This window comes from Chryseobacterium sp. BIGb0232 (assembly GCF_024810195.1).
Classification (GTDB): Bacteria; Bacteroidota; Bacteroidia; order Flavobacteriales; family Weeksellaceae; genus Chryseobacterium; species Chryseobacterium pennae.
Genome location: NZ_JANUEH010000004.1, coordinates 230686 through 288356, shown reverse-complemented (window position 1 = coordinate 288356; position 57671 = coordinate 230686). Strand labels below are relative to the sequence as shown.

Below are 57671 nucleotides of genomic sequence, written 5' to 3'. Positions count from 1 at the left end.
CCTCAGGGATCTAAAATATATGTAAAAGTTAACGGTCTTGCAGTAGGTACCTACGGAGGAGTTGTTCAGCTGGGAGTAAAAACAGGAGCAGAATCAGCAATAAACGGAGTTTCCAGAATTCCTGAGAAATTAGCTCCAAAAGTAATTTCAAGATCTTGTACCACAAGAGGTAACATTAAGCCATTGGTAATCTCAATAGCAGATCTTAAAAGTAAAGAAGATCTAATTGGTTGTTTAGTTGAGCTGAATAATGTAGAATTTGATGCTAAAGCTTTATGTTCAAACTTTGCCCCTAATGGTCAGACAGTAGATAAAGTAATCGGTCAGAATTGGGACAACGTAGCCAAAGTTTACAAAAATACTGCCGTTGTAAGAAACAGTGGGTATTCTTCTTTTGCAAATCAATATATTCCTGCTGGAAAAGGAAATTTCAAAGGAATCTTCAGTAAATTTCAATCAGGTTCTAATACGACTTACCAATTCTATATCAATAAAGTAAGTGACCTTGATATGGAAGGAGGACCATTAGGCCCGGATGGGAAAGATAAGCACTTCCCACGTCAGGATGATATTCAGGAAAATCCTTGTAGATTCAGCAATGCAAATCTTACGGCTAAAACGGTGGCAGACATCAAGCAGCTTGCAGGTGGATTAGCTCCAAACGGATTGGTACAGATTACAGGTAATTTCTATGTGAAAGCTCAGGTTACTGCTAATGATGAAGCAGGAAACTTATTCAAATATCTATACGTAGAAGATGCAACAGGAGGAATTAAGATCAATATCAATAAAACGGATCTATTCCAGGATGCTAGATTTAAAGTAGGTAAAGATCTGTTCATTAAATTAAATGGGCTATACATCAGAAACGTAGCTGGTGAACTGCAGTTAGGTTCTAATGATGCAACTCCTGCTATCGGATACAGAATGAAAGAAGAAGATGTATACAAATATTTATACGATTCCAATGAACCTGCAAGAGCGGTTGTTGCTTCTGAAAGATCAATTTCTCAGTTAACGACTGCAGATGTAGGAAGATGGATCAAAATTAAAGATCTTGAATTCATTAACGGAGATCTGGGAAAAACATACGCTGATGGTACTGCTCTTTCTAACAGAACTTTAGAAGATTGCTCAGGAAAGACAATTACTTTAAGAACCAGCGGAAGAGGTATCTTTGCAGGAAAGGCTGCAAGTACAATTGAAGTTGCAGGTGGTAAAGGAGATGTATATGCTATTTTAAGTGTATTCAACGGGACTTACCAATTGTGGTTTACTAAGCTTCCTGATCTTCAGTTAACAAATCCTAGATGTGACGGAAGTATTTATACTCCACTTCCGGTTCTTTATAAGGATGATTTCGCTTCCGGTGGATTCAGTACAGACTGGACAACTGTAAACAAAGAAGGACCAAATCAATTCTGGGGAACTTCTAACCAAGGAAACGGAACAAACTACTATGCAATGATGAACGGTAATGCAGGAGGTGCAGGTAATAATTTTGTTAACGAAGACTGGTTGATCTCTAAAGCAGTTAGCTTAGTTGGAAAATCTAAAGCAGTAGTAACCTTTACTACAGACGTAAGATATGCAGGAAACGCAATACAGGTATTTGCTACAGATAACTATACAGGAGATGTAACAACTACAAACTGGACAACACTTCCGGCAATTCTGGATACCAATACCAATGCATTCGGAGATTGGATAAGTTCAGGAAATGTAGACTTAAGTGCTTTCTTAGGTAAAAATGTAAGAATCGCATTCAAATATACTTCTACAACATCTGCTGCTTCAACATGGGAAGTAGATGATTTCAAAATCAAAGGACAATAATTATTGTTTTTATAAATTGAAAACCGGCTCGGAAGAGCCGGTTTTTTTATGTTATGGTGAAAGGCGTCCCTATTGTTTTCCTGATTTCTTACATGATTAGCAATGAGTATCTCAACAGTATATTCTAATGAAAATATGATGTACAAAACTATAGGAAAGGTCATTGTAAGGGAGAATTTACGCTAGGAGGAGATGCCCTTGTTTCTTATAGCTCTACTGATATTAGGAATGGGCATATAATGCCACGTCGATTTGAGGTATATGTTTGGGTCAGATATTATATTGAGCAAAAATATGATGCCTATCCTTAAGGCTGGCTTTTGGAAAAAAAATCTTTTTCAATATGATGATATTGAATATGAATTAAGAATGTGTATGTATTGAGTAGATAATAACAAAAAACCACCGCAACAGCAGTGGTTTTATATTATAAGTTGTTTCATTTAAAAGGAAACTTCATTCACTTCTTTTCCTCTTTGAAAATTCATCATTTTCTGGCTGCCTTTATAAGCAACGCTGACCAGGTTAATCTGCTTAGGAAAAGCGCTTAAAAGAATCGTATTTTTAATCTTTAGGGTAGTGATATCAGAAACCCCTCCGGTTTCAAAATACACCCATACAGTTTCTCCGCTTATCTGACTTCCGGTGAAAGTAATTGTTTTGGGAGCACCATTGACAAATACATCAAAATTATTGTTCACATATTTTTTCACTTCTGCTTCAAATCCTGCTGTGTTGGGATTGATTTTAATGGCATCAGAGATATGGCTTGTATTCATTTTTGTGGTAAACTTCAATGTCTTGCTTCCATCAATATAATCCACTTTGGTCATTGAAGAGAAAAAGTCTACATACATAAAACTCATTAACACAAAAAATGTTAAAATTCCTGATATATATAAAAGTTTTTTCATCTTAATTAATAGATTTACAATCATTCTTGCTAGTTATAGTTCACAAATAATATGCCAATTAAAAATTTACATTCACAGAATACTTATCATAAAAAGCTTTAATGTGTGCTACTGCCTCATCAGCAGTGTCTACCACACGATAAAGATCAAGATCATCTTCTGCAATCATTCCTTCTTTTAATAAGGTTGCCTTAAACCAGTCTAATAATCCACCCCAGAATTCAGTCCCCACCAATACGATGGGAAATTTACCGATTTTATTGGTTTGAATCAAAGTCATCGCTTCAGTAAGTTCATCCAATGTTCCGAAACCTCCCGGCATTACTACAAAGCCTTGGGAGTATTTTACAAACATTACTTTTCTCACGAAAAAGTAATCGAAGTTCATAGAATAGGATTTATTGATATAAGGATTGAAATGCTGTTCAAAAGGAAGATCGATATTAAGCCCGATGGATTTTCCTTTAGCATTAAAAGCTCCTTTATTTCCTGCCTCCATGATTCCCGGACCACCACCGGTAATAATTCCGAAACCTAGTTTTGTAATTTTCTCAGCAATTTCCACGGCCATGTCATAGTATTTATTTTCCGGCTTCAGACGTGCTGAACCAAATATAGATACACATGGGCCTATTTTTGCCAGTTTTTCATAGCCATCTACAAATTCTGCCATGATCTTGAAGACCATCCAGCTGTCCTTCGTGATCGTTTCATCCCATGTTTTTTGTCTGAAACTATTGTGAAGCTTTGTCTCGTTGCTATCTAATTCCGGGTTTACTAGACTTTCATCCCTCATTCCATCAATTTCCATTTGCAAAAATTATTTAAAATGTTTTTCAGCCTCTATTACAGATTCTGGTCTTCCAACATCTATAAGAATGCTGTCATGCAGAAAACCATGTATATGCTCAGTCTGCATCAGATCCAGATATTCTTCCATAACGGAGAATTTACCTTTTCTTTTTATTTTTTCAAAGATGACAGGATTGATACAATGAACCCCACTGAAGGCAAGAGCTTTAAACCCTTTATTGAATTCAGCAAGTCTCTGTTCACCTGTTTGTACATTCAGCCAACCTCTTAATACCAAATCATCATTGAAAAGGAGTTTTCTTGAACTTTCACGATCCGAAACCGCTAAAGTAGCAAAATCTTTTATTTTTTTATGATACTCTACCAATTCATTAATATTGATCTCAGTTAAAATATCAGCATTTAAAATTAAAAAATCTTCTCCATGATCAAGAAATCTTCTGGCAAAAATCAAGCCGCCCCCGGTTTCCAACAATTCGTTGGTTTCGTCGGAGATTTCAATGTTACAGCCGAAGTTATCATTTTTATTTAAAAAATCAACAATCTGATCCCCAAAATGATGAATATTAATAACAAAATCTGTTATTCCGAAGCTTTTCAGATAATTGATATTTCTTTCCAAAAGAGGGATACCATTCACCTTAGCCAGAGCTTTAGGATGGTGATCTGTAAACGGCTTAAGCCTGGTGCCTTTTCCGGCAGCGAAAATAAGAGCCTTCATTTTTTATAATTGATAAATGATAATAGATGAATGATAATGTTTCTGTGTGTTAATAAATGAAAGTTAAAATTAAAGGATTAATTGATCATTTATCAATGATCGCTTATCATTTATTGATTTAGTTGTGGTTGTTCATCGTGATGAATGGTTATCACGGTTCCGTTGGGATATTTTTCTTTGATGAATTCAGCGATTTTTATAGCAGAGTATACGGATCTGTGCTGTCCGCCAGTACATCCGAAGTTGATCTGAAGATTTTCAAAACCTCTTGCCAGATAATCATCAATATTAATAGATACGAGAGATTTTATCAGTTCTAAGAACTTAGGCATTTCAGTTTTAGTTTCAAGATACTCCTGAACACCGATATCATTTCCCGTTTGGATTTTATATTCTTCAATTCTTCCGGGATTTAAAATTCCTCTGCAGTCAAAGGCAAAACCGCCTCCGTTTCCTGATTGATCTGTTGGAATTCCTCCTTTCTTGTACGAAAAACTGTGGATGTCTATGTGTAGCATTTTCTTCTTTATTTTATTATTTGGACTAGAACCACTAAGATATTTATAATCTTAATTTTCTTAAAGCTTTAAAGTAGCTTACTGGTTCAAATTTAATATTTCTTTAATCTTCTGTTCTGTTTTACCAGAGGTCAATTGTTCAATGACTTTATTAAGTTCAGGATAATTTTTCATGTCTTCCCAGGAAGCCGCAAATTGTGTGATGTTTTGGATTCCTTTTTCAAGACTTGTCATAAAGTGTTGTTTCCTCTGAATTAAGCCTCTGAAGCCATACGCTCCCAGAACCTGAAGAAATCTCATCATCTGAATTGGTTTAACCGATTCTTTTAGTTGATCTTGAGTTTTTTGATCTTCAAACAGCTGGATGTAAAAATTCAGCATTTCATTTTTAAAGTCTTCAGGGAAATCAGCTTTAGCCTGAAAAAGGAATGAAATAACATCATACATCAAAGGACCTTTCATTGCCGATTGGTAATCGATAAAAGAAACTTCATCTTTTTCATTTACCATGATATTCCTTGCCTGAAAATCCCGGATCATAATGCCTTTGGGTTCCAGGTTTTCCACCAATGCTGATATCTTTTTAAATTCTTTCAGTAAAGTAGATTTATTATATTCCAGTTCCAGAACATCAGCTACAAAATTTTTAAAATAATAAAGATCATGAACAATAGGAAGTTCATCGTAGCTTTCATATTCAAATGTGTTGGAGAAATCAATGATCTCCTGAGTCTGAATCTGTAGTGTAAAAAGTTTTTTCAGAGTTTGCTGTACCAAAGCCTTTACCCGAACTGATAAATGCTCTTCTGTAATGATCTCCGATAAGGTCTGTTTTCCTAAAAACTCCTGTACATACATTTTCCTGTCCTCTGAAATAGCGAGAATAGAAGGAGTGTTAAGGTGAAGTTCAGAAAAAACGCTGGAATAGTACAGAAAACTTTCATTTTCCGGGATATTCTCATTGTAGGTGATAATGTATTGGTCAGTATCGGTTATGGCCAGAAAGTTGACCCTCGCAGAACCGCTTTGAGCTAAGGTGATGAATTCAGTGGATTTTTTACCGAGATGGGTTTCAAAAAATCGATTGGCGTTGTCAGAAGTCATAATAATATGGAAACAAATATACTAATTTAACACGAATAGTGTTAGGCTGGAAGAGGGAAGCTGGAAGAGGGGAGAATTAAGCATGAAAATATATGATGAGGCTTATTTTTGTAAGCTTTATCTGAAAGGTTTCGGGTAATTTTTCTTTGATTTATCACTGGGTAGTTGTTTTAAGCTTCCTATATCCGGTTTTTAATGGTATGTTTTAACTTTCTTGTTTCTCCTTCAGGTTATTACAGCCTAATTTTTATCTTTGTAATATGTTAAAGGACTTTAAGCCGGTGCTAGGAATTCTACTGCGCTTCATCATTATTTATCTGGTATTGCTTGTTGCGTATCAATTTTATCTCAATGCGGGTAAGGATTCCGGTTTGGATCCTTTTTCAGAAATTATTGCCGACCAGGCGAGTGCGGTACAAAATGTTTTAGGTTATCCTTCCCAATTGTACAATGATGTGAAGAATGAGCAGGTCTGGTTTTATGTAAAGAAGCAATATGTAACAAGAATGGTGGAAGGCTGTAATGCTATTTCTGTCATGATCCTCTTTGTATCCTTTGTTTTTGCTTTTTATAAAGGAGCTAAAACATTTGTTTTTGTGCTGACGGGGCTGGTTTTACTTTATATTATCAATCTTTTACGGATTGTAGGATTAAATATTGTGATGGCAGAACACAAAGAATATGGTAAAATGTTCCATGATTTTGTTTTCCCGGCAGCGATTTATGGTAGTGTGGTTTTACTTTGGTTAATCTGGATTAAATTCTTTGCTTTAAAACATGAAAATTCTTAGTTGGCTTCTGGTTATTTCAGGCATCTGTGGCTTGATAGGAGTGAGGGTAATGGAAGATAAAATATTTTATGATCCGTTTCTGGATTACTTCCATGAGGCCAATAAAAATATTGCATTTCCTGCATTTGAATGGGGGAAATTAGTGGGAGGCTATCTTTTTAGATTTGCTCTTAATCTGTTTTTCTCATGCCTGATTATTCAGGGCTTATTTAAAAATAAACAATGGACTATACAGGGTGCTTTGATGATTCTTATCATTTTTCTGATAACCTTTCCTATTTATCTGTATTGTATTCAGAACAGATTTGAAATTGGGTATCTTTTTTCTTTTTATATGAGAAGATTTGTGATTCAGCCCTTAATTATACTGCTGATTGTTCCGGTGTTTTACTATAGAAAACAAATGGATCGTAAATAAAGAAGGCTGAGTAAGCAAATAAGGATAAGTAATACCCTTATATTTTTGCTTTCTCAGCCTTTTTAAATTTTATATATTTTCTAGTCTACAGTGTGTTTATCTACACGGGTTACATTGTCTGCGGTCCATTCCACTCTTTTTACAAAATCTTTTTGGCGAACAGGGCAGTTTGTAATCTGGCATACCGGGCATGAAATAGGCTTACAGTCATCCATGTGAAAATTAAATTCGATGTTTCTTTTGATGTTCTTAGCCAAAAGAATAATGACTTTTTCCATTTCATTGTGAGCATCACGAAGGTCATAATACCAGGGTAGGGTAATATGGGCATCAATATGAAGCGAGGCTCCAAACTGTTGGATTTTCATATTGTGTATATCAATCCATTCTGTATGCCTGTTTGCTTCAAGGATTCTGATTACCTGATGCAGTATTTCCGGATCCTGTTCGTCCATAATACCGCTTAATGATTTCCGGACAATTTTATAGCCTACAAATATGATATAAAGTCCAAATATCAAAGCAACAACAGAATCCAGCCAATAAATTCTGGTAAAGTAAACAATAATTAAACTGGCTACTACTCCAAGGGTTGTGATGGTATCTGATTGCAGGTGTTTTCCGGAAGAAATAAGAACCAATGAATTTTCTTTTTGCCCTTTCTTTATAGAAATATATCCCAGAAGATAGTTGATAACAGCTGTTGCGGCAATGATCCAGATTCCTAAGTCAATTTTGCTCAGGGTTTTTCCTACGATAAGGCTGGATATGCCTTCATAGATGATCATAAGTCCTGCAATGGCAATCAACGCGCCTTCAATACCAGAGGTGACGAATTCAACCTTTCCGTGGCCATAAGGATGGTCTTCATCTTTAGGTTTTGCGGCAAGGTGAAGTGAATATAATCCCATAAATGCACTGATGACATTTACAATACTCTCCATGGCGTCAGAGAATACTGCATCGGAATTGGTAAGCTTCCAGGCAATGATCTTTCCAACGAAGAGGATAACTCCAAAAGTGGCAATGATCTTTTGGAATCCTATTTTTTCTTTGTGGGTATTCTTCGGGGTATTCATACTATGTTTGATAAAAAAAAGAATCTCAATTCTGAGACTCTTTTTTATTTTGTTAGTTTATACTAAGTTGTTTGCTACAAGGTATTCTGCGATTTGTACAGCGTTGGTTGCTGCTCCTTTCCTCAGGTTGTCTGCTACGATCCAAAGGTTGAGCGTTTTCGGCTGTGAGAGATCCCGTCTTATCCTTCCTACGAAGACTTCATCTTTTCCTTCTGAGTATAAAGGCATCGGGTAGTGGTTGTTTTTCACATCATCCATTACGATTACTCCAGGTGTTTCAGATAAGATCTTTCTTACTTCATCCAGCTCAAATTCGTTTTCGAATTCAATGTTTACACTTTCTGAGTGACCTCCCTGAACCGGAACTCTTACGGCTGTTGCAGTTAAATTGAATGTATCATCGCCAAGGATTTTCTTAGGCTCCTTCATCAATTTAATTTCTTCTTTAGTATAATCATCATCAGCAAATACATCACAATGAGGCAATGCATTCTTGAAAATCTGATATGGGTATACTTTTGCAGCAGATTCATCACCGCTGATTTCACCGTTTAACTGATCAACCGCTGCTTTACCTGTTCCTGTTACGGATTGGTAAGTAGAAACAACGACTCTTTTTAAATCATATTTTTTGTTCAAAGGTCCTAAAACCATTACCAACTGAATGGTAGAACAATTTGGATTTGCAATGATCTTGTCTTCTTTAGTCAGTACATCTGCGTTAATTTCAGGAACGACTAATTTTTTATCAGGATCCATTCTCCATGCTGAAGAGTTGTCAATAACTGTTACTCCAGCTTCTGCAAATAAAGGGGCAAACTCAAGAGAAGTAGAACCTCCAGCAGAAAAGATAGCAATATCCGGTTTGGCAGCTATAGCGTCCTTCATGCTTACAATCGTAAATTCCTTCTGTTTATACTTCACCTTTTTACCTACAGATTTTTCGGAAGCTACCGGAATTAATTCTGTTACAGGGAAGTTCCTTTCTTCCAAAACTTTAAGCATAACTTGTCCAACCATTCCTGTTGAACCTACTACAGCTACTTTCATTGATTTAATTAAAAATTTAAGATTAAACTATTTATAAATTATAACGCATATAATTTCTTTGTCTGTTTTAAGCCCCAAAGACTTTTGCCCAAGGGAATGCGAAGGCAAATAAACCTACCGCAATTAATCCCATAATCGTAACGCCAAGGGAAATTGTATCATTAGATTTTACTTTTTTATTAACGATAGTCATTAATACTGCCGCAATAAGCATAGAGAATGGATGTTCAACATATTGGAATCTTAATGCCGCATTTTTCATAACCTCTCCCATATTCAATCCTCCGCTAAAAGTAGTAACCAACATGATGATTCCTATTAGAAACTGAACGTGGAAGAAGATCATTGTGAAAAGAGTGGTTTTCTTTAAAAACTTATTCACTTTCCCGCTGAAACCAAACATGGTAGCCAAAAGAGCGATGATAAATAATGCAACCAAAAGAAGCTCGAGATACCCAAAACCTTTATGGGCACTCAATAAAATCTTGTAAAAATCCATAATCTATTTTTTTGTAGACAAAGATAACAAAAATCCCGGCTCAAAGCCGGGATTCATATTTATAAAATCTAATATTGTGATAATTAGAAGTTGAATGATATTGTTGCAGCCCAAGTTCTTGGAGCTCCGAAGAATACTTTGTTTCCGTAAGCAACACCTTTATAAACTTGTCCAGCCTGCTCATAAGTTACCCCATAATCAGGATCAGTAGGTTTAGCATTTGGATTAATTTTATCAGTTGTCTTAACATAATTTCCTCCCGCATCTGAAATATAACTTAGATCGAATAAGTTATAAACGTTACCACCAACAGTGAAATATTGCTTTTCATCTCTTAAACGAATTTTATAAGAGATACCTACATCAAAAAGATCGAAGTCTTTAAGTTTTAAAATTTCTCCACCAGGTTTAGTAAATGTACCAGCATCCATACTTCCGTATACTTTACCAACATGTCTCCATGTTCCATAGATTCTTAGATCCTGTACTGGAATTGCAGTAAATCCTAACGCAGATGTCATTTGCGGGATACTGTTGAAGTTTGTTCCACCTACTTTGATGCCATCAAGATAAAGTGTAGTTGAGTTTTTATCTGTTCCAGGAACTGCAATAGGGTTGTTATTGTTATCAAATGTAGCTCCATTTGCATTTCCTACATAATGGTAATCTCCCAAAGAGAACATTCCATTAAATTCTAAGAAACTGAAAGGTTTATAGTTTCCTTCAAATTCAACTCCCTGGTGAACTTCAGTAATACCGCTGATTTCTGCATAACCAGGTAAAATTCCTGCAGTACCCATATCGAAGTTCATAGATTTTCTTAACCATCTGTCAGACCACTGAGTTCTATAAAGGTTTACGGATGCGTTAAATTTAGCTGATCTATACCCATATCCTACTTCAAAAGAAGAGATTTTCTCATTAGTCAAGTTAGGATTTAAGAACTGTTGGTTACTTGGATAAACAGAGTTCATAAATGGCTGCTTACTATAGTAACCTAAGTTAGCAAAAACATTGTGGTGTTCGTTAATGTTATAGTTAGCACCCCCTTTAATGTTATATCCGAATAAGTTTTTGAATCCTGTTTTTGTATTGTTGATTTGACCGTTAGCGGCTTTAGAACCATCTAAAACAAAGTTATCAATTCTTTGGAAACCTTGGTTTGAAACAGACCCTTGAGCATAAACAGTTAACTTATCTGTAGAATACTCAACTTGTCCAAATCCACTGTACCAAAGTACTTCACCGTCATTGCTGAAAGAAAGTCTGTCAGACATTGGAGGTTGTGATCCACCAAAAGGATTCCAAGTTAACTTTTTATAATCATAAGTGTTAGTAATGACATTTGGAGTTGCTAGATTTTTATTGGTATTATCCTTATATCCTTTAGCTCCATAAAGATCTGTAGCAACCATATAGTGGTATCCATAGTAGTATCTGTCATCAGTACCTACTGAGAAATTCCAGTTATCATTGATTTTGTGCTGGAAGTTTGCTAAAATACCGTACCAGTTGTGAGCATTAACACTTGATCTTCTTATTAGAGTACTTGTTCCTGATGCTGTAGCAGGCGAGTTTACATCTACTAATGCATTTGCTGCATAGATTTGATCATAGTCAATGTGTCCACCTGATCCAGGAGTTGGATTAATGTATCCACTCGCGAATTTACCATTTACTCTTCCTATGTCAGAAACACCGCCACCACGGCCATTAGACATGTATGCAACGGTACTTAATGTAGATTTGTCGCTAATCTTCCAGTCCCAGTTTAACATAATTACCGGCTTAGCGTAGTAATTTGCTTTGTTAGTTATAGTTTCTTTTTTACCGTCAGCATTTGTACGGTATCCGTAGTCAGAGCTATATTCTCTGAATGGAGTTCCATCTTGGCTAGGGTTGTATTTAAAATAATCTCCTAATGAGTTAGAAGTATATCTTTGGTCATGCCACTGTGGGGCTGAGGTCATCATAAACTGAAAGTTATGCTTTGCGTTAGGTTGAAACCCTAATGCAAAGAAGTAAGCATAAGATTCGTATTCTGTATTCTCAGCATAAGTAGAACCTGCCTGTCTGCTTAATAAGAATGATGAAGACCACCCGTCTTTTGATTTACCAGTATTGTATGCAAAAGAAGTTTTAAGATAATCGTTGTTACCTACACCTAAACGAATAACACCTCCCTGCTTCATATCTGCCGAACGTGTAATGTAGTTAATTGTACCCCCAACTGAAGCAATCGCTAGTTTAGAAGAACCAAGTCCTCTTTGTACCTGGATTCCACTGGTTACATCAGATAAACCTGTCCAGTTAGAAGTGTATACAGTACCAGTTTCCATATCGTTTACTGGCATACCATTTACCATTACGGCAATGTTTCTCGATTCAAATCCACGGATTACTATTCCGGAGTCACCAAATCCACCACCTGCTTTAGTAGCAAAAACGGATGGAGTTGTATTCAAAAGTTCTGGAAGTTCCTGATTTCCCAGTCTCTCCACGATTTGTGCCGCTTTAATGTTAGAAGCCGCAACTGGTGTCTTTCTATCTTTAGCGATATCTGTAACACCTTTAAGAATTACCTCTTCAATGTCTTTAGACTTGGATTTAACCGTGTCCTGAGTTTGTTGAGCGTAATAAACACTAGCAGTAGATAAAGAAATTACTACAGTTAGTATTGATTTGTTGATTAATTTCATAATCGTTAGTAATAATTAGATTTAATTTTCTGCAAAATTCGCAAAATATATTTTAACTATTATTAACTCAATGTTAATTTTTAATCAGTCTTAATAATGTTAATCGGTTGAATGTCAGTAAAATGAGCAAAAAACGACTTTTTGTATGAAAAAAGTCATGTTATTGATTTTTTAATAAAGGTGAGGTGTTTTTGTTAAAAATTCAACGCTATTTCACCGCTTTGAGACTCAAATCTATATTCTCAGCGGAGTGTGTTAAAGCCCCTACAGAGATATATGTTACCCCTGTTGATGCAATTTCTTTAAGCATGTCACGGGTAATTCCACCGGATGCTTCTGACTCAGTTGAGCCATTTATCATTTTCACAGCTTTCTTCATCATTTTAACATCCATGTTATCAAGCATAATTCTGTCAACTTTTGCATTGATGGCTTCCTGAACTTCTTCCAGATTTCTGGTTTCAACTTCAATTTTTAACTTTTTCTTGGTCTTTTTAACATAATCCTTGGCCATTTTTACGGCATTGGTAATGCTTCCGTTGTAATCAATATGATTATCTTTAAGCATAATCATATCATAAAGACCGTATCGGTGATTGGTTCCACCACCAATAGCTACCGCCCATTTTTCACACATCCTGAAATTAGGAGTCGTTTTTCTGGTATCTAAAAGTTTGGTTTTGGTTCCTATCAATCTTGAATCCCAATCATGAGTAAGTGTTGCAATACCACTCATTCTCTGCATGCAGTTAAGAACAAATCTCTCTGTGGAAAGGATAGATCTGGCACTTCCGGTTACAATAAGGGCTATGTCTCCTACTTTACATGGAACTCCATCTTTGATGAAGGTTTCTACTTTAAGATTTTTATCAAAAGTTTTAAAAATGATTTCTGCCAATTCTACTCCTGCAAGGATACAGTCTTGTTTTACAAGTAACTTAGCACTTTGTTGAAGATCTTCAGGAATTGTGGAAAGCGTAGAGTGGTCTCCATCCTGAATGTCTTCTTCAAGGGCATTTTTTATGAATGTTTTTAATGTTTTATCTGTAACGTAGCTTGGTCTTTTCATGATGGTATGCTTTTAGGCTAAATCTTTATTGTAAAATGCTCCTTTGTTTTCTGTCATTTCCATAGATTGGATAATGATGAGGTGAGCAACGGTAGTCAGGTTTCTAAGTTCTGATAACTGTGGAGAAAGAATAGAGTAGTGGTAGATCTCATCAACGGCTGCTGCAATCTCCTGATGCTTTTGTAAAGCCATATTCAGACGTCTGTTACTTCTTACAATTCCTACCAGGTCGCTCATCATTTCCTGAAGCTGCTTTCTCAGGTAGCTAACGATGACCATTTCATCCATGATCTTCATTCCTTCTTCGTTCCATTCCGGAACGGCTTTTAAATCATCAAAGTTGAATAGGTTTTCATTAAGAAGGGATACCGTTTTCATGGCAGCGTTGTGTCCGAAAACTAATCCTTCCAGTAAAGAGTTTGAAGCTAGTCTGTTGGCGCCATGTAATCCGGAATTGGTACATTCTCCCACTGCAAAAAGATTTCTGATAGAAGATTGGCCGTCTCTGTCTACTTCAATGCCTCCCATAAGATAATGACATGCTGGTACAACGGGAATTAATTGGGTGAACGGATCAATGCCTTCGTCTTTACACTTCTTATAAATATTCGGAAAATGTTCTAAAAATTTTTCATGATTCATTTCCTTGCAGTCTAAACCGACAAATTCGTCTCCGGTAATTTTCATTTCGGCGTCAATAGCTCTTGCAACAATATCCCTTGATGCAAGTTCTTCACGTTCATCATATTTATGTATGAATTTTTCGCCTCTTTTGGTTCTTAATTTAGCTCCATCTCCACGAACAGCTTCTGAAATTAAAAACAACATTCCATCCATTTTGCTGTACAAAGCTGTCGGGTGGAACTGATAATACTGCATATTGGAAACCTTTCCTTTGGCGCGGGCTACGAAAGCGATTCCGTCGCCTGTGGCAATAGTGGGGTTGGTTGTATTTTTATAAACATGTCCGGCACCTCCTGTGGCTGCCAATGTGATTTTGGAAGTGATTTTCTTGATAGTTTTGGATTTCTCATCCAGAATATAGGCACCATAGCAATGAATATCTCCTTCATTAAGCTCTTTTCCAGGAACATGGTGCTGGGTAATGATATCAATTACATAGTGGTGATCCAGAATTTCAATATTGGGACTGTTTTTGGCTGTTTCCAATAATGCTCTTTCAATTTCGAAGCCTGTGATATCTTTATGGTGGACGATTCTGTTTTCGGTATGGCCTCCTTCTCTTCCCAGAGCGAATTTTCCATTTTTCATATCAAACTGGGCGCCCCATTCTACAATTTCATTGAATCTTGCAGGAGCTTCCTTTACCACCATTTCCACTACGTCGCGTTTGTTTTCTCCGTCACCGGCACGCATAGTGTCTTCTATATGTTTTTCAAAATTGTCATTCTGAAAGTCGGTAACTACAGCAAGGCCACCCTGTGCATATTTGGTATTGCTTTCGTCTTCATCAGACTTTGTGACAATAATGATTTTGGCATCAGGGAGTTGTTCAGAAACTTTAATGGCATAGGAAAGTCCGGAAATACCGGAACCGATTACTAATACATCCGCTTTTATCATGTGCTTGCTTTAGATACAATCATTTAAATATTAAATAAATTTAAACAATTTTTCGTTTGGTTTTCTTACTTTTTTCATGTGCTGGAAGTAATCTTCTTCAGAACGGTAGCCTAAAGCGAGGGTAACGGTTACTTTTTCTGTTTCGGGATTGATATTCAGAATCTCTTCTATCAGATCCTGTCGGAAGCCTTCCATTGGGCATGAATCTATGTTTTCAATCGCTGCAGCGTACATCAGATTGGCTAATACGATATATGACTGCTTTTCGGCCCAGTTGAAAATTTCATCCTGTGTTTTTTGATTGATATGCTGCTTAATGCTGTTTTTGAATGGATCAAGCTGCTCAAGAGGAGTTTCTCTTACCTCGGAAATATGGTTAAAATATCCCTTGATATAGTTCTCTTCAATTGTTTTCTTTGAAATAATGACAATAAGATGAGAGCATGTAGAGATCTGAGATGGGTTATAAAAAGCAGGAATTAACTTCTGCTTCATTTCTTCACTTTCAACAACAACGATCTTGTATGGCTGAAGCCCAAGAGAGCTTGCAGACAGTTTTCCTGACTCAAGAATGTTGTGTAGTGTTTCCTGAGGAATAATTTGAGTATTAAATTTTTTTACAGAATATCTTCTGCTTAAAGCTTCCAAATAATTCATAGGACAAATTTAAGCATTGAATATGAATAAAGGGGCTTTTAAAAGGAAATATATCCGCTTAATTTAAAGCAAAAAATCACCCTGCATAGCAGAGTGACTCTTTTAATATGAATGATAAATGTGATTAATTTCTGTTTTTAACAATGATCCAGCCTGTAAAGTTGACAAGAGTATTCTTGTTATTATTATGCTCATTCCATGAAACGGAATACCAGTAACTTCCGGTAGGTACTTTTCTTCCGTTGGCTGTACCATTCCATCTGTAGCCATTGGTTTTGTCTGCCTTGAAAACCTGTACACCATACCTGTCATAAATATTGACATCCAGATTGGGCTTCATTGCAAGAGCTGAATAATCAATGGTGTCATTAATGCCGTCCTCATTGGGCGTAATGATATTGACAAGATTAGGAATCGTGACATTGATTATAATAGGTTCGCAGTTATAATTATCCTTTACATATATTTTAGCTATTCCTCTTGTAATATTGGTGAATACATTGGAATCCTGCCAGGTTATATTATCTAATGAATATTGATAAGGAGGCATTCCTCCATTAACGTGAACGGTGACATTTGCTCCGGAAATATCTATGCTGGAGATAACCGGACTTTCGGATGGGATTACTTTTACGGTTTGTGTAGTGATACATTCTCCGGTTTTTAATTTTACCCAATAGATGCCAACACCAACATTTTTAATAGACTGTGTAGTAGCTCCTGTGCTCCATTCGTAGCTTTTGAATCCTGGACCCGCATCCAATGTTGTTTTACTTTCCATACAGATAATTTTGTCATTTAATACTCTTGAAGGGGTCGGAGGATTAACTGTTAGAGTGAGTTTGGCAACTGAAAAACATCCGGTGGTATCAAAAACTTTAACGTAAGCAACTCCATTAGGAGCAATGTATGCACCTGGGTTTGTTATTTCGTTAGTTCCGTTAAGAGCGTCTGTTAATGATGGATAGTATTTTTTTGTAAATGCTGCCGGGTTGGGAACTACACCTGCATTGATAAGATTAAAAGAGGCTGTTAATGGATTGCTTTCTATAAAACATGATTCTATATTAACATCATGAACGGCTACAACCGGATGGGTCTTCAGGGTAATTTTAGCCGTGCTTACACATCCCTGTGCTGTAATTACCCTTACGTAGATAATTCCTGGGGGAGCGGTGTAGGCTGCCGGATTAGGAATCTGATTAGTGCTGGCATTCAGATCATAGATGCTTGGATAAAATTCTTTGGTAACACCGGTCAAGGTGGTAACTGCCGCTGAATTGAGATCAAATATTCCAACTCCGCCATTGTTATTGTTACATTCGGTAAGAGTAGCGTCTGTTGCTGCAAATGGTGTGGGCTCCAGTTGTATGATGCCATCTCCATTATCACAAAGTGTTGATGTAGGATCTTTAACAATTACTTTAATGGTGGTATTGCCTGTATATTGAAAGCTGGTAGGATTGGCAATAGGGGTGGCGGATCCCAGTAGGTAATAGGTGAAGATATAGTTTCCGGGACTGTTTACAAATTGTGTATTGTATGATGTAAGGTCTACGGTTCCGTTTCCTGTTGCAGGATTGGTACAAACAAATGGTTTTATAGTATTGTTTAAAATAGGAACTTTATCTACATAAACCTTTGCATTCTGAATAGAATGTCTGGCACTGGCGCCTCCTGTTGCAGCTGAAAAACCAAAATATCCTTGTGACATCCCTACGGCATTTCCAGAAGGAGCAAATGACTGGTCTGCGATGAGAACACCGTCTATTTTGATTTTAATAATCCAGTTTGTGGGATTGGTAAGGTCTGTTTCCCCGTTTACTTCAACGTGTTTGTAAGTATTGCCTACAAAGGGCTGTGTGGGATTCAGGTCCGGAGAATGAAATGTGCTGCCTGGAGTATTGTTGTATTCTATATTGCTGCCGGCAGTATTGTTTGTACCATATAAAACGTGTACTTTACTCATCTGGCCCTCCGTAGTATTATTAAAAATATCAAAACCTACCATTAGTCCTGATGCATTGGCTGGAATTCCTAGACCTCCTCCTGATACAAAACCTGTTGGAGGATTAGCCAGATACCAGAATGTAAAGCCATCTCCACGTCCGAACTGTGTTGTTCCGTTTCCGTCAATTCTAAAATCAAATTCTACTTTCCATTTATCACAATAGCTTAAGGTAATTGGGGTAGATAGTTTTATGGCTCCATACTTGCTTGTTTGGTCTGTAGTAAGTCTTATAAAATCTCCGCTTACAACAGCATCTGAAACAAGATCCCAACCTGTAGTATTTACGGGGTTTCCGGTAAGTTGATAGGTTTGAGAAGAAGCTCTTTCTGGCAAGCATAGTAAAATACCCAGTAAAAAAAAGAGTAGATTTTTTTTCATAGTGGAAGGATTGTGACGTTGTTATTTGTATTAATGTTTATTCCATATTTTTTACTAATACCCAGCCTGAGTATTTTGTTTCTGTACTATTTTTATTGTTTTCATTCCATGAGATTGTATACCAATAAGTAGCAGAAGGTATCTTTTTACCATAAGCTTTTCCATCCCAAGTGTAATTTCTTATTTTGTTCGCTTCATAAAGTTTGTTCCCATATCGGTCGTATACTGTGAAGACTAAGTTTTTCTTGTAGGACAATGCAGAATAGTCAATGAAATCATTTTTGTTGTCACCATTAGGGGTGATCACATTGATGAGGTTGGGAACTGTAATCTGAACTTCTGTAGGCGGACAGTTATAGAGGTCTTTTACAAAAACCTTTACTTCACCTCTGGCCAAACCTGTGAACGTATTTGATATCTGCCAGTTGGTTCCGTCTAATGAATACTGATAAGGTAGTGTTCCTCCTGAAACATTAACGGCAATTGTATTATTATGAATGTCAATGTTGGAGATTACAGGATTTGGAGCAGGTTTTACATTGATGATCTGAGTTGTGAAACAGTTTCCTGTTCTGAGTTTAACCCAGTAGGTTCCTACACTCACATCCTTTATGGCGGAAGTAGTAGCTCCGGTGCTCCATATATATTCGTCAAAGCCTGGTCCTGCATCCAGATCTGTTTTATTTTCGATACAAATAGTTTTATCTTTAAGAATGGCTGATTTAACAGGTGGAAGTACTGCAAGGTTGATCTTGGCAATAGCAAAACAGCTATTAGCATCCGTCACTTTTACGTATACCGCTGTACTGGTTGATGTATATTGATAAGGATCAGTGATCTCATTAGTTTCATTAAGCGCATTAGCAATTGTAGTGTAATATTTCTTACTGACACCGCTGGTTAGTGAAGTGACATTTGCTGTGGTCAAATTAAAAATAGCATTTGTGATATTGTTTTCAATAAAACAGGATTGTATAGTAGCTTCCTTTACTGGAGTGTCGGGATAAAAAGTAAGATCAATTTTTGCAGAGCCGGTGCATCCCAGAGGAGTGGTTACTTTTACATAAACTGTTCCCGGTGCAGAAATATAATTATCCGGATTTAAAATTTCATTAGCTCCGGAATTTAAATCACCGAGTGTTTTGTAATATTTCTTTGTGACTCCCGGAACATCTGTGACATTGGCTGAGTTTAGGTTGAAAGTAGCAGTTCCTTTTTTATTGTTATTACATTCAGTAAGTGTTTTGTCATTAGCCTTAAAAGGGCTTAGGTCCAGCTGGATTTTTCCATCAGGGTTATCGCAAAGCACTCCTGCATTATCTTTAATAACAATGGTTATTGTTTTGTTGGTGTTAAATTCATAATTGCTAGGATTAGCTATAGGTGTAGAGCTTCCCTGAGGATAATAAGTAAAAGTATAATTTCCTGGATTGGCAACAAATTGAGCGTTGAAGTCAGTTAGATTCACGCTTCCAAATCCGGTCGTAGGATTAGGGCAGAAAGACTGAGTTGCTAAAGTCTTTAAAATGGAGACTTTGTCCGTATATATTTTTACATTTTTAATAGAATGCTTAGCACTTGCAGCTCCGGTAGATGCTGAAAATCCAAAATATCCCTGGGTCATAGTGGCTGCTCCTGCTGAAGGAGTGAATGATTGTGATGTAATTGTGTTGCCATCTATCTTTACCGTAATAATCCAGTTGGTTGGTATATTGGGATCTGTTACTCCTGTAACTTCAACATGTTTATAAGTGGACCCTACGAAAGGTTGAGTAGAATTAAGATCGGGTGAATGGAATGAACTTCCTGCTGTGTTGTAATATTCTAACCCATTTGAATCTGTTGTATTGGGAACTACTCCGTAGGCAACATGAACCTTACTCATCAGGCCGCCCCCTGCCATATTATTGTAGATATCAAAACCTATGATAAGGCCCGTTGCGTTTTGTGGAATTCCCAATCCTGCTCCTTGTTGACTGGTAATAGGGGGATTGGCAAGATACCAGAATGCAAATCCATCTCCTTTGCCGGAAGAAGTTCCGTTTCCGTCAATTCTAAAATCAAATTCAACTCTCCACTTGTCACAATACTTTAAATTAATGGGATCGTTTAGTTTTATGGCACCTGCTTTATTGGTTAAGTCATCGGTGAGCATGATGAAATCTGTATTTGCAGCTGCGCTAGGTACTATAGTCCATCCTGTCGTGTTGATCGGATTTCCGGTGAGCTGATAGGTCTGGGCAAAGGATTTTCCAGACAGGGTAAATAAAAGAATAGAGAAATAAAACAATAAATTTTTATTCATTTCACTGGGATTTAGATGATGTAAATATATTAAATCCTAATCAATAAATATGTATTTAATGTTAATTTTGTTAAAAAAATTAATTATTATTCAAAAAATATTGTTTTTTATGATAAAGTAGCAAATCTTGTACGTGTTATTATGGATTTATGTTAATTAAATTAAAAGAGCGAATTGTTTTCCAATCCTTCAAAGTAAGTATCAATTTCAAGATCTGCAGAGCCTGCTGCAGCCACTGCTAATTTGTCACAAAGCTCATTCTCGAAATGCCCGGCATGGCCTTTTACCCAATGCATTGTAGGTTTATGGATGTTGTATTGCTCTATAAATTTCTTCCAGAGGTCAGGGTTTTTTACATTTTTCCAGCCTCTCTTAATCCATCCGGTGATCCAGTTCTGATTAACAGCATCCGCTACATACTTGCTGTCAGTATAAACATGAATGTCATTTTCTGTAGATTTCAGTTTCTCCATTGCTGAAATCACGGCCAGAAGTTCCATTCTGTTATTTGTAGTTTTACGAAATCCCTTAGAGAATGTTTTCTGGTAGTTTTTTTCGGGAACACGCATGAGAATTCCATATCCGCCTTTTCCCGGATTTCCGCTGCATGCGCCGTCTGTATAAATTTCGATTCTCAAATCTGTTGTATAATTGAATTGTATTAAACTGATGATATTACAAAAATGGGGGGAAATCTTTTAATGAAGAAGAATTCATTTTTATATTGAGTTCCCGTAAGTTTTAGGGGTGATTCTAAAGTCTAAAACGGAAAATCATCATCATCATCAAAATCATTCATAGATGATCCTGAAAGTTTTGAACTGTCCGGAAGATCAAATGCTGCTCCCGGTTGTATTGTTGTCTTGATTTTGTCAAAACCACTTGGCTCACCAAAATTTGAAGGGTATCCACCACCCATACCTCCATCAAGGGCTGCTTCAATGTCGCCGAATTTTGCAAAATGCTTTAAGAAAGATAATCTAACGTCAGCCGTTGCACCATTCCTGTGTTTTGCGATAATTAGTTCCGCCTGGTTTTCAGTAGATGTTTCCTGTCCTTCATCATCATTATCCCATACCGTAATTTTATAATATTCAGGTCTGAAAATGAAAGATACAATATCCGCATCCTGCTCAATCGCACCGGATTCCCTCAGGTCAGAAAGCTGAGGTCTTTTTCCCGGACGGGTTTCCACACTTCTCGAAAGCTGAGAAAGTGCAATAACGGGTACGTTCAATTCTTTTGCAATAGCCTTTAATGAACGGGAAATCATGGAGATCTCCTGTTCACGGTTTCCAACTCCTTTTCCGCTGCTGCCGGCTGTCATCAGCTGAAGGTAGTCGACCATGATCACCCTTACTCCGTGCTGCATTACCAGCCTTCGGCATTTTGCACGGAAGTCGAAAATCGAAAGTGATGGAGTTTCGTCAATATATAAAGGTGCGTTTTCCAATTCGGATACGTTGGAGAATAGTCTTTGCCATTCTTCATCATCAAGAGTTCCCTTTCGAAGTTTTTCTGAGGAGATTCTTGTTTCTGAGGCAATCATTCTGGTGATAAGCTGTACAGATGCCATCTCGAGAGAGAACAGAGCCATGGGAATTTTGTGGCCTACCGCAATATTTCTTGCCATCGAAAGAAGGAATGCTGTTTTCCCCATCGCCGGACGTGCTGCAATGATAATAAGGTCAGAATTCTGCCAGCCTCCGGTTTCTTTGTCTATATCTCTGAATCCTGAAGGAACACCAGAAAGTCCCTCCTTGTCTTTTAAAGATTTGATGGTGTCAATAGCTTGTTTTACCAATGAGTTGGCGGTATCGAATCCCTTTTTAATTGTTCCGTTCGTAATTTCAAAGAAAGACTGTTCTGCTTTATCCAGAAGTTCAAATACATCAGTTGATTCTTTATATGAGGAATCAATCACATTCGCGGAAACATTAATAAGACTTCTTAAAATATATTTTTCAAGAATGACGCGGACGTGATACTCAATATGGGCGGATGAACTTACTCCCATAGTAAGGTCGATAATATAATGATCTCCACCTGCCTGACTTAATTTATCCTCTTTTTTAAGTTCCTGTATGATTGTCATTAGGTCTACCGGATGGTTGCCTTCATAAAGCTTCAAAATAGTAGAGAAAATTACCTGATGTCTGGGATCATAAAATACTTCCGAGGTAAGAAGGTCAATGGAATGGTCAAGACCCTTTTTGTCAATCAAAAAAGTTCCGATAACAAGTCTTTCAAAATCCACTGCATTAGGAGGCATCTTCCCATCCGCAATAGATAGCTCTTTTGCAAAGTTTCCGTGGGTAAGGGATGATAATGTTTCTTTCTGCGCCATGGTGCAAAGATAGCTTATTTAAAAAATATTTAAAAAATAGTATTCAACAAATTATTAGCAGTCTTTGTGAAAATACGACCAATAGGGTGTTGGGTGTGTTGATAAAAAAAATCACCTCGAGTGAGGTGATTTTTTTATGATGCGGATTAGGGATTACTCTCTGTTTTTTACAATAATCCATCCTGAGAATTTGAAAGGAGTGTTCTTTCTGTCGTTCTCATTCCAGGTTAAAGAATACCAGTAAGTACCTGTCGGTATTTTCTTGCCGCCAATAGTTCCATCCCATTTGTATCCGTTGGATTTATCAGCCTGGTGAATTTTCACACCATATCTGTCGAAGATGTTCAGTGTCAGATTCTGTTTGTCTGCAATTGCTGAATAATCCAGAGTGTCATTGATGCCGTCTCCGTTTGGTGTAATAACATTTACAATATTAGGAACCAATACTGAAACCACAATAGGGTCGCAATTGTAGGCGTCTTTTACGTAGACCTTATAGCTTCCTCTTGGAAGATTGTTAAATACATTGGTATCCTGCCAGACAACATTGTCTATAGAATACTTATAATCAGGTGTACCACCTAGTACATTTACAGTTAATGTAGTAGTTGCAATATCAATACTTGCTATTACAGGTTGTTCAGATGGATATATACTTACAGATTGTTTAGTGACACATTCACCAGTTGTAAGTTTTACCCAATAAGTACCTACTCCTACATTACTGATGACTTGTGTAGTTGCTCCGGTGCTCCATTCATATTTTTTGAATCCAGGTCCTGCATCCAAAGTGGTTTTATCTTCCATACAGATGATTTTATCCTTAAGGACGTTGGAAGTTACCGGAGGAAGTACTTTAAGTGCTACTTTAGTTACGTTGAAACATCCGCGGTTGTCATATACCCTTACATATACTACGCCGGTTGGTGCGATATAGGTTTTAGGATTTGTGATTTCATTAGTAGCATCTACAGCGTCAGCCATTGAAGGGTAATATTTCTTCTCTGTGCCGGAAGCTGGTGTGTTAACAGGAGCGTTATCGAGATTAAACAGACCTGTAGAAGGGTTAGATTCTATGAAACATGCTGTGAGTTCGGCGCCATCCAGGACTTCTACCAGTGGATAGAATTTTAATTTAATTTCTGTAATAGTTATACAGCTAAATTCATTCGTTGCTTTTACAAAGACAGAACCTTCTGCGGCAACATATTGATAAGGGTTGGTTATTTCGTTGGTGCCGTGGGAAAGATCATACATTGAAGGGTAATACTTTACCGTAAGGTTAGGGGTAAGACCTATGGTTGCAGTTGATAGGTCATATAGCGCTGTCCCTGACTTGTTGTTACTACATGACGTAAGGGTTGCGTCGGTAAGTTTGAATGATCTGTCAACAAAATTAATGTCTCCAAATTCCCTGCACTGATTTAAAAAGCTGACAGGTTTGGTAGGGTCTGCGTAAGAAATAGAATAAGTATATTTTGTTGTCGTGTTAACTGGAATAGGACTTGTGATAGGGTCATAATCATTCATTGCATCAACAGCACTGCGATAATATTTTATAACAAAATTAGGATTGTTGTTTCTGATATGATTTGATAATGTAGAAAAATCAAAAGTTACCGGATCACCACAAATGTCAATATCGCCATCTAGTTTAGCACCAGGCTTTAAAAATGGAAAAGGCTGGTAAATTTTTAATGAGTTGTTGTCAAATGGAGTAAGTAGTGTTGCTGTTCCTCCAAAGCTTAATTTAAAAGGAGCGATTTCTGTGGAATAGTTATTTAAAAGTAAATGATATACTTCTCCAGGAAGTACATCAATGTATTTAACAAAGCCGATTCCACCACCTCCTTCTGTGGTTTCTGTGGCGGTCATATTAAGACCTGTAAGAGGTCTGTTTATTAAGTTGCCCATTCCCGCATATGAACACCTTAAAGGGGTTTCTCTGGGATTGCTGCAGCTGTGGTTAGGTCCATATAATGCAAAGTCATAATCAATGTCATAGGCCTTAGGTCCCAGGGGGGTGATAAGGAAGGTTAGAGTTCCTGCTGTTTGTATGCTGAAGGTAAACCAGATAGAATTACTCTCAGTGCTTAGACAGCCGCTTCCTTCTTTTACGCTTCCACTTCCATTTGGTTTTAATGAGATTTCTGCATCGCTGCATATAGGGATTGCTGTGATGCAATCCTGTTGTGCAAAAACCATTTGGGTGATGAAAATTAGAAAAACCAGTAGATATTTTTTCATTTTGACCGATTTAAAATTGAATCCTTAAAGTAAATTATTTGTTTCTTGGGATAAGTTGCTTACCCCATCCTGGTACAGAGTCCAAGGTTGTAAATCCTGTTGCAGCCTTTTGGTATTGAGTCTCAGCCTCAGTAGTGTTACCTGATTTTTCAGCTGATTTTGCTTTTAGGATTGCCAGTCTTGGATTGTTCGGGTCAGCACTTTCTGCTTTTGAAATATATGCTGAAACCAATTGCGCCGCTTTTGCCGGATCATTGTAGATGTCCATCTGTATGCTTTGTAATGTAATAAGGCCCAGGAGAATATTGTTTTCCGGATTGTCCGGCTGGGAAAGTGATACTCCAAGAGCGAATTTTTCGGCTGTAGTAATGGCTTGTGATGCTGAAGCAGGAGATTTTTTTGATAAAAGTTCTCCCTTAAGATACATAGCCGCAGCAGCATAGTAAAAAGCCTGCCATTTTTCAGAAGTGTTAGTCTCTGTGAATTTCTTAAACAATTTGTCGTAGTCACCTTCAGTGTTGATGGTGTTGAGTTGTGAAGCGCTTTGTTGTAGTACTTTGTCAGTGAAAGCCTGAGCGCTTACACATAAACTGGTCACGAAAAAGCTTAAAATAAATAAAAGTTTATTCATAAAGAGGATATTTGTGACAAATATATGAAATTATTAATGTTTAATAAGGAATTTTGATATATATTTATGAATGTGGTTTATTGTTTTGCGATGTGGTATTTTGTGTGTTTGATTGAGTTGTATGAAAACTGTAATGTTTTCTTGGTTTCTGTTTTTAAATTACATTGTGAATTGTGAGTTATTTTAAAATAAATTAGGCATAAAATAAAAATAAGGATAGAAAATTTTCTATCCTTATTTTGTGTATGTATTATTTAGGTTTGATTTAAGTGTTCTTAAATCAATTGATAATAAATTTGTTAATATTGCATTTTTCTAAGCTTTGAATTGGTGCTTCCTACAATTAGAGCAATCAGAACTGTCATGCATCCTCCAAATACCACCGAGCGTACCACTCCCAATGCTTTGGCCATTACTCCGCTTTCAAACTGTCCCATTTCATTGCTGGACATAATGAATATTGAGTTCACACTTAAAACCCGTCCTCTTATATGGTCAGGGGTTTTTAACTGTACAATAGTTCCTCTGATGACCACGGAGATCCCATCAAGCATTCCGCTTAATATAAGAAACATAAAAGAAAGCCAGTAAAGTTTTGATAATCCGAAGCCAATGATGCAGATTCCAAAACCAGTAACTACTGCAAGTAATATTTTTCCCTGGTTTTTTCGTAAAGGAACAATAGATAAAAGAGTGATAATACACATAGAGCCAATATCAGAAGCTGCATTCAGCAAACCAAATCCTTCAGCTCCCGAATTCAGGATATCTGTTGCAAATACAGGGATCATTGCTACGGCTCCTCCAAAAAGTACAGCAAACATGTCAAGACACAAAGCGCCCAGAATTTCCTTGGTTTTAAAAATATAGGAGATTCCCTCACGCATGCTTTCCACCACATCTACATTTTCTTTCTTATACTCAGAATATTGCTTATTCAGGTGCCAGAAAAAAAGCGAGGCAATAAATATCAGGGATAAAATAACCACCAAAGTCCACTGTACTCCGAAATATCCGATAAGAAGTCCTCCAATAGCATGTCCACATACAGAGGATATCAGAAAGGTTGCCTGGTTAAGAGTAACAGCATTAGGCAGATTTTCTTTCTTTACAATTTTAGGAATCATAGAAGGAACAATAGGGCCGATAAAGGCTCTTGCAATCCCTGTGAAAAATATAACCCCATAAATGTAGTAAGTGATCTGATGTCCTGTAAAATGCATTTGAACATTAAGAAAAGCTGGAATAAGAAGCAGTGCAATCAGAAAGATATAAGCATAATTACAAATGAGCAGCAATCTTTTTTTCTCATTCATATCAATCACATGTCCTGCATATAGAGCACAGCTTACCGCAGGAATTACCTCCGAAAGGCCGATAAGTCCTATTGAAAAAGGGTCTTTGGTTAATTGATATACCCACCATCCCAATAAGGTGGCAAGCATTCTGAAAGCTAAAACAATAAAAAACCTCCCAGTAAGAAGATTTCTGAATTCAACATTTTGTAATGTTTTTAACGGGGTAAAGGAAATCATGAACAAAAATAGCCCTAAAAATTTATTTAGAGCTATCAGTATATTGTTTTTTAAAAGATATAATAAATATATATCAAAAGATAAAATCTATTTTAGTCTGCTCTTGAAGAGCTGAGTACAATCGCTGCAACACCTGCAGCTCCGATAATGGTGGCTCCAGTTGCAATTCTTGCTTTTCTGCTGTCTTTCACTGCAGCAACATTCGATTTAGGAATAATTACTTCTGTACTGTCTTTTTTTCCGGCCGTACCTACAAGATTATCTCCTACAACGTTTCTGAATAATATTTTCTGCTTCGGAGACCCGTCTCTCATGGTAACTTTGTAAATTTTACCGGCTTCCAGATTGGAATAGTTGTTTTTTGAAATATCCTCGCTGTATTTTGTAGTAGCGCAAGACGTAATGACAAATAAAGACGTTAATAAAGATGATTTCAACAGTACAGATGCTTTCATTATTTTCGTTTAGTTTTTCAAATTTATAATTTTTTTCGAATATACGTTTTTGGAATTGAAAAAATATCTTTAAAGTTTGTAAATTTCTAACAGATCTGCGATTTTTCTGTCGTTGGCTAATCTTGGGGTTTTATTCTGGCCACCCAGTTTTCCCTGAGATTTAGCATATTCATGAAACGCATTTTTCTTGAGTCTTGTAATCTGAAGCTTTTGTAAAATATTTCCGGAAATGAGATCCTCATAATAGGTATTCCTCTTTCTAAGCTGCTGATCCAGTTCATTTCTGAATGTTTCCAAGTTTTCAGGATCCTTTTCAAATTCAATCAGCCATTCATGATAAGGAAGACCTTCACCTGGATTAACTTGTGGCGCAAGATGGAATTCGGTGATCTGTGCCGGATGCTTTTCAAGAGTAGCTTTCATGGCTTCCTCTACTTCAAACGCAATCACATGTTCTCCGAATGCGGAAGTAAAATGTTTAGTTCTTCCGCTTACCAACAGCCTGTATGGATTTTTATCAATAAACCTGACTACATCGCCGATAGAGTAAGCCCATAATCCTGAATTGGTTGTAAGGATCAGTGCGTAGTCTTTATTAAGCTCAATTTCTTTTAATGTTAATCTTCTGGCGTTTGGCTTCCCATATTCTTCCAAAGGAATAAACTCATAAAAAATACCATGATTCGTTAAAAGTAAAAGCCCCTCTTTGGTATAATCGTCCTGAAAAGCAAAGAACCCCTCAGATGCGGGGAATGTTTGGATAATATCTACTTTTCCACCCAATAAATCCTCCATTTTATCACGGTAGGGCTCATAATTTACGCCGCCTGTAACGATAAGTTGAAGATTAGGAAATAATTGTTTTATCTTTTTTCCGTGTTTTTCAGTCAGCTTTTCAAAATACATGATAAGCCAGGGCGGTATGCCTGAAATCAGGGTCATGTTTTGGTTTTCCGTTTCTTCAACAACCTTATCTACTTTAGCCTCCCAGTCTTCCATAATATTGGTTTCCCAACTTGGCAATCTGTTTTTTTGAAGGTAGCTTGGGATATGGTGAGCAACAATGCCGGATAATCTGCCGGTTTTAATTCCGAAAACATCTTCCAGTTCCGGACTTCCCTGTAGAAAGATCATTTTTCCGTTAACGAAATCAGCATTGTTTTTCTTGCTTATATAATGAAATAAAGCACTTTGAGCTCCTGCAATCTGATAAGGCATTCCTTCCTTAGAGATAGGAATGTATTTTGAGCCGGAAGTTGTTCCGGAAGTTTTGGCAAAGTATTCAGGAGTATCTGTCCAGAGAATATTGGACTGTCCTTTTTTTACTCTTTCGATGTATGGTTTTAAATCTTCATAATCAGCAATGGGAACTCTATTCTGAAAATCCTTTACAGAACGGATGTTTTCAAAATCGTGTTCCCGCCCGAAAAGTGTTTTTTGGGCGGTACTGACAAGGGAGATCAATACATCCTCTTGGTTTTTCTCTGCATTTTTTTTGAATTCCTCTGCCTTTTGAACATGTTTTTTTGCCCAAATCAGCGCTGCGTTTTTCTTGAAGAAGTTTAACATGGTTCAAATTTATAAATAAGTAGAGAATTGTGGAATTATTTTTAGAACGTAAGGCATAAAAAAACCGATGAAACGAATCCATCGGCCTTTCTCGAAATTTGATTATGAAAATAACAACTATATGTTGATGTTATGCTTTATTTATTTGTTTTATACCTTTTGTCCGGAGTGCCATCTTTTTTCAGATGCTTGTTTTCTTTATATCTCTTATCCGGAGTACCGTCTTTTTTCATTTTAGCAGCAGGGGCAGGTTGAGATGGTTTTGCCTCTGCCGGTTTAGCTGTTTTAGCAACCATTGGTTTTGCTGCTTTTACTTCTGCTGGTTTAGCAGCTGCAGCTTTTACAGGGGCAGGGGTTGTATGAGTAGCGGGAGCAGTCTGCTGAGCAGTAGCAAGGCCCAGTCCTAAAACTAATGACATTGCTGATAGTAATTTTTTCATAAGAATACTGTTTATTTTTTGTTGAATAAAGATATACAAAAAGCAGGCTAGAAATTTTGGTTTTTTAAACTTAACTAAAGTTTATTACAGCTTAAAAAAAAATTAAAGCAGCTTGCTGAATAATAAAAAAAAACCTGTTTCCGGTTAAGAGAACAGGCTTTTACATGAACAACAGATGGGTTAACGTGTACAGTTAGCTGTCCAGGTTTTACCATCCTGAATGTATAAAATTTTCAATGTATTATTGTCAATTCTGATATAAGAAGTGGCAGTAGATCCCACCATCACTAAGGTATTATCTCCCTGTTTGCTGAATTCTATTCCATTCAGACTAGGAATACCGTTTGAGAAGGTAAAGTTGTACTTGGTGCCACTGGCAATTTTCGTTACAAATACACTTCCGGCATCCGTGTTGGTATTGGTAGAGCCTCCATCATTATAAGATACACTTCCTTTGTAGGTTCCTGCAAAAAAGTCGTTGTCTGCCGGATCATCATCCTTGCTGCACGACGAAAAAGATAATACTGTAAAAATCAACAGCATCAATACTCCTAGAATTTTCATTGCTTTTTTCATAATACTACTTTTAATGTTTGGTGTATTTAAAAAGCCAAACACTATGCCATGGGAAAAAATGCAATCTTTTTTAACAGGTTATTAAATGAATTAGTAAAAAATTAAGATTTAAATAGGCTAAGTCTTTCATTTTAAATCTAAAAGTCTGGCTGATTTCTATTCAAAGAAAAAAATATCCTTACCTTTGTATACCATTAAACGGTTTCGGAAAACTCCCGAAATCGCTTCTGTCGTTTATACCATTACTATTTATGCAGTTAAAATCCATCAACGAAAAATTCCTTCCGGACCTGATGCAAAAAGAGTTCGGAAAAGAAATTTTTACTCAGTTAGAAAATAGTCAGCATATTGCCGTGAAAGGAAGTGCGGGATCCTCAGTTTCTGTATTTGTGGCTGAACTTTTTTTGGTTCAGAAAAAAAATATTCTTTATCTGGTAGATGATAAGGAAGATGCATTGTATGCCAACACCGAAATGGAAGATCTGATTGGAAAAGAAAAAGTATTGTATTTTCCGGCTACCCATCTTGAACCGTATCAGGTAGAAAAGACGCAGAATGCCAATCTGGTATTGAGAACTGAGGTTCTGAATAAAATCAATTCAGGGAGGTCTCCAAAAGTAATCGTTGCGTATTCTGGAGCACTGTCTGAAAAGGTATTAAAGAAAGAAGACTTCAAAGCTATTTCCCATCATATAAAAGTAGGTGATCAGCTGGATTTTGATTTTGTGGATGAGCTGCTTAATCATTATCATTTCCAGCAATCAGATTTCGTTTCAGAACCAGGTGAGTTTTCTGTAAGGGGAGGAATTGTAGATGTATTTTCTTATTCTTATGAAAAGCCATACAGGATCACTTTCTTTGGTAATGAAGTGGAAAGTATAAAAACCTTTGATATAGAAACTCAGCTTTCGGTAGATAAAGTAAAGGATTTTCAGTTGGTATCCAATATGAATTTTTCTGTGACAGCAAGTCGGGTGTCATTGCTGCAGCTATTGCCTAAGGAAAGCTATGTCATTTCCAAAAACGGAATGGTAGGAATGGAGAAGATTAAAACATTCTATGAAAAGTCCCTTGAAAAATATGAAACGTTAAATAAAGATATTGCTCACAGAACACCGCAGGAGCTTTTTATTTCCGATCAGGAGTTTTTATTTGATTATAAGAAATTTAAAACCGTTGATTTTGCAAATGTAGCCATTCAGGGATTGAAAGAAATTGCTGAAATTAAAATGGAGCAGCTTCCACAACCTTCCTTCCATAAAAACTTTGAACTCCTGATTGAGGACATGGAAGAAAAGCAAAAAGATGGGTTTGATACCTGGATTTCCTTTTCAACGGAAAAACAGAAGGAAAGACTGGAGTCTATTTTTGAAGAGCTTGAGCATGAGCTTCCTTTTAAAAGTTTTAAATCTGAACTGCATGAAGGATTTGTAGATAATGGGCATAAACTGTTGATATATACAGATCACCAGATCTTTGACCGTTATCAGAGATATAAAGCCAAAAACACCTTTGCAAAATCAGAACAGCTTACTCTGAAAGATCTGATGTCCCTGAAAATAGGTGATTATATTGCGCATATCGACCATGGAATCGGAAAGTTTATGGGATTGGTGAAAGTGAATAATGACGGAAAAATTCAGGAATGTTTTAAGCTGACCTACAAAAACGGTGATTTATTATATGTAAGCATTCATTCATTACACAAGATTTCAAAATATAACGGACCGGATGGAAGAGAGATTGTTTTGAGTAAACTGGGCTCTCCGACCTGGAAATCCCTGAAACAAAAGACAAAAGCCAAAGTTAAACAGATTGCTTTTGATCTTATTCAGTTATATGCTCAAAGAAAAACAGCGAAAGGTTTTGCTTATACGCCGGATTCTTACCTGCAGAATGAGTTGGAAGCAAGCTTTATTTATGAAGATACTCCGGATCAGGAAAAGGCAACTGTAGATGTGAAAAAAGATATGGAAGCGGATACGGTGATGGACCGATTGGTTTGTGGTGATGTTGGTTTCGGTAAAACTGAGGTTGCAATCCGGGCTGCATTCAAGGCTGCAACAGACGGTAAACAGGTCGCGGTACTTGTTCCTACTACTATTCTGGCATTTCAGCATTTCAGGAGTTTTAAAGAAAGACTTAAAGATTTTCCGGTCAATGTTGGCTATGTTAATCGATTCAGAACTGCCAAGCAGAAATCTGAAACGCTGGATGACCTGAAAAACGGGAAAGTAGATATTATTATCGGAACTCATCAGTTAGTAAGCAGTTCCGTTAAATTTAAGGACCTTGGATTATTGATTATTGATGAGGAGCACAAGTTCGGAGTTTCAGTAAAAGATAAATTGAAGACCCTGAAAAATAATGTGGACACGCTTACGTTAACTGCTACTCCAATTCCAAGGACATTGCAGTTCTCATTAATGGCAGCAAGAGATTTGTCCGTAATCAAAACTCCACCACCCAACAGACAGCCGGTAGATACTCAGCTGGTGGGATTCAATGAAGAGATACTTCGTGATGCCATTTCTTATGAAATTCAGCGAGACGGACAGGTGTATTTTATTAATAACAGAATTGAAAACCTGAAAGATATTGCCGGGCTTATACAGCGTCTGGTTCCGGATGCAAGGGTAATCACCGGACATGGGCAGATGGATGGTAAACAGCTGGAAAAAAATGTACTTGATTTTATGGAAGGAAAGTATGACGTGCTTGTTTCAACTACCATTGTAGAAAGTGGGGTAGATGTTCCGAATGCAAATACAATTTTTATTAATGATGCACAAAAATTCGGGATGGCAGATCTTCACCAGATGAGAGGAAGAGTAGGGCGAAGCAACAGGAAGGCTTTCTGTTTCCTGATCACTCCACCTTATGATATGATTACTTCTGATGCCAGAAAACGCCTGGAGGCTATTGAACAGTTCTCTGATCTTGGAAGTGGTTTCCAGATAGCGATGAAAGACCTTGAAATCCGTGGTGCTGGAGATTTATTAGGTGCAGAGCAGAGTGGCTTCATCAATGAGATGGGATTTGAAACCTATCAGAAGCTTATGCAGGAAGCTCTTGAAGAATTAAAAGATGATGCTGATTTTGAGAATTTATTCGAAAACGAAGAAGACAGGCAAAAGCTCTTCAAATCTGTGAAAGATGTTAATATAGATACAGATCTGGAACTGATGTTACCAGACTTCTATATCTCCAATACAGAAGAGAGACTGTTGTTGTATCAGAAAATAGCAGAGATTAATAATGAAAAAGACCTTCATCAGTTTGAACTTGAGTTGATTGACAGATTCGGGGCGTTGCCGAAAGAAGCAGTGAATTTACTGAAAAGCGTCTCCCTGAAGTGGCTGGCTGCAGATATTGGTTTTGAAAAGATTGTGATGAAGAATGGTGTGTTTTTAGGATATTTCCCAGGTAATCCTCAGGACAAATTCTATCAGACCGACCGATTCAGACATATCATTAATTATTTGACAAGAAACCCTGCGGAAGCTCAGCTTAAAGAGAAATCCGGTAAAGAAGGAAATCAGCTGATGATGAGAAAAGAACGGGTGAAAAATGTAGATGAGGTAAATATTTTACTAAAAGCAATTATTGAACATAATTAAAATATAGTTTTTAAAAAATTAATAAATTTCCTTCAAAAGTTATTAAACCATATAAAAATTCGTTTTTTTATATGGTTTTTTTGTGATTGTTATCATGTTTTTTCTTCGAAATATTCATAGTTGGGAGAATTAGGCCCTTTTTGATGGGGTTAAAGTCACTTTTTAATGAGAAAAGACTGTTGAATAAAGCCCGTTGCAGAAGTAGTTTGAAGTGTCGTGTAATTTTATTTTAGTTTTTCTGATGGCGTAATGTAGAAATAATTCTACTTTTTCATATAAAAAATTCTATGCTGTAATGTGTTTATTTCTATAGGTTTAAGGGGTGTAACTGGAATTTTTTCGATTCGTAATCAGTACCTTTGCAGTCCTTAATTATGAAAAAAATTATATTTACTTGCGTAGTTGGACTCATTTCCTCCTATGCTCACGCACAGGTGGGAATCGGAACCTCGAAGCCAAAATCAACGCTTGATGTAAACGGCAAAACCACCTTAAGAAAAGAACTTAGAGTAGGCGGAACTTCAACGAGTGCAGGAAATGCCGGATTGAATGGCCAGGTATTGGTTTCTCAGGGCGAGGGTAATGCTCCAATTTGGAAATCACTGAATGTTCCTTTTATGGAAGAGGGACAGTACAAATTGATCAATTCATATTTATCTTCGGATCAGGTAGGTATTACAGCACTTTCTAACGGTATTCAGGGGGATGGTGTTTCCAGAAATAGTGTTGGGGATGATATCAATGATACTTCTAAAGGTAAATGGGTGAAAATTGATGGTCTTAAAAATATTTTTACCATTAAAAATGGAAAAAACAGGCTTACTTATCAGTTTCAGACCGGAGTTGAAATGAAGGCACCGGTGTCTACGACTTCTAATAATGTAAGATTTGCTTGCGCTGTTTTCAGAAATGATAAACTGGTTGCCGTACGTCCTGACAGGGTAGCTTCTAACAATAATACGGCAAAAGCTGGTATTCAGGATTATATTTTCACACTTAATTATACAGAACTCAATGTTCCTGTTGGAGTACAAAAACTTGAAATTGCATGTAGAAAAATCAACACTTCAAATGTAAATTCTCAGTTTGCCATAGGCCGTGATGTTCAGAGTTCCAATGGAGCGTCTAATGCGTTTACACTGGAGTCTAATATGAAGATAGATGTTATTGAATACGTAACTTATAAATCCAACTAATTTAAGTGATGAAAAATATATTTTCGACTATACTTCTTGCCTCAGGACTGATGCTCTCAGCCCAGGTGGGTATTAATACAGATTCTCCAAAAGCAAAACTAGATGTAAACGGAGATTTGAATCTGAGAGATAAAATTGCCGTACTTGATGCGACAGATAACACGCTTTCTATTGGAAATAATGACCAGTTGCTGGTTTCCCAAGGTGAGGGATATGCACCTATCTGGAAAACTCTTCGTATTCCAGAATATGAACCGAATAAGTTTTATCTGATCTTTAATAATTCCTTTTCGGATAAATTGGGAGTTGATTTCTCATATTCAGATGAACCTAATATGAGCGCTTCTAAAGGCGCAACTTTTACTAAAGGAACAAGTTTGGGCAGTCTTATCGGATTCAAAGAAATCACTGGTTTGTCACAGAATATCAGTGTGTTCAGTACTGAGAGTAAAGCGTATTTTCAGTTTGAAACTGTAGTACAGGCAAATTTTGGAAGCAATGGAACTACAGATACATCAATAGACTATGCTTGCGGTATTTTTGTGGATGATAAGCTGATCAATTTGAGACAGAATAACTTAAAGGCTAATAGTGCCCAATATCCTTTCATGACACACAATCAAATTGGACTTATAGGAAATCTTTCTAAAGGAAACCATAAGGTAAGTGTTGCCTGTTCAAGGGTTGGATCGTACGGGGATGCTCCCAACAGGAGATTGTCTGTAGGAAAAAATACAAATACCAATATTAACAACTTTATCGCTCAATCATCTTTGAAAGTAGAGGTATATGAAGTTCCACAAGCATTTAACACGATAATAAATTAAAAACCAATTATGAAAAAAATATTTTTTATTCAATTTTTATTGATTATTGGGTTAGTGAGCGCTCAGGTCGGTATTAATACCGCAAATCCAGTTAATAAGTTAGATGTAAATGGAGATATTAATGTTAGAAAAGAGGTAAGAACTGCTGGTACTGATTTATTAAAAGGGTCAGCCGGTAATGCCGGAGACATTTTTCATAACAACTCGGAAATGACTGCAAATGACTGGAAAAGTATTAAAATAGCTGATGGACAGGGAAGTATGTCGTTGTTTTCGATCAATACTGTTGCAGATCAAACGGGAATCTCATTTAATACTAATGGTAACCCTGTACCTTATAGTGAAAATGATGACCTAACGACTAGTTGGCTTGTGATACCTCAGGCTGTGGATACTTTTTCTGTGACAAATATGTCAAATAAGGTAACATTCTCATTTCAAACCACTGCCCAAAAAATGTATGCCGGTACAGCATCAGCAAGTTTTGCATGTGGAGTGTTTGTTGATAATAAACTTAAAGCAGTGAGAACTGATGTATTACAGGGAGACAGTGGGGCTTATAAAATATTTAATCTTAATGCAACGCTTGAGAACCTTAAGCCTAAAAATAAATATTCTGTTAAAGTAGCTTGCATCAACAGAACATTAAATAATACCACACTGGGAATTGGAAGAGCTGTAGATGGATCAACTCTTAGTAATGATATGGCACAGTCAGTTTTAACTATATCTGTATTACAACCTTATTAATTTTTGTATTCATATAATAATTAAGAATCTAAAAGCGTTATGTTTTTAGATTTTTTTTATTTATTGGCTGTAATGTTTGTGGATTTGTTGGTTAAAGTAGTCTGTGTTGTGTAAAATTGAATTATATTTGAACAAATTAAAATATATGGTAAAAAACTATTTTCTTAAAATGTTTGCTGGTATTATTCCTTTCGGGTTGCTGGCTTCATGTCATACGTTTCCGGAACAGCAAAATTCATTTCAGATCGTATGACGGATATCAGAATCTGATGTTTACCTATATGAATTAATAGGTAGATAATCTTTGTTAATCTTATCAGAATATTAATAATCATATAATTTTTATGCAAAAAAAAATTATATTTGTGAAAAAATAATCAATTACCAGGAAATGAAACAAATTTTCTATTTTATCTTATTAATTGCAGGTTTTTCGTCAATACATTCGTGCAAAAATTTATTGGATGAAGACGGGAATCCTCTTTTGGATCTGAATCAGACAGGTGGCCTGAGTGGTCCACGAGCTTTATATAGAGAAATTACAGCTAAAGATACTCTTGCAGAATATCAGTACAGCGGGCTGCAGGTGACCAGAGTGCTCACTGATAGCGCTTCTATTACAGATATTATGTACAGTGGTGACAGAATCAGCCAGATTACCTTCAGAGGTTTTCTTGATCTTGACGGAAACGGAAAACTGGATAAAGACAGTGTTTCCTACAGCCAATTATTCAATTATGGAAACAATAGCAGATTGCAGTCGATTTCTGAAACCCGTTATGTTTTCAGAAGACCACTACCAGTTCCTCCTTCCACTAAGCCAGGTCCTCAGACCTTATTAGCTACAGAAAAATACATTTATGCTTTAAAATATAGTGCAGCTACCACCAAACTGGATAGTATCATTATGAGAAAAGGAGTAGATGTTCCGGGAGTTCAATTTGCGTTTACAGAGTATTCAAAAACAGCATATACTTATGCCGGAGACAATGTATCTAAAGTAATTAGACTTTATGGCCCGGCATCCGGTCCTACTGGAGAAATTTATGGAGCCCCTGTTGAAAAATACGGATACGAATATTATGTTTATGATGAGCAGATCAGCCCATTCACATTATTACCGTTTACTTATAAAATTTCCAGATTGTTATCTACGAAACGTAATGATAAAGAAAGTTTAATTCTTTCTCCTAACAATCCTAAGAGATGGTCTGTAACAGATCTTACGGCACATATTCCGATGCCGATTGTAATGAGTACAAACTATGCCTATGACATACAGACGTATATGACAAAAGGCTATGGAGTAAACTATATTTATAAACCACAATAGAATAGTTTTTTAACAATATTTAAACTCAATCTTCTTAAGGTTGAGTTTTTTATTTTTTATGTTTTAATTTTGCAAAAAATTTCTGATGAAATATTTAATTGTTGGGCTGGGAAACAAAGGCTCAGAATATGAAAATACTAGACATAATATAGGCTTTAAAGTTGCAGAAAAAATAGCAGAAAAACTGGAGGTGTCATTTAATACCGCTAATTTCGGCTGGATGGCAGAAGGTAAATATAAAGGACGAAAAGTCTTCGTCCTTAAACCGGATACATATATGAATCTCTCCGGTAATGCAGTGAGATACTGGATGCAGAAAGAAAATATTCCTCTGGAAAATGTACTGATCATAACGGATGATCTGGCACTTCCTTTCGGAACATTGAGATTGAAGGGGAAAGGTTCTGATGCAGGCCACAATGGGCTTAAGAACATCAATGAGGTATTACAGACTCAAAACTATGCAAGACTTCGTTTTGGAATATCGGCCGATTTCTCTGCTGGACGCCAGGTAGATTATGTGTTGGGTACATGGAATGAAGAAGAATCTGAAAAGCTTACTGAAAGAATTGAAACTTTTTCAAAAGCCAGCCTTTCCTTTGTATTTGCAGGAATCAGCAATACAATGTCAGGGTTTAATGGGAAATAAAGAAATGATGTGTATTTTTTGATCGGAATACTGCATCAGCTTTGATTATAAAATAAAGGCCATCGGATTTCCGATGGCCTTTTGCTGTGTTTTAAATTAATTTCCAATCAATTTATTTGAGCGATGCTCTATTTATATACTATTTTTTGTAACTAGCTGAAATGTTGGGATTATAACCAGCTTACGGCACCCGTTTCAACGTCGTAATTAGCTCCAATGATCTTAATTTTACCTTCTTCTTCAAGTCTTTTAAGAGTTGAGCTTTCTTTACGGATATCTTCTATTGCATTCTTTACGTTCTGATGGTTCAGTCTTTCTAAAAGGGAACTGTTTTTTGAAGAACGTTCTTCATTTTCTTCAATGATATCATTGATGATCGGGTTGAAGTGATTGATCAAGTGGTTTAGATTATCCATTCCCATTCCTTCAATCTGAGCTGCATCAAGACCTCCTTTTAAAGCTCCGCATTTAGTGTGTCCCAGAACTACGATCAGCTTAGAGCCTGCAACGTTACAGCCGAATTCCATAGAACCCAGAATATCCTGATTCACAAAATTACCGGCGATTCTGATACTGAAAACATCTCCCAATCCCTGGTCGAAGATCAGTTCTGCAGAAGTACGGCTGTCTATACAGCTTAATACTACTGCAAAAGGCCACTGTCCTTCACGGGTAGCATTTACCTGCTCAAGAAGGTCTCTGTTGGCTTTAAGGTTATTCACGAATCTTTGGTTTCCTTCCTTTAAAAATTCTAATGCTTTTTCAGGAGTAATAGTAGACTGAGTTTCGTATGTATGTGCTTTCATATAATTGTAATTGTTTGTTGAGTTAAAGTTTAAAAAATTGAGTAGAGCTTACATTGCTCTTTTATGAGTAATTAAAATGTGAGAATCCTGGCTTCTTTCATAATCTCTGTATGAAGTTTTGAAGCCCAGCAACTCTACAGTGATGTCCTCTTCCTTTGCACGGATATTGGCAAAATCCTGAATCATTTCCAATACATCGGTAGCAATGTATGATGTTTCTCTGGCATCAATGATAACATTGGAATTGGCCTTAATGTTTTTCAGCGTTTTTTTAATAGCTGCCTTATTCAGGAAAGAAACTTCTTCAGCCAGTTTAATCTTGATTCCATCGGCATCATCCAGCTTTTCTCTGCTTAAATAATAAGCTCTTTTCATATTTCCCTGAAGAATATAGAAAACAGAGATGGCAAGACCAATTCCCACTCCTTTTAACAGGTCTGTGGCTACAACCGCTACAACCGTTGCTACGAATGGTACAAACTGGAATTTTCCAAGATGCCAGAAATGTTTGAAGGTAGCAGGTTTTGCCAGTTTATATCCTACCAGGATCAACACGGCGGCAAGAGTTGCCAACGGGATCATATTCAGGATGAAAGGGATCGTTAATACACAAACCAATAAAAGAACACCGTGGATCATAGCTGATACTTTAGAAGTTGCTCCTGCATTGGCATTGGCAGAGCTTCTTACCACTACAGAAGTCATTGGTAGCCCTCCGATAAATGAACTTATAAGGTTTCCTATACCCTGTGCCTTAAGCTCAAGGTTGGTGTCTGTAATTCTTCTCTGTGTGTCTAGCCTGTCTGAAGCTTCAATACAAAGTAGAGTTTCAATAGAAGCTACAATGGCAATAGTTGCTCCTACGATCCATACCTTAGGATTGGTGAAACCTCCGAAATCAGGCATTGTAATCAGATTTTTAAAGTCATCCAGCGTTTGTGGAACAGGTAATGATACTAAATGTTCCGTACTGATAGCCAAAGCACTTCCTGATAATTTGAATAGTTCATTCAATAATATTCCGGCTAATACGGCTACTAAAGCTCCGGGAAGCATTTTCATTCTTTTAAGACTTGGAATTTTATCCCAGAGGATAAGTATTCCTATAGATATTGCCGTTACAATCATAGCTCCCGGATGAATAGCTCCGAAAAGTTCTGTGAAATAGCCAAAGTTCAGTCCATTACTAAAAATAGACTGGTTCCCTTCATAATCTTTATCGAATCCCAAGGCATGGGGAATTTGTTTTAAAATAATAATGATACCGATCGCGGCAAGCATTCCTTCAATAACGTTATTGGGGAAATAATTGGAAATACTGCCTGCTCTTACAAAGCCTAAAACCAATTGGATGAGGCCAGCAATGATCCCTGCACATAAGAACAGTTCGAACGCTCCAAGATCAGTGATCGCAGTAAGTACAATAGCGGTAAGACCTGCCGCAGGCCCGGAAACCGATATGTTTGAATTACTAAGGAATCCTACGACAAGACCACCTACAATCCCGGAAATAACCCCGGATAATGGTGGCGCCCCAGATGCCAGAGCGATTCCTAAGCACAAAGGAAGTGCTACTAAGAATACAACGAGCCCGGAAGGGAAATTCTCCTTGATTCCTCCTAATAATGATGTTTTTTTCATGATATTTTTTGAAATATTATAACTGATTGATTTATTCCTAAATAATCAATTATAAAAGATTGGAAATTTAATTTTCAAAGCATACACAGCTTATTCAGTACCTGGAAGGCATGAATAACTATAAAATCTAACTACTACTTTAAAAATTAAGCTTCCGGAGGCGGAGAAAATATGGTAAGTAAAGGGGATAGATGAAAGGAATCATCTATCAACACAAAAGACATAGCCTGAGGATCTGGCTCGGAAAATTTCAGATAATCGAAAACATCCAAAGGCTTGGGTATAGTCTTTTCGTAAACAATAAATGAGGACGGGTGAGAATGCGGTTCTTCTTCATTTACTATTATATTCGTTCTCAGAATATCCCAGCCCGCAACCGCAGCTATGCTTGGAAGCGCTGTAAAATTCAGAAAAAACGTTAATACAATAATACTCCAGAATTTCATTTCACATTTCTTTTTAGAAAACCTACTTGGTTTTTTTGCTCATTACCCAATCAGAACCTGTAAGGTTATAGATCTTCTGAATGTCTTTTAAGATTTTCTCAAAATCAATTTCAAGATCAATGATCTTTCCTGTTCTAAGGTCAAATACCCAGCCATGTACAATAGGTTGTTCTTCTAAAATATACCTTTCCTGTACACAGGCCATTTTGATGACGTTAATACATTGCTCCTGAACGTTAAGTTCAACAAGTCTGTCATAACGTTTATCTTCATCTTTGATAGAATCCAGTTCAGCCTGGTGCAATCTGTAAACGTCACGGATGTTTCTCAGCCATGGATTCAGTAATCCTAAATCCTGGGGAGTCATCGCAGCTTTTACACCACCACAGTTGTAATGCCCACATACCACAATGTGTTTTACTTTAAGATGTTCTACAGCATATTGAATAACGGCTGTGGAGCTCATGTCTAAAGTATTTACGATATTGGCGATATTTCTGTGAACAAAAACTTCTCCTGGTTTTGCACCCATTAATTCTTCCGCTGTTGCTCTGCTGTCTGAACATCCGATATACAGATAGTCAGGATGCTGAGTTTTTGCCAGTTCATGGAAGAAATTTGGATCTTTCTCAATTTTAGATTCTACCCATTTTTTGTTGTTTTCAAAAATAACCTCGTACGATTGTGACATAATTTTAAATTTAAAAAGGTTTATAATTATTTATTTCGTTTAAATTATTTTCGAATTCAATAGACTGAATCAATAATTATGCAAAAATATACTTTTTGCAGAAAAACCATCCACTTTTAACAAAGTTTAATATTAAAATATGCTTAAAGTCATGTCTAATACTCCGGTATACTTTGTCTTAGAGTGCATCATGATTTCTCAATAAATCAAACGTTTAAAAACTAAGATAAAATTACAAAGTATAAACCAAAAAATGAGACCTGAAGATTAAAATATTTTTAAATTTTTATACTGTATAGAAGAACAGATGATTAATCCGTTGAAGATAAATACTATTTGCTGTCAAAAAATGAATAAATTAAGGTCCTGATTTTAAATGGGTAGCCTTAATGGAAGATTTTGATCTGGGAATATTATATTGGGCAGGAATTTTTATTGCCTGTTTTTCATCTTTTCTCATATTAGGGAAGCGGGAAAAGAAAACAGATGATTTTCTTTTAGCAATATGGTTTTTGATTATAGGAGCCCATCTTGTTTTTTTTGTATTATTCCGTGCTGAGGGCTATTTGAAATTTCCTTATCTCATTGGATTTGAAATTCCGTTTCCTTTTATGCATGGTCCTATGTTGTATTTGTATATTTTGGGGATAACGGGCAGGAATTCTGGCAAAAAGATTTGGCTGCTGCATTGGTTGCCCATTTTGATGATCTATATTAGCTTACTTCAATTTCTGATGCTGTCTCCTCAGGCAAAGGTGGAGGTATATCAGAATAAGGGTAGGGGATATGAAGTATTAAGCAATATTATTAAGGTTTTAATGATTTTTTCCGGAGTTTTATATGTAGGACTAAGTCTCCTTGCTGTAAGGCAATACAAGAAAAAAATTGCCAATCAATTTTCCAATACAGAGAAAATTAACCTGAATTGGTCATATTATTTGATTACCGGAATTGCCCTGATATGGATTGCTGTTATTATAAGAAATAATATTCTTATTTTTTCTATGGTTGTTCTGTTTATTCTGGTAGCGGCTTATTTCGGGATCAGCCGTGTAGGTATTCTTAATTTACCTGTTTTAGATACTGTGGAGGATGAAAAGTATTCTGATAATGAAGTGGTAAAGTATCAGAAAAATTCTCCGGGAGATGAGGTTATAAAAGCTATTTATAGTAAGCTTATATATAAAATGGAGCATGAAAAACTGTACATGAATCCGGACCTGAACCTAAATCATGTTGCAAAACTGCTCGATGTTCATCCCAACATATTATCTCAGGTTATTAATTCAATGGAAAACAAAAATTTTTACGATTATATTAACCGGCAACGGATTGAAGAATTTAAAAGAATTGCTGTACTTCCTGAAAATCAGAAATACACTATTTTATCTCTGGCATTTGAAAGTGGTTTTAATTCAAAGACTTCATTTAACAGGAGTTTTAAAAAATATATGGACTGTTCACCAAGAGAATTTTTAAAGAACCTTAATTTTGATATAGAATAAGTTATTTTGTGTAAATATTTGGTAATTAGTGTCTGGGCATTTGTCCCACCTTTCATTTTGGCATAGTTGAACAGTTTTTTCTCCTCATTTTTACAGAAAAATTAATCAACTGCTATGAAGCAATTCTTATTCGTTATCATCTGTATTTTTGCTTTGATAATAGGTTTGTATCCATTGATTTATGTTTTTGTTGAACATAAAAATACTTTTCTGGGATCTAAACCTTCGGAAGTTCTTCAAAACCAAATCTGGAAATTTGCATTTTTTGCCCATATTATTTTTGGGGGGATTTCCCTTTTTATTGGCTGGCGTCAGTTTGGTATTAAGTTTCGAAATAAGCATCTGAGGCTTCACCGGATAATTGGAAAAACCTATGTTGTTTCTGTTTTCATAAGTTCTGTTTCCGCTATTTATATGGGGATATATGCTAATGGAGGAATTATATCATCTGCCGGATTTATGTCTTTGGGATTGGTATGGCTCATTTCTACATTAGTTGCCCTTATTCAGATCAGAAAGGGAAATGTTATGAAGCATCAGCAGTTTATGATTTACAGCTATGCCTGTACCTTTGCTGCAGTGACATTAAGACTTTGGTATCCTTTGTTGAAAAATCTCACACAGGATCCTGATAACTCGTATCTTGCAGTAGCATGGTTATGTTGGCTTCCCAATGTATTGGTAGCCTATTTTATTAATAAAAAGAATCTTAATACTGACTAAAGAACCTTATTGTTGATGTAGCCTTGTGTTGCATTTTCTGCAGGATAAATCTTACCGGGATTTCCCATGACCATTGAATCCCCGGGAACATCAAAATTAACATAAGCGTTGGGAGCAATCAGTACATTACTTCCAATGTTTATATTTCCTACAATAACGGCATTAGGACCTATCCACACTTCATCTCCGATAATGGGATAGCCTTCATTTTTTCCTCTGTTCTGCTGTCCGATGGTTACCCCTTGGGCAATATTACAGTTTTTACCGATTTTAGCTTTAGGATTGATGACCAGTGCTCCCCAATGTCCCAAATATAAACCTTCGCCAATCTGGGTTTCCGGGTAGATCTGAAATCCGTATTTGATCTGATAATGTCTTAAAACCAATTTCCAGAATAGGCCGGAAATAGATTTTTGGTGATATTTCTGTGCTTTTCTGAGAATATAGAGATAATGGAGATTGGGATTAATACACTTTTTCCAAATCCCAAAAGTGGAAAGCCATTGCCCGCTTTCCCTGTAAAAATCTTTCTGTATTGCTGTATACTCTGGCATAACAAAATATTTTATACGTTATCAATGATCTCCTGTAGATGAGCTACCGATTTTTCAAGAACGAACGGAAGATCAGTATTGGCAATCTCCTTCTCATATTGTCCGGCAAGTTCATGGGTAGTTAAGATTTTTTTCATTCCTTCATAAATTCCCTCTTCTGAATTGGAAGTAATGAGGCCAAGTTTTCCATCCTGAAGCAGGTCTTTTATCCCCGAAACATCGGTTGAAACTACCGGTTTATTCAGAATAAGAGCTTCTGCAATAATAGTAGGGAAACCCTCATGTCGGGAAGACATTACATAAAAATCGGATTGTTTAAGATAAGGATAAGGATTACTTCTGAAACCAAGCATTTTTACCGTTTCCTGAAGTCCAAGTTGGTTGAGTTTAGCCTGAATATTTTCAAAATCAAAACCGTCTCCTATAATGATGATCTGATGTTGAAAACCTTCATCCATTAATTTCTTATGAACATCAAGAAGCCTGTCATAGCCTTTTTGGGGATATACGGTTCCTATGGTTACAAAGGTTGGAAGATCTTTGGAGAATGGGAAATCATTGATGGGAACATCAGCCTTCTGTAGTGTATCCTGTCTGTCAATGGGATTGAAGATTTTAACAACAGCCTGTTTTTCCTTTTCATTATGTGCTGATTTCTGCATTTCTTCCTTCAGTTTATTGGAAATCACTAATATTCTGTCAAATCTGAAAAGCTGCCTGATGACATCCGGAGTATATTCTTTCAGATTAAATATATCATTCTGAATCCAGATGATCTTTTTGGAATCCTTTTGCGGGCTGGATAAAAGTTCTTGGTACATCCCATGGATGGCTGCAATTTCTACATCGTATTTTTTGTTTTTTAAGACGAACTTATACAGTAAGGAAGGAAACAGCAGGAACATTTTCTGATAAAGTACCCTGAATGCCTTTACCGGAATTTCATGAGGCCTGTTGGTAGTAATCATTTCTCCTTTCAGAAGATAGTGCAGTTTTACCCATGACGGAACTTCCTTAATGTACATTCCTGTATAGAGATTGATTAATAAGTCAACTTCATATTTGTCTTCGGGAAGGTTTTTAAGAAAATTCACTAAAACTTTTTCTGCACCACCATGGCGGAGGGATCCGATACGTATAAGAATCTTTTTTTTCATTCAGAGGTCTTTATATTCTGTGAAAAATATTTGCAGACTGTTATCCTTATTAAGGAAAAACCAGTTTTTAAATAAATATTTTTCTGTTATGCACACCGGTAATTTTTGAGGGTGGCTTACAAAAATATAAAAAAAACGATGTTTACGTTCAGAAAGAATATAAATTATTGTTAAATAAAGACCTTTTCGGAAGAAATAAAACAAGGGAATGAATGGATAGGTGAATATATACGTTTTCTTATTTCAGAAGATCTGATTATCTGATTCTTCTTGCCTTTTTATATTTATGAGGAAGATTAGCTTTAATATATTCGTCAAGCTTTTTACGGTCTTTTTCCAGTTCTCTCGGATAGTCTGGATTATTTTTTAAAACGATATCTCCATAATCCTCAATGGTACAAAGGAACTGGGCCGGATTACCAATGAATACAGTATTATCCGGCATAGATTGGGACAGAACAGAATTGGCTCCCAAAATACAGTTGTTTCCGATTTGTACATCCTGAGTAATGACACCGTTGATCCCGATTGTACAGTTATTTCCGATTTTGATTCTGCCCATGATTCTGGCATCCTCATATCCGGGAAGTTTTCTCAAAAGAGTAGTTGTCCCACCGTGGTTCACGAATCTTACCCCGGCAGCAATATTGACGTTATCACCAATTTCAATAAGATAAGGCTCCGTACCAAAATAAATTTTGTCCGGCATATTGAAATTTTTTCCTACTTTCATACCACGATATTTTGCCACCTCCAAACTTGCTTTGTTTAAGAAAGTATGGTAGACAGAATGTATTTTCAGTACTATTCGGTATATGAAGATCATTATTGTAAATTTGTTTTTTACTTTTGCAAAGAAAAAGAATTTATATGATAAAAGTTTCCAAAATAGAATATTATTTGCCGGAGCTGGTTCTTACCAACGAGGATTTGGAAAAAGAGTTCCCTGAATGGAGTTCCGAAAGGATCCATGAAAAAGTAGGCATCGCACAGCGTCACATCTCATCAGAAAACGAAACGGTACTGGACCTTGCCGTGAAATCATCCGAAAGGCTTTTTGAAAACTATGACAGGAATAAGATAGACTTTATTCTTTTCTGTACCCAAAGTCCGGATTACTTCCTTCCTACTACAGCCTGTATTTTGCAGGATAAGCTTGGCCTGAGAAAAAATATCGGAGCTATGGATTTTAATCTTGGATGTTCCGGATTTGTATATGGACTGGCGTTTGCCAAAGGCTTAATTGCAGCTGGAATTGCCCAGCACATTTTATTGGTTACCTCAGAAACCTATACCAAGCATATTAATCCAAAAGATAAAGGAAACCGAAGTATATTCGGGGATGCCTCGGCCTCGGCAATTGTTGAAAAGTCTGAAAGCGGCAGTGATTATAAATTCTGCCTGGGTACAGATGGCAGTGGAGCAGAAAATCTTATTGTTAAAAAAGGAGCATTCAGAACAGATTTTGAACTGAACCCTGAAAATGAGTTTTCACCGGAAAATCTTTATATGAACGGACCAGAGATTTTTAATTTCACGATTGAAAATATTCCCGGGCTGGTAAAGGAAACGATGGAAGTGAATGGGTTGACGATGGATGATATTGATCATTTTGTATTTCATCAGGCCAATTCATTCATGCTGAACTACTTGAGGAAAAAGACCAAAATTCCTACAGAAAAGTTCTATATTGATATGGAAAAAACAGGAAATACCGTTTCTGCCACTATTCCGATTGCTCTGAAAAATATGATGAACAAGGGAATACTGAAGGAAGGAGATAAGGTTTTACTGGCCGGTTTTGGAGTGGGATATTCATGGGGCGCAACGATATTGGAAATTTAATTATTAACATCATAAAATAAAAAATATATGAAGACATCCGTTTTTTTAGAAAAATTACAAGAAGAATTGGAAGAAGATGAAACGCTTACATTAGAAACGAATCTGAAAGCATTAGAAAGCTATGACTCTATCAGCTTACTTTCCGTTATAGCTTTTGTAGACGAAAATTTCAATAAAAAAATTGATACAAAACAATTTAAGGATATTGAAACTGTTTCAGATCTGAGAGATCTTATTGGTAAAGAAAACTTTGAAGATTAATGAATCAGTTTTCATTAGAAAATAAAATAATTCTTATTACAGGGGCTTCTTCCGGGATCGGGAGAAGCTGTTCTGTAGAATGCAGTAAAAGTGGTGCCAGTCTTATCCTTATCGCAAGGAATGATGAAGAACTGCAGAAAACGGTATCCATGCTGGCTCAGGACACTAAAGTAGAAACTATTATTGCTGATATCGCACAATGTGAAAATCTTGAAGAATTAATTGCTGAAAAGGTTTCAATTTTGGGTAAGATTGCTGGATTTATCCACTGTGCAGGAGTGGAAAAAACATTGCCACTTAAAAAACATACGCCTCAGTTGTATCAGGATATCTTTGCGGTGAATGTAATTGCAGGTTTTGAAATCGCGAAAGTTTTATCCCTTAAAAAATATAAAACCGAAACTTCCAGTTTTGTATTTATATCCTCTGTAGCAGGAATGGTGGGTGAAATCGGAAAGGCTGCCTACTCATCGAGTAAAGGAGCTGTAATTTCAGGCGCACGCTCTATGGCCATGGAGCTTTCAAGAAGTAATATTAGGGTCAACAGTATCAGTCCGGCAATGGTGAATACTCCAATTCTGGAGAAAATGTTTGAAAACATTGGTGAAGATGCTGCTGAGGAAATCCTTAAAAAGCATCCGCTTGGAATTGGAAAACCTGAAGATGTGGCAAATGCCTGTATTTTCTTGCTTTCTGATGCTGCAAGATGGATAACAGGCTCAAATCTGGTTGTAGACGGAGGATACTCCGCCCAATAATTATTTTTGATAAAGATTTTCAATGATCTCTTCCACGGCATTGAAAATCTTCTGATTATCAAATTGGTCTTCTATAGTTTCGAGATTTTTTCTGATATGGGAAACAAGTTCCGGATCTGTCAGAAATGTTTTCATTGCTTCATACATCTCATTTGTGTCATAATTGATGAGATATCCGGTTTCCTTGTCTCTTACCATTACTCCTACATCGCCGGTATCTGTTGCAATAATGGGAGTCTGAAGAATTAATGCTTCTGCAACAACCAGCGGCCAGGCCTCTGATTCTGAGGAAAGGATGAAGTAATCTGCATTTTTGATGTAAGGATAAGGATTCATTCTATTTCCACATAAAATAAAGGTATCCTGCACATTATTGGCTTGAATCTGTTCTGTCAGATTTTTCATTTCTTCACCATTACCCACAACCATGACGCTGTGTTTAAACCCTTCATCCATAAGTTTTTTGTGAGCGTCAATAAGCTTATGATACCCTTTTCTTGTATGAAGACGGCCTACAGAAACAAAAACCGGCCCTTTAGGAAAATCGGTTATTTTTTCTTCTGCTTTCCTTTTAATTTCTTCAATAGGAATAGCATTAATGACTACACTTTCAGATGGATATTGCAGATCGGGGTAAGATTGATGCATGATGTCTTTGATCTTTTGAGAACAGTAGATCATATGGTCAAACTGAGGGAAGTTTTTAAGAATATCTGAAACTAATGGCTTCATTCCCGGAATATTGATTTCAGAGTGGAACCAGCCTATTTTTTTTGAAACTCTATTACTGGAATGAATTACGGATGAGAAAGCAGCATAAGTTGGAGCAATCTCAATATCAAATTTTTTATTTCCCAGGATACGGTCGGATATCTTGTGATCTTTCAATGCTCTTGACAATTTCAGTCTTCGGCGGATGAGCTGAAGTTTATGAATAAGGGGATTTTGTGAAAAATCTTCCTTTCCTTCTGTCAGGTATACTTTTTTTACATGTTTTGGAAATTCATCTTTCAGTTCTCCCTGGTTCAGATTCAGGCAGACCGTAATGTCAAATTTGTCAGGATTAAGGTTATTGAGCATGCTCAAAATAACTTTTTCCACCCCTCCCATTTCCATAGAGCGGTGCCTGAAAAGAACCTGTATTTTCTTGTTTTCTGACATTATCTGAAAAGTTTTTGTAATGTGATTGCTATATTTTTCTTTATCCTGTACCAAATTCCGTGCTGATATTCTAAAAGAGCAAAGATCTCCTGATGGTTGGTATACTTTTCCGGAATCTTTTTTCCGTTGATGCTTGTAAGGTTCCTTCTTTTCATCGTTGCCAGTACAACCTGTGCAAAATAATCGTAAGATTTACCTTTGTTGTTATTCTGAGAAATACCTCCAGAGTGGGCTCTGTAAAGATAATTGGTGTCATCTATAAAATAAACGTCCCCTTTTTCATACATTTTTAAGTAAAGGTCCTGATCTTCTGCTATCCTTAATTCCGGATTCATTTTTTCTGTCTTTTCATAGACCTCCTTTCTGAAGGTTACAAAATGATTGATCTGATTGGGATAATTGAAGAAATACGGATCTCCGTTTCTTACCTGCATGGCAGATTTAAAAGGTGCAATAGGCTTCAGATCTTTATCGCATCCCATAAAGCGGGAGTAGGTAAGTACTACTTTCTTTTTATTTTTAAAAACCTGAACTGCCTTTTCGATAGCTGTAGGAAGTAGGGCATCATCAGGATCTACAAAACCACAAATCTCTCCGGTAGCCAGCTCTATAAGTCTGCTTTTTGTAACACCTACGCCACTGTTTTTTTCATTTTCAAAAAACTTAAATCTTTCATCTCCTGCAATGATAGCTTTTACCTGCTTTTTTTCATTTTCTGAAGAGGCATCATCTACAATAACTGCTTCCCAGTCAGCATAGGTCTGTTTCTGCAGAGAATCATAACAATCCCTGAACAATACTGCATTGTTGTAGTGAGCGATGAGTACGGAAAACTTCATATTGAGTTATAAAGAGTGTTGAGCGTTAATTTCAGTCTGAGTGTAAAGATTACAGAACTTGTTATTTTTATAAGGTATTGCCGGCAGATATTCCAGAAAATATTCTGATAAAAAAGGGTTCATTGAACAATGAGATCCTGATGATAAACTGGCATCTTTCATAATAGGGATAGGGTAATGCTTTTTCACTTGAGTTACACAAATATAATCTGTTTTTATATAAATGAAAAAAAAATCTTTATTTTTGCTTTATTATAAAGATAACACAGTGAGTGAAATAACGAGAGTTCTCAAAACATTTATCGGATATCTGAAAAGACCCGACCTTTATCCGGAATTAGGCCGGAAAATTATTAAAAATACAGTCAACAGAGGCAATGCTTTTAAAGGGAAGGAAAAAACGAATTCCTGGGCAGCCGAAAGGGCAGTATCTCAGAAAGAAGCCGTTTCAAAGCTTTTTGGGCTTGGAACAGATGCTTTTCGTAGTGATTATCAGGAAATTTTAGCAAAGGCTAGCCAAAGAGAAAAGGATTGTCCCGTAAAAATGGGTGGCCCCGGAGCTTTGGAGCTGATCTACTATGCGTGTGAGTTTACAAATGCTCAGCATGTGGTGGAAACAGGTGTAGCGTACGGATGGTCTTCACTGGCATCACTTTTATCTCTGGTAAAAAGAAATGGAACGCTATACAGTTCAGATATGCCTTATCTTGCACAGGATGGAGATCAATATGTAGGGTATGTAGTTCCTGAAACGCTTAAAGGCAACTGGAAGTTATTTCGTTTTGCCGATAAGGAATCACTGCCGAAGATCTTTGCAGAAAATACGGTCTTCGATGTTCTTCACTATGATTCTGATAAGAGCTATAATGGAAGAATGTGGGCATATGATGAGCTCTACAGTCATTTAAAGAAAGGTGGTGTATTCATCAGTGATGATATTGGTGATAATTCTGCCTATCAGGATTTTTGTGAAAAAAATAATATAGGGACCACAGTAGTAGAATACGAAGGGAAATATATAGGTGTTTTTATTAAATAGTTTCATAGCAGGGATAATTTCTTTTGTTATTCTATTCGGATAAAAATATAATGAGCCTATAGTTAAAGATTTCTGGATGACAAAATCTTCATATACAATTTATAGTACGGCTGTTTAAGAGTTTTATGAGAATAAGCCAGATAACGTTTACCAGATTTCTTGCAGCAATGGCGATTGTCATTTCCCATTTCAATAAAGATCTGTTTTTATATAAAATTGATTATATATCCAATATATTCCTGAAAGCAAATGTAGGAGTCAGCTACTTCTTCATTCTTTCAGGTTTTATTATGATTGTGGCTTACCATAGAAAAGATAAGATCGAATATTCTGATTACTATAAAAACAGGTTTGCAAGAATTTATCCTCTGTATGTACTGGGGCTTTTGCTGTATTTGGTGACCAGATATTCCAGTTCCACTCTCTATGAATGGATTTTATATCTGTCCGGGTTTCAGAGCTGGGTTTTGAAAGGCATGATTGTGAATTTTCCCGGTTGGTCTATTTCTGTAGAACTTCTGTTTTATCTTTTGTTTCCCTTTCTGTATAATTATTTTTATTCTAAAGGAAATAAAAGGATCTGGGTGATAACAGTTATTATCTGGATCGTTACACAGGTATTCTGCAGTCTCTATGCTGATTCATCTTATTATAAAGGACCTCATACAAGAAGCCATGAGCTGTTGTATTATTTTCCGCTGATGCATATCAATGAATTTTTAGTGGGAAATCTTGCGGGACTTTTTTTTGTGAAAAATTCAGGGCAGAAGAATTATGATATTCCTGTAATTATTATTTTCGGACTTGTATTGTTATCATTGATTTTCCTTCCTGTATTTTATCATAATGGGTTGATGGCTGTCTTTTTTATTCCGCTTATTATTTTAATATCAAAGAATAATGGGGTCTTAACGAAGCTGTTTTCTTTGAAACCTCTGGAATATCTTGGTGAGGCAAGTTATGCGGTGTATATTACGCATATTCCTGTTCTTTATATTCTGAGAGAATTGGTACGTAAATATAATTTTTCTATTGATACTGTATTTGGGATTTATATAATCGTTGTTATCCTGACTTCTATTTTGTTTTATCAGTGTATTGAAAAACCACTGAGAGATTATCTGAAAAAGTTGAAAATCAGATAAAAATCTTTATTTTTGTAACAAAGCAACACAATTATGGAAATGAGAATGGTTCCCAACATTTATATTTCAGATGAAGATCTGATACAGAAATTCATTGGTCAGGAATATAATAAAAAAACGCTTTCAGTGCCGGGAGAGCATACATTGATGTTTTAATAAAAAAGAATATTTATGTATAAAACATTTTCGGAGCTTAAAAAAGAACTTCGTAAAGATTCCAAAGGATTAAAAAAAATAAATATTGCTCTGCTGGGCGATACCGCAACTCAATTCCTGAATGTTGCCTTAAAAGGAACCGCAATAAATGAAGGTTTTGAATTTGAAATCTTTGAGGCTGATTTCGGGCAGATTTCCCGTCAGATTCTGGATCCAACATCTGAATACTATGAATTCAATGCTCATTATACGATCATTTTTGAATCGTCTCATAAGTTATTGGCTCAGTATTACAAATCATATGATCCTCAGGTTTGCTTTGCAGAAAATAAGCTTGTTTATGTGACAGAGTTATATAAAACGATACAGGAACGAAGCAAAAGCAGAGTAATCTACTGTAATTTTCCATCGATCAATAATCAGGTTTTTGGGAATTTTTCCAATAAGGTAGAGTCCTCATTCGTTTTCCAGCAGAATAAACTTAATTATCTTCTTTCAGCAGAAATTGCATTTAAAAATGATAATTTTTTTATTGCAGATCTGGTTTCCATTCAGAGTAAATGGGGAAGAGATTTTATGTTTTCTCCTAATATCTATGTGAATACGGAAATGGTGCTGTCTCTGGATATATTACCCATTGTAGCCCATCATATTACCGGAATCATTTCTTCATTGGAAGGTAAATTTAAAAAGTGTTTGATTCTTGATCTGGATAATACGACCTGGGGCGGGATTATTGGTGATGATGGCCTTGAAAAAATACAGATTGGAAGTTTTGGGATCGGAAAAGCATTTACAGAATTCCAATATTGGGTGAAGGCCCTTCAGCAAAGAGGAGTGATCCTTGCTGTCTGCAGTAAAAATGATGAAGATAAAGCCAAAGAGCCTTTCGAGAAACATCCTGACATGGTTCTTAAGCTTGATAATATTGCTGTTTTTGTTGCCAATTGGGAGAATAAGGCAGATAATATCAGGAAAATTCAGGGAATTCTGAATATAGGATTTGATTCTATGGTATTTCTGGATGATAACCCGTTTGAAAGGAATATTGTAAGAGAAAACCTGCCTGAGGTTTGTGTTCCGGAACTTCCGGAAGATCCCGCAGAATATCTGGAATACCTTTACGGCTTAAATCTTTTCGAAACAGCAAGCTTTTCAGAAAACGATGCTGAAAGAACGAAACAGTATCAGGTAGAAGCTCAGAGGATTGTTGATGTAGAGCGATTCACGAACGTTGAAGATTTTCTTAAGAGTCTTCATATGGTTTCTGATGTTCAGGCATTCAATAGTTTTTCAAAACCGAGAGTTTCCCAATTAACACAACGTTCCAATCAGTTTAACCTGAGGACAATAAGGTATACGGAACAGGACGTTCAAGAATTGATGAATTCAGATGCTCATTATACCATTTCTTTTACTCTCGAAGATAAGTATGGTGATAATGGACTGATCTGTGTAATTGTTCTTGAAAAGAAAGATCAGGAAACACTCTTTATAGATACATGGCTGATGAGTTGCCGTGTTCTGAAAAGGGGAATGGAAGACTTTACTTTAAATACGATTTTAGATGTCGCCCGGAAAAACGGATACAGATATGTAGAAGGAGAGTTTATTCCAACGGCGAAGAACCAAATGGTGATGAATCATTATGAAGGATTGGGCTTCACAGAAAAGGATGGACGATGGGTACTGGATGTAGAGGACTACAAAAACAAACAAGTATATATTAATCATAAACTATAAAACACATTGCAAGACACTATGAACAAAGATGAAATTTTAGCTAAGCTGACTGATATTTTCCGTGATGAACTGGATAATAATGAAATTGTACTGACTCCGGAAACTACTGCCGAAGACATTGAAGAATGGGATTCACTTTCTCATATTCAGTTAATTGTAGCGGTAGAAAAAGCCTTTGGAATCCGCTTTACTTCATCAGAAATCAGAAGCTGGAATGATGTAGGGGAAATGATAGACTCTATAACTTCTAAATAACAGATGTTGTATGCTTCTTAATTCATACAGCTTTATAATTTTCTTTATTGCGCTCTATTTTATTTATTATCTCGGTGGAAAAACCTCGAAGGTCCAAAATATAATTCTGCTTATAGGAAGCTATGTCTTTTACAGCAGTTGGAGTTGGGAGTTTTTATCATTATTGGTTGCTACTACAGGGGTTACCTATTTTGTAGGGAATAAAATAAAATCTGCTCAGAAAGAAAAGTCTAAGGTATGGTGGTTGAGGTCAGGGGTTTTTATTGTCCTGATTCAGCTTTTGTATTTTAAATATTTTAATTTCTTTATTGAGAACTTTAATGATTTTCTGCACCTTTTTGGAGCTAAGGATCAACTGGGATTATTAAAGATTATTTTTCCGATAGGGATCAGTTTCTATTCGTTCAGGATGATAAGTTATTTGTTGGATATCAGGAATAATAAGCTGAAGGAAATTCCACCTCTACTGGATTATGCCGTTTTTATCGCCTTTTTTCCATGTATTATTGCCGGACCAATTGACAGAGCCACACCATTTTTGAAAAATCTGAAAATAAAAAGAGAATTTTCTTCCCCTCAATTTACGGATGGACTGAAACAAGTTTTATGGGGGCTTTTCAAAAAGTTGGTAGTAGCAGATAATATTGCCGGAATTACTTCTCAGCTATTTGATTCTTATCATACCTTAAACGGAAGCGCTTTATTTGCCGGGGCAGTATTGTATTTTATCCAGTTGTATTCAGATTTCTCAGGATATACGGACATGGCTATAGGTATTTCCAAGCTGTTAGGGATTAAAATTCAACCCAATTTTAATTATCCACTGTTTGCACAGAATGTTGCCGACTACTGGAGAAGATGGCATATTTCTTTGACCTCCTGGCTTACTGAATATGTTTTTACTCCTTTATCCATCCATTTCAGAGATTATGATAAATATGGATTGATTATGGCCATCATTATTAATTTTCTTGTGGTGGGATTCTGGCATGGAGCAGAATGGCATTATATTATTCATGGACTGGTAAGCGGAATCATGTTTATTCCATTGATTCTGAGTGGGAAAATGAATAAAAAGATTAAAACCTCGAACAACTTCATACCTACAAAAGATGAAATAAAGAATATTCCTGTAACGTTTGTTCTTTTCACTTTACTGATGATTCTTTTCTTTTCAAAAGATATGGAAATGGCGGCGAAATATTATCAGGGAATTTTCTCATTGTCATTTTTCCAGTTACCCAATTTCCCAATCCAGAAAGAAGTGATATTGGTAATGGTATTTATGCTGTTGTTGGAATGGGGAAACCGGGATAAAGAATATGCCATTAAGGAGATTTTGGTGAAAAAGAATGTCGTTTTACGATGGGGCTTTTATTATGTACTGGTGTTTTTGGTTTTTCTGTTTTATATAGCTCCTAAAGGATTTATGTACGCCATGTTTTAATATTAACAGAAATTATAGAAAAAACCCAGTAAGCTCAAGCATAATTTAAATTATGAAGAAATCACTTTTAAAATTGATCCTATTTTCTATCCTGCCTTTATTGGTATTAGGATATGCAATCTATTTTTTATCAAAACATTCGGATGATTTTTATAGAAGATTTACCTCTCCCCAGCAGAATTCTTTTGTATTGGGAAGCTCAAGGGCTGCATTGATGGATCCTGTTATTATGGATCGCATTTTGCACTCAAAATATCCTAATACGGCTATATATAATTATTCGTTTACCTGGGCACACTCTCCTTACGGTCCCAAATATCTGGAGTCTATTGAGAAAAAAATAAAACCGGAAACTAAGGATGGTGTTTTTATTGTAACTGTTGAGCCTACAGCCTTAATGGTGGATAAAAAGAAACCGGACAGTCCGGAATTTTATATTGAGAATGATAAAAGTGTTGCAAAAACTTCAAGGGTAGCCATCAATCCCAATATTGAATATCTGTTTGAAAGTTATGACGCCTCCATTACCAATGAGCTTAATAAGAAAATCATACCTCCTAAAAACATCGTTGGAGTTTCTACGATCTTAGACAACGGAAGATATGATCTGAAAATTATAAAAAAAGTTGCGCCGGAAAAACAACAGAAGTCCAACGAAAAGAATATGAGAAAACTTCAGGAAAGGATTGACGGATTGAAAGTATCTGAAAATAGAATTCTTTATCTTGAAAAAACGATTGATTTTCTTAAGCAGCACGGAAAAGTGATGATCATAAGAATGCCTGTCAATAAAGTACCTTATTCCATAGAAGAAAAGGCATTTCCGGAATTTGATAGCCGTATGCAGGCTGTTGCTTCAAAAACAAACGTTTCCTATA

At 36.3% G+C, this 57671-nt stretch carries 52 protein-coding genes and 1 pseudogene (2 of these 53 only partly in view); 21 read left to right on the top strand and 32 right to left on the bottom strand.

All coding sequences use genetic code 11. The annotated features are described in order from the left end of the window. Positions 1–1836: the 3' portion of a DUF5689 domain-containing protein gene (locus M2372_RS12825; protein ID WP_123320448.1), read on the top strand. 378 nt of this gene lie to the left of the window's left edge; only the last 1836 of its 2214 coding nucleotides appear in the window; its start codon lies beyond the left edge, outside the window; it ends in the stop codon at positions 1834–1836. Positions 1837–2279: 443 nt separating this feature from the next. Here M2372_RS12825 and M2372_RS12820 read toward each other — a convergent pair whose 3' ends face one another. The 5 genes from M2372_RS12820 to M2372_RS12800 form a co-directional block, all read right to left on the bottom strand. Continuing rightward, a complete protein-coding gene (locus M2372_RS12820; protein WP_228438434.1) occupies positions 2280–2750 on the bottom strand; it encodes a DUF6702 family protein in 471 nt (156 codons plus the stop codon). A gap of 58 nt (positions 2751–2808) precedes the next feature. Then, positions 2809–3546: a TIGR00730 family Rossman fold protein gene (locus M2372_RS12815; protein ID WP_115968641.1), complete on the bottom strand. Its 738-nt coding sequence runs from the start codon at positions 3544–3546 to the stop codon at positions 2809–2811. A 24-nt stretch (positions 3547–3570) separates the two neighbouring features. Continuing rightward, positions 3571–4284, bottom strand: a complete 714-nt coding sequence (locus M2372_RS12810; RefSeq protein ID WP_115968146.1) for a nucleotidyltransferase family protein — start codon at positions 4282–4284, stop codon at positions 3571–3573. A 110-nt stretch (positions 4285–4394) separates the two neighbouring features. Continuing rightward, positions 4395–4802, bottom strand: a complete 408-nt coding sequence (locus M2372_RS12805) for an RNase adapter RapZ (RefSeq protein WP_123320449.1) — start codon at positions 4800–4802, stop codon at positions 4395–4397. Positions 4803–4880: 78 nt separating this feature from the next. Next, complete coding sequence (locus M2372_RS12800) at positions 4881–5906, bottom strand: aminoglycoside phosphotransferase family protein (RefSeq protein WP_123320450.1); 1026 nt, start codon at positions 5904–5906, stop codon at positions 4881–4883. A 260-nt stretch (positions 5907–6166) separates the two neighbouring features. On the opposite strand from M2372_RS12800, the gene xrtF reads away from it, so the two are divergent. Both xrtF and M2372_RS12790 read left to right on the top strand, forming a co-directional pair. Next, a complete protein-coding gene (gene xrtF / locus M2372_RS12795) occupies positions 6167–6697 on the top strand; it encodes an exosortase family protein XrtF (protein ID WP_115968141.1) in 531 nt (176 codons plus the stop codon). Further along, entirely contained in the window at positions 6684–7115 is a 432-nt protein-coding gene (locus M2372_RS12790; protein WP_123320451.1) for an exosortase F system-associated membrane protein, read from the top strand. Before xrtF ends, M2372_RS12790 begins: the two co-directional genes overlap by 14 nt. 80 nt (positions 7116–7195) lie before the next feature. On the opposite strand, the gene M2372_RS12785 is transcribed toward M2372_RS12790, so the two are convergent. The 18 genes from M2372_RS12785 to M2372_RS12700 form a co-directional block, all read right to left on the bottom strand. Further along, the gene (locus M2372_RS12785; RefSeq protein WP_123320452.1) at positions 7196–8194 is read right to left on the bottom strand and encodes a cation diffusion facilitator family transporter; all 999 of its coding nucleotides are present in this window, start codon (positions 8192–8194) and stop codon (positions 7196–7198) included. 57 nt (positions 8195–8251) lie between these two features. Then, entirely contained in the window at positions 8252–9244 is a 993-nt protein-coding gene (locus M2372_RS12780) for an aspartate-semialdehyde dehydrogenase (RefSeq protein WP_115968136.1), read from the bottom strand. A gap of 67 nt (positions 9245–9311) precedes the next feature. After that, positions 9312–9743 (bottom strand): hypothetical protein, encoded by a 432-nt coding sequence (locus tag M2372_RS12775; protein ID WP_123320453.1) that lies wholly within the window; start codon positions 9741–9743, stop codon positions 9312–9314. 83 nt (positions 9744–9826) lie between these two features. After that, a complete protein-coding gene (locus M2372_RS12770; protein WP_123320454.1) occupies positions 9827–12442 on the bottom strand; it encodes a TonB-dependent receptor in 2616 nt (871 codons plus the stop codon). Positions 12443–12650: 208 nt separating this feature from the next. Then, positions 12651–13511, bottom strand: a complete 861-nt coding sequence (gene nadC / locus M2372_RS12765) for a carboxylating nicotinate-nucleotide diphosphorylase (protein WP_123320455.1) — start codon at positions 13509–13511, stop codon at positions 12651–12653. Between the two features lie 12 nt (positions 13512–13523). After that, positions 13524–15095, bottom strand: a complete 1572-nt coding sequence (gene nadB / locus M2372_RS12760) for an L-aspartate oxidase (protein ID WP_123320456.1) — start codon at positions 15093–15095, stop codon at positions 13524–13526. A 30-nt stretch (positions 15096–15125) separates the two neighbouring features. Further along, positions 15126–15752, bottom strand: coding sequence for an NAD(P)H-dependent oxidoreductase (locus M2372_RS12755; RefSeq protein WP_115968127.1), 627 nt, complete (start codon positions 15750–15752; stop codon positions 15126–15128). A 124-nt stretch (positions 15753–15876) separates the two neighbouring features. Further along, positions 15877–18141 carry a T9SS type B sorting domain-containing protein gene (locus M2372_RS12750; protein WP_123320457.1) on the bottom strand — a complete coding sequence of 755 codons (2265 nt, stop codon included), beginning with the start codon at positions 18139–18141 and terminating at the stop codon, positions 15877–15879. A gap of 37 nt (positions 18142–18178) precedes the next feature. Next, positions 18179–20446 (bottom strand): T9SS type B sorting domain-containing protein, encoded by a 2268-nt coding sequence (locus M2372_RS12745; RefSeq protein ID WP_123320458.1) that lies wholly within the window; start codon positions 20444–20446, stop codon positions 18179–18181. 161 nt (positions 20447–20607) lie between these two features. Continuing rightward, on the bottom strand, positions 20608–21084 hold the full coding sequence (rnhA, locus tag M2372_RS12740) for a ribonuclease HI (protein WP_123320459.1): 477 nt from the start codon (positions 21082–21084) through the stop codon (positions 20608–20610). A gap of 122 nt (positions 21085–21206) precedes the next feature. Then, positions 21207–22793: a replicative DNA helicase gene (gene dnaB, locus M2372_RS12735; protein WP_115968121.1), complete on the bottom strand. Its 1587-nt coding sequence runs from the start codon at positions 22791–22793 to the stop codon at positions 21207–21209. 153 nt (positions 22794–22946) lie between these two features. Beyond that, entirely contained in the window at positions 22947–25040 is a 2094-nt protein-coding gene (locus tag M2372_RS12730) for a T9SS type B sorting domain-containing protein (RefSeq protein ID WP_123320460.1), read from the bottom strand. A 34-nt stretch (positions 25041–25074) separates the two neighbouring features. Continuing rightward, complete coding sequence (locus M2372_RS12725; RefSeq protein ID WP_123320461.1) at positions 25075–25671, bottom strand: lipopolysaccharide assembly protein LapB; 597 nt, start codon at positions 25669–25671, stop codon at positions 25075–25077. A gap of 299 nt (positions 25672–25970) precedes the next feature. After that, a complete protein-coding gene (locus tag M2372_RS12720; protein ID WP_123320462.1) occupies positions 25971–27206 on the bottom strand; it encodes an MFS transporter in 1236 nt (411 codons plus the stop codon). 92 nt (positions 27207–27298) lie between these two features. Beyond that, a complete protein-coding gene (locus M2372_RS12715) occupies positions 27299–27661 on the bottom strand; it encodes a hypothetical protein (protein WP_115968113.1) in 363 nt (120 codons plus the stop codon). A 69-nt stretch (positions 27662–27730) separates the two neighbouring features. Beyond that, positions 27731–29230: a GH3 auxin-responsive promoter family protein gene (locus M2372_RS12710; protein WP_123320463.1), complete on the bottom strand. Its 1500-nt coding sequence runs from the start codon at positions 29228–29230 to the stop codon at positions 27731–27733. A gap of 137 nt (positions 29231–29367) precedes the next feature. Further along, on the bottom strand, positions 29368–29670 hold the full coding sequence (locus tag M2372_RS12705; protein ID WP_115968110.1) for a hypothetical protein: 303 nt from the start codon (positions 29668–29670) through the stop codon (positions 29368–29370). Between the two features lie 180 nt (positions 29671–29850). After that, positions 29851–30246 carry a hypothetical protein gene (locus M2372_RS12700; protein WP_123320464.1) on the bottom strand — a complete coding sequence of 132 codons (396 nt, stop codon included), beginning with the start codon at positions 30244–30246 and terminating at the stop codon, positions 29851–29853. A gap of 251 nt (positions 30247–30497) precedes the next feature. Here M2372_RS12700 and mfd point away from each other — a divergent pair, with 251 nt between their 5' ends. The 6 genes from mfd to pth all read left to right on the top strand — a co-directional run bounded on the left by mfd (position 30498) and on the right by pth (position 38621). Next, positions 30498–33866, top strand: a complete 3369-nt coding sequence (mfd, locus tag M2372_RS12695; RefSeq protein WP_123320465.1) for a transcription-repair coupling factor — start codon at positions 30498–30500, stop codon at positions 33864–33866. Positions 33867–34240: 374 nt separating this feature from the next. Then, positions 34241–35062 carry a hypothetical protein gene (locus M2372_RS12690; protein ID WP_115968105.1) on the top strand — a complete coding sequence of 274 codons (822 nt, stop codon included), beginning with the start codon at positions 34241–34243 and terminating at the stop codon, positions 35060–35062. Between the two features lie 8 nt (positions 35063–35070). Continuing rightward, a complete protein-coding gene (locus M2372_RS12685; protein ID WP_123320466.1) occupies positions 35071–35889 on the top strand; it encodes a hypothetical protein in 819 nt (272 codons plus the stop codon). Between the two features lie 9 nt (positions 35890–35898). Next, positions 35899–36639 carry a hypothetical protein gene (locus tag M2372_RS12680; protein ID WP_123320467.1) on the top strand — a complete coding sequence of 247 codons (741 nt, stop codon included), beginning with the start codon at positions 35899–35901 and terminating at the stop codon, positions 36637–36639. A gap of 391 nt (positions 36640–37030) precedes the next feature. Beyond that, entirely contained in the window at positions 37031–37972 is a 942-nt protein-coding gene (locus tag M2372_RS12675) for a hypothetical protein (RefSeq protein WP_115968638.1), read from the top strand. Between the two features lie 85 nt (positions 37973–38057). Next, a complete protein-coding gene (pth, locus tag M2372_RS12670; RefSeq protein WP_123320468.1) occupies positions 38058–38621 on the top strand; it encodes an aminoacyl-tRNA hydrolase in 564 nt (187 codons plus the stop codon). 170 nt (positions 38622–38791) lie between these two features. On the opposite strand, the pseudogene M2372_RS12665 reads toward pth, so the two are convergent. From M2372_RS12665 to M2372_RS12650, 4 genes and pseudogenes are all read right to left on the bottom strand, one after another. After that, a pseudogene (locus tag M2372_RS12665) lies at positions 38792–39430 on the bottom strand (carbonic anhydrase family protein); the annotation flags it as partial. A 45-nt stretch (positions 39431–39475) separates the two neighbouring features. Then, the gene (locus M2372_RS12660; RefSeq protein WP_115968098.1) at positions 39476–41068 is read right to left on the bottom strand and encodes a SulP family inorganic anion transporter; all 1593 of its coding nucleotides are present in this window, start codon (positions 41066–41068) and stop codon (positions 39476–39478) included. A gap of 146 nt (positions 41069–41214) precedes the next feature. Then, on the bottom strand, positions 41215–41514 hold the full coding sequence (locus M2372_RS12655) for a hypothetical protein (protein WP_115968096.1): 300 nt from the start codon (positions 41512–41514) through the stop codon (positions 41215–41217). Between the two features lie 22 nt (positions 41515–41536). Continuing rightward, positions 41537–42205, bottom strand: a complete 669-nt coding sequence (locus M2372_RS12650; protein WP_115968095.1) for a carbonic anhydrase — start codon at positions 42203–42205, stop codon at positions 41537–41539. A 389-nt stretch (positions 42206–42594) separates the two neighbouring features. Here M2372_RS12650 and M2372_RS12645 point away from each other — a divergent pair, with 389 nt between their 5' ends. Both M2372_RS12645 and M2372_RS12640 read left to right on the top strand, forming a co-directional pair. Then, positions 42595–43710 (top strand): helix-turn-helix domain-containing protein, encoded by a 1116-nt coding sequence (locus tag M2372_RS12645; protein WP_123320469.1) that lies wholly within the window; start codon positions 42595–42597, stop codon positions 43708–43710. 114 nt (positions 43711–43824) lie between these two features. Continuing rightward, entirely contained in the window at positions 43825–44433 is a 609-nt protein-coding gene (locus tag M2372_RS12640; RefSeq protein WP_123320470.1) for a DUF2306 domain-containing protein, read from the top strand. Here M2372_RS12640 and M2372_RS12635 read toward each other — a convergent pair. From M2372_RS12635 to M2372_RS12625, 3 genes are all read right to left on the bottom strand, one after another. Then, positions 44430–44987: a serine O-acetyltransferase gene (locus tag M2372_RS12635; RefSeq protein WP_115968090.1), complete on the bottom strand. Its 558-nt coding sequence runs from the start codon at positions 44985–44987 to the stop codon at positions 44430–44432. The genes M2372_RS12640 and M2372_RS12635 overlap by 4 nt on opposite strands. 11 nt (positions 44988–44998) lie before the next feature. Beyond that, complete coding sequence (locus M2372_RS12630) at positions 44999–46144, bottom strand: glycosyltransferase (protein WP_123320471.1); 1146 nt, start codon at positions 46142–46144, stop codon at positions 44999–45001. Between the two features lie 256 nt (positions 46145–46400). Then, complete coding sequence (locus tag M2372_RS12625) at positions 46401–46877, bottom strand: DapH/DapD/GlmU-related protein (protein WP_228438430.1); 477 nt, start codon at positions 46875–46877, stop codon at positions 46401–46403. 137 nt (positions 46878–47014) lie between these two features. On the opposite strand from M2372_RS12625, the gene M2372_RS12620 reads away from it, so the two are divergent. The 3 genes from M2372_RS12620 to M2372_RS12610 are packed head-to-tail and all read left to right on the top strand — an operon-like array spanning position 47015 to position 49008. After that, entirely contained in the window at positions 47015–47989 is a 975-nt protein-coding gene (locus M2372_RS12620) for a 3-oxoacyl-ACP synthase III family protein (RefSeq protein ID WP_123320473.1), read from the top strand. 27 nt (positions 47990–48016) lie between these two features. Further along, a complete protein-coding gene (locus M2372_RS12615) occupies positions 48017–48250 on the top strand; it encodes a phosphopantetheine-binding protein (protein ID WP_115968084.1) in 234 nt (77 codons plus the stop codon). Further along, positions 48250–49008, top strand: a complete 759-nt coding sequence (locus tag M2372_RS12610) for an SDR family NAD(P)-dependent oxidoreductase (RefSeq protein WP_123320474.1) — start codon at positions 48250–48252, stop codon at positions 49006–49008. Before M2372_RS12615 ends, M2372_RS12610 begins: the two co-directional genes overlap by 1 nt. Here M2372_RS12610 and M2372_RS12605 read toward each other — a convergent pair whose 3' ends face one another. Then, a complete protein-coding gene (locus M2372_RS12605) occupies positions 49009–50169 on the bottom strand; it encodes a glycosyltransferase (RefSeq protein WP_123320627.1) in 1161 nt (386 codons plus the stop codon). Further along, the gene (locus M2372_RS12600; RefSeq protein ID WP_123320475.1) at positions 50169–51008 is read right to left on the bottom strand and encodes a glycosyltransferase; all 840 of its coding nucleotides are present in this window, start codon (positions 51006–51008) and stop codon (positions 50169–50171) included. Before M2372_RS12600 ends, M2372_RS12605 begins: the two co-directional genes overlap by 1 nt. A gap of 223 nt (positions 51009–51231) precedes the next feature. On the opposite strand from M2372_RS12600, the gene M2372_RS12595 reads away from it, so the two are divergent. The 7 genes from M2372_RS12595 to M2372_RS12565 all read left to right on the top strand — a co-directional run. Further along, positions 51232–52047, top strand: coding sequence for a class I SAM-dependent methyltransferase (locus tag M2372_RS12595; RefSeq protein ID WP_115968080.1), 816 nt, complete (start codon positions 51232–51234; stop codon positions 52045–52047). Positions 52048–52172: 125 nt separating this feature from the next. Further along, complete coding sequence (locus M2372_RS12590) at positions 52173–53192, top strand: acyltransferase (protein ID WP_123320476.1); 1020 nt, start codon at positions 52173–52175, stop codon at positions 53190–53192. A gap of 33 nt (positions 53193–53225) precedes the next feature. Next, positions 53226–53348, top strand: coding sequence for a hypothetical protein (locus M2372_RS12585; RefSeq protein ID WP_259080860.1), 123 nt, complete (start codon positions 53226–53228; stop codon positions 53346–53348). A 15-nt stretch (positions 53349–53363) separates the two neighbouring features. Further along, a complete protein-coding gene (locus M2372_RS12580) occupies positions 53364–55091 on the top strand; it encodes an HAD family hydrolase (RefSeq protein ID WP_123320477.1) in 1728 nt (575 codons plus the stop codon). An 18-nt stretch (positions 55092–55109) separates the two neighbouring features. After that, positions 55110–55346, top strand: coding sequence for an acyl carrier protein (locus M2372_RS12575; protein ID WP_115968075.1), 237 nt, complete (start codon positions 55110–55112; stop codon positions 55344–55346). Between the two features lie 10 nt (positions 55347–55356). Beyond that, positions 55357–56793: an MBOAT family protein gene (locus M2372_RS12570; protein WP_123320478.1), complete on the top strand. Its 1437-nt coding sequence runs from the start codon at positions 55357–55359 to the stop codon at positions 56791–56793. Positions 56794–56845: 52 nt separating this feature from the next. Then, positions 56846–57671, top strand: partial view of a hypothetical protein gene (locus M2372_RS12565; protein ID WP_123320479.1) — the 5' portion only. The gene runs 113 nt beyond the window's last position; only the first 826 of its 939 coding nucleotides appear in the window; it begins with the start codon at positions 56846–56848; its stop codon lies off the right edge, out of view.

Bases quoted from the DNA above. Each gene is read 5' to 3' on its own strand.
- M2372_RS12705 (WP_115968110.1), bottom strand. From the start codon at position 29,670: ATGAAAAAATTACTATCAGCAATGTCATTAGTTTTAGGACTGGGCCTT.
- M2372_RS12645 (WP_123320469.1), top strand. From the start codon at position 42,595: ATGGAAGATTTTGATCTGGGAATATTATATTGGGCAGGAATTTTTATT.
- nadB (WP_123320456.1), bottom strand. From the start codon at position 15,095: ATGATAAAAGCGGATGTATTAGTAATCGGTTCCGGTATTTCCGGACTT.
- M2372_RS12690 (WP_115968105.1), top strand. From the start codon at position 34,241: ATGAAAAAAATTATATTTACTTGCGTAGTTGGACTCATTTCCTCCTAT.
- M2372_RS12685 (WP_123320466.1), top strand. From the start codon at position 35,071: ATGAAAAATATATTTTCGACTATACTTCTTGCCTCAGGACTGATGCTC.
- M2372_RS12770 (WP_123320454.1), bottom strand. From the start codon at position 12,442: ATGAAATTAATCAACAAATCAATACTAACTGTAGTAATTTCTTTATCT.
- M2372_RS12790 (WP_123320451.1), top strand. From the start codon at position 6,684: ATGAAAATTCTTAGTTGGCTTCTGGTTATTTCAGGCATCTGTGGCTTG.
- M2372_RS12590 (WP_123320476.1), top strand. From the start codon at position 52,173: ATGAGAATAAGCCAGATAACGTTTACCAGATTTCTTGCAGCAATGGCG.
- M2372_RS12800 (WP_123320450.1), bottom strand. From the start codon at position 5,906: ATGACTTCTGACAACGCCAATCGATTTTTTGAAACCCATCTCGGTAAA.
- M2372_RS12620 (WP_123320473.1), top strand. From the start codon at position 47,015: ATGATAAAAGTTTCCAAAATAGAATATTATTTGCCGGAGCTGGTTCTT.
- M2372_RS12580 (WP_123320477.1), top strand. From the start codon at position 53,364: ATGTATAAAACATTTTCGGAGCTTAAAAAAGAACTTCGTAAAGATTCC.
- M2372_RS12710 (WP_123320463.1), bottom strand. From the start codon at position 29,230: ATGTTAAACTTCTTCAAGAAAAACGCAGCGCTGATTTGGGCAAAAAAA.
- M2372_RS12640 (WP_123320470.1), top strand. From the start codon at position 43,825: ATGAAGCAATTCTTATTCGTTATCATCTGTATTTTTGCTTTGATAATA.
- M2372_RS12575 (WP_115968075.1), top strand. From the start codon at position 55,110: ATGAACAAAGATGAAATTTTAGCTAAGCTGACTGATATTTTCCGTGAT.
- M2372_RS12815 (WP_115968641.1), bottom strand. From the start codon at position 3,546: ATGAGGGATGAAAGTCTAGTAAACCCGGAATTAGATAGCAACGAGACA.
- nadC (WP_123320455.1), bottom strand. From the start codon at position 13,511: ATGAAAAGACCAAGCTACGTTACAGATAAAACATTAAAAACATTCATA.
- M2372_RS12630 (WP_123320471.1), bottom strand. From the start codon at position 46,144: ATGAAAAAAAAGATTCTTATACGTATCGGATCCCTCCGCCATGGTGGT.
- M2372_RS12780 (WP_115968136.1), bottom strand. From the start codon at position 9,244: ATGAAAGTAGCTGTAGTAGGTTCAACAGGAATGGTTGGACAAGTTATG.
- M2372_RS12650 (WP_115968095.1), bottom strand. From the start codon at position 42,205: ATGTCACAATCGTACGAGGTTATTTTTGAAAACAACAAAAAATGGGTA.
- M2372_RS12805 (WP_123320449.1), bottom strand. From the start codon at position 4,802: ATGCTACACATAGACATCCACAGTTTTTCGTACAAGAAAGGAGGAATT.
- M2372_RS12750 (WP_123320457.1), bottom strand. From the start codon at position 18,141: ATGAAAAAAAATCTACTCTTTTTTTTACTGGGTATTTTACTATGCTTG.
- M2372_RS12820 (WP_228438434.1), bottom strand. From the start codon at position 2,750: ATGAAAAAACTTTTATATATATCAGGAATTTTAACATTTTTTGTGTTA.
- M2372_RS12725 (WP_123320461.1), bottom strand. From the start codon at position 25,671: ATGAATAAACTTTTATTTATTTTAAGCTTTTTCGTGACCAGTTTATGT.
- M2372_RS12605 (WP_123320627.1), bottom strand. From the start codon at position 50,169: ATGTCAGAAAACAAGAAAATACAGGTTCTTTTCAGGCACCGCTCTATG.
- M2372_RS12745 (WP_123320458.1), bottom strand. From the start codon at position 20,446: ATGAATAAAAATTTATTGTTTTATTTCTCTATTCTTTTATTTACCCTG.
- M2372_RS12570 (WP_123320478.1), top strand. From the start codon at position 55,357: ATGCTTCTTAATTCATACAGCTTTATAATTTTCTTTATTGCGCTCTAT.
- M2372_RS12720 (WP_123320462.1), bottom strand. From the start codon at position 27,206: ATGATTTCCTTTACCCCGTTAAAAACATTACAAAATGTTGAATTCAGA.
- M2372_RS12585 (WP_259080860.1), top strand. From the start codon at position 53,226: ATGGAAATGAGAATGGTTCCCAACATTTATATTTCAGATGAAGATCTG.
- M2372_RS12715 (WP_115968113.1), bottom strand. From the start codon at position 27,661: ATGAAAGCATCTGTACTGTTGAAATCATCTTTATTAACGTCTTTATTT.
- M2372_RS12610 (WP_123320474.1), top strand. From the start codon at position 48,250: ATGAATCAGTTTTCATTAGAAAATAAAATAATTCTTATTACAGGGGCT.
- dnaB (WP_115968121.1), bottom strand. From the start codon at position 22,793: ATGGCGCAGAAAGAAACATTATCATCCCTTACCCACGGAAACTTTGCA.
- M2372_RS12660 (WP_115968098.1), bottom strand. From the start codon at position 41,068: ATGAAAAAAACATCATTATTAGGAGGAATCAAGGAGAATTTCCCTTCC.
- M2372_RS12675 (WP_115968638.1), top strand. From the start codon at position 37,031: ATGAAACAAATTTTCTATTTTATCTTATTAATTGCAGGTTTTTCGTCA.
- M2372_RS12595 (WP_115968080.1), top strand. From the start codon at position 51,232: ATGAAAAAAAAATCTTTATTTTTGCTTTATTATAAAGATAACACAGTG.
- M2372_RS12775 (WP_123320453.1), bottom strand. From the start codon at position 9,743: ATGGATTTTTACAAGATTTTATTGAGTGCCCATAAAGGTTTTGGGTAT.
- M2372_RS12625 (WP_228438430.1), bottom strand. From the start codon at position 46,877: ATGAAAGTAGGAAAAAATTTCAATATGCCGGACAAAATTTATTTTGGT.
- pth (WP_123320468.1), top strand. From the start codon at position 38,058: ATGAAATATTTAATTGTTGGGCTGGGAAACAAAGGCTCAGAATATGAA.
- M2372_RS12810 (WP_115968146.1), bottom strand. From the start codon at position 4,284: ATGAAGGCTCTTATTTTCGCTGCCGGAAAAGGCACCAGGCTTAAGCCG.
- mfd (WP_123320465.1), top strand. From the start codon at position 30,498: ATGCAGTTAAAATCCATCAACGAAAAATTCCTTCCGGACCTGATGCAA.
- xrtF (WP_115968141.1), top strand. From the start codon at position 6,167: ATGTTAAAGGACTTTAAGCCGGTGCTAGGAATTCTACTGCGCTTCATC.
- M2372_RS12785 (WP_123320452.1), bottom strand. From the start codon at position 8,194: ATGAATACCCCGAAGAATACCCACAAAGAAAAAATAGGATTCCAAAAG.
- M2372_RS12755 (WP_115968127.1), bottom strand. From the start codon at position 15,752: ATGAATTATTTGGAAGCTTTAAGCAGAAGATATTCTGTAAAAAAATTT.
- M2372_RS12655 (WP_115968096.1), bottom strand. From the start codon at position 41,514: ATGAAATTCTGGAGTATTATTGTATTAACGTTTTTTCTGAATTTTACA.
- M2372_RS12680 (WP_123320467.1), top strand. From the start codon at position 35,899: ATGAAAAAAATATTTTTTATTCAATTTTTATTGATTATTGGGTTAGTG.
- M2372_RS12600 (WP_123320475.1), bottom strand. From the start codon at position 51,008: ATGAAGTTTTCCGTACTCATCGCTCACTACAACAATGCAGTATTGTTC.
- M2372_RS12635 (WP_115968090.1), bottom strand. From the start codon at position 44,987: ATGCCAGAGTATACAGCAATACAGAAAGATTTTTACAGGGAAAGCGGG.
- M2372_RS12730 (WP_123320460.1), bottom strand. From the start codon at position 25,040: ATGAAAAAATATCTACTGGTTTTTCTAATTTTCATCACCCAAATGGTT.
- M2372_RS12700 (WP_123320464.1), bottom strand. From the start codon at position 30,246: ATGAAAAAAGCAATGAAAATTCTAGGAGTATTGATGCTGTTGATTTTT.
- M2372_RS12615 (WP_115968084.1), top strand. From the start codon at position 48,017: ATGAAGACATCCGTTTTTTTAGAAAAATTACAAGAAGAATTGGAAGAA.